Here is a 53,338-nt window from a genome sequence, read left to right on the forward strand (position 1 = left end):
ATGCAAATCGAACAGACCTTTCGCGACTTGAAGAATCCCCAGTGGGGGATGGGAATGCGCGACAGCCAGACGCGCAAGCGCCACCGCCTTGCCATCTTATTGCTCATCGCTGCGCTTGCAACCTACGCGCTTTGGCTCATTGGGCTAACCGCCTTGGGCCAAGGCTACCGGCTCGCTTATGGCAGTGCCAAAAAATCCGCCTCCACTCTATCAATCCTGTCACTCGCCCGTCACTGGCTGGCGGATCGGAACGCATTACAGTTTCGATACTGTCTATACAACCAAGCCGAAAACGAACTAATGGATAGAGTGAAAACTTATGAGATTTGAGGGGAAGGGTCAGACTCTGACCCCATTTGACGTTCTACGGCGCGCGGATTTGATCTACCAGCTTCGTTGCGCGCGGGTCTGGCGGCGGCGTCAGCAGGCTGACCACGACCAGCGCCAGCAAGCCGGCCGGCACGCCGAAGATGCCGGCCGCCATCGGCGCGATGTGGAACCACTGGCCGGCGGCCGAACCGCCCAGCGCCGGATAGGTGTGCAGCATGTAGTAGATGCACGTGCCGAAGCCAACCACGATGGCGGCGATCGCGCCTTGCTGGTTGCCGCGTTTCCAGAACACCCCCAATGCCAGCACCGGGAACAGGGTCGAAGCCGCCAGTGAAAATGCGGCGCCGACCATCGACAGGATATCGCCCGGCTTCAGCGAAGCGGTATAGGCCGCCAGCAGCGCCACCACCAGCAACAGCAGCTTGGACACCGTGACGCGCTTGGCGGTGGAAGCGTGCGGGTCGATCATCTTGTAATAGACATCGTGCGACAAGGCGTTGGAAATCGTCAGCAGCAAGCCGTCCGCGGTCGACAATGCCGCCGCCAGCCCGCCGGCCGCCACCAGCCCGGACACAAAATAGGGCAGGCCGGCGATCTCCGGCGTCGCCAGCATGATCATGTCGCCGTCCAGGGTGATCTCCGACAATTGCACCAGGCCGTCATGGTTGAAATCGGTAATGCTGACCAGCGGATTGCTCTTGTCGATATTGGCCCAGTACGAGACCCATTCCGGCAGGTGCGCATAATCGGAGCCGACCAGCGAGGTGTAGATATAGTATTTCACCAGCACCGCCAGCGCCGGCACGGTGAGATAGATCAGCAAGATGAAAAACAGCGTCCAGAACACCGACTTGCGCGATTCCTGCACCGACGGCGTGGTGTAGTAGCGCATCAGGATATGGGGCAGGGATGCGGTGCCCATCATCAGGCAAAACACCAGGGCCAGGAAATTGTTGCGCCTGATATCGGATGCTTCGCGGGTGGCGCCGGGAAACGGCGTTGCCTGCGGCACCGGCGGTTCGGCGCGCGCCAGGTTGCTGGCCTTGTCCTGCTGCCATTTGCGTTCGGCTTCCTCGGGCGTTTTAGGATAGCTGTTCAAGGCGCGGTTGGCGGCGCGGATCTCGATCAGGGAACTGTTGTTGCGTTTCAGCAGTTCCAGGTGCTGCTGCGCTTCGATCCGTCCCCGTTCCCAGGATTTCGGCAGGTCGCGCAGGCGCGCGTCGTAGTCGTCCGCATTGGCCTTGAAGATCGCCCGCACTTCGATTTCTTTCGGATCGACGTCGAGCTTTTTCTCGATGCTGCTGATCTGCGCCAGCACCGAGCCGTAGGAAACCTGCGCCACCGGGCTGTGCGTATGTTCCATCGACAGCCAGACCACCGGGATCAGGTAGGCAAACAGGATGATGATGTATTGCGCTACCTGGGTCCAGGTGATCGCCCGCATGCCGCCCAGGAACGAGCAGACCAGGATGCTGGCCAGGCCGAGGAAAATGCCGACCGAAAAATCGACGCCGGTAAAACGCGAGGTGATCAAGCCGACGCCGTAGATTTGCGCCACCACGTAAATGAAGGAAATCACCACCGTGGCGGCCACCGCCAGTATCCGCACCGGATTGCTGCTGGTGCGGCCGCGGTAGCGCGCCGCCAGGAAATCGGGGATCGTGTACTGGCCGAACTTGCGCAGATACGGTGCGATCAGCAAGGCTACCAGGCAATAGCCGCCGGTCCAGCCGATGATATAAGCCAGGCCGTCGAAACCTTGCAGGTAGAGGCCGCCGGCCAGGCTGATGAACGTGGCGGCGGAAATCCAGTCGGCGGCGGTCGCCATGCCGTTGAACAGTCCAGGCACCCGCCGCCCCGCCACGTAATATTCGGAGACGTCCGAAGTGCGGCTCATGATGCCGATGCCGGCGTACAGGACGATGGTGGCGAACATGAACAGGTAGCCGATCCAGGTGCGCGGCAACCCTTCTTTTTCGAGTATCGCCAGCACCACCAGCAACAGGACGAAGCCGCCGGTGTACCAGGCGTAATAGCGGACCAGGCGCCGGAAAAAAGAGCTGTCCTTCATTGCTGCTCGCGGTCCGGCTGGCGGCGGTCTATTTTTCGCATTTGCCAGGTGTACACCGCGACAATCAGCAGGTAGGCCAGGGCCAGTCCTTGCGCCGCCATGTAAAACGACAGCGGCCAGCCGAACCAGCGCATGCCGGACAATTCGCGTGCAAAGAAGATGACGCCGAAGGTCAGCACAAACCAGACCAGCAGCAGGCCCAGCGTCAGCCGCCTGGTGCTTTGCCAATGGCTGGGGGGAGAATGTGGACGGGTTTTCGGCATGCGCATGTCTGGTCCGGTAACTGGTTATGGTCGGTAATGGAAGTCGGAATTGATATCGAGCGCGGGTTTTTCCAGCAAGCGGAATGCGACGCGGAACAGGCTGCCCGGCAGTTCCGGTTCGCTGCTGCGCGGATTATAGGAAATCGTCACCTGGGCGTCATGCTGCTGCGCGATCTCGCGCACGATCGCCAGCCCCAGGCCGCTGCCGCCGCGGCCGCTGTCGAGGATGCGGTAAAAGCGCTGGAACACGTGGTCGCGTTCGGCCGGCGGGATGCCCGGGCCGGTATCTTCGACTTCCAGGATTGCCAATCCTGCCGCGGCGTCATCGCGCACGCGGACGGTAACCCGGCCTTCGACCGGCGTGTAATGCAATGCATTGTCGATCAGGTTGCCCAGCAGTTCGCGCAGCATGAGCGGATTGCACAATACCGGCAGCGGCCGATCGGCCTGTTCGAAGCCGAAATCGATGCGCTGGCTGAACGAGGCTTCGACCCAGTCCTGCACCACGGCGCGCGCGAATTCGGACAGGTCGGCTTCGACAAACGGCGCGCTTTCCTGCGACTGGTTTTCCGCCCGCGCCAGCGACAGCAGCTGGTTGACCAGCCGGGTCGCCGATTCCGAACTCTTCGCCAGCTGTTCCAGCGAGCGATGGATGTCATGCTGGCTGGTCTGCCGCAACGCCAGTTCGGATTGCATGCGCATGCCGGCCAGCGGCGTTTTCATCTGGTGCGCGGCGTCGGCGATGAAACGCTTCTGGGTCTGGATCGACAACGACAAGCGCGACAGCATGTCGTTGAGCGAGCGCACCAGCGGCGAGATTTCTTCCGGCACCTGGCCGGAATCGATGGGGCTCAGGTCGTCCGGGCGCCGGGCCCGGATCCGCTGCTGCAGTTCAGACAGGGGCGAGAGGCCGCGCGACAGGGCAAACCAGATCAGCGCCAGTGCAATCGGCAGGATCAGGAATTGCGGCAAGATCACGCCCTTGATGATTTCATTGGCCAGCCGGGCGCGTTTTTCCAGCGTTTCCCCGACTTGCACCAGCGCTACCCGCGGCCGCTCCTGCTTGTCGGCGGCGCGGCCGGCGTCGATCGCGCTGCGCAGGTCGACGTAGGTATAGGCAATCCGCACATCGCTGCCATGCAGGGAGCTGTCCCAGAACTTCACCTTGCCTGGATGCGCGGGTTCGTCTTCCGCGGCCGGCACGTGCATGTCGCGGTCGCCGTCGATATATTCGCCGTGCGGGCCGGTGATCAGGTAATACACATTGTCGACATCGTCGGCGCGCAGGAAATCGCGGGAGGGGGTGGTCAGGCGCGTGATGACCTTGCCGTTGACTTCGCTCACCTGCTGCGACAGGACCGTGACGCTGTCGTCCAGCGCCTGGTCAAAGGGCTGGTTGGCGATCGACTTCGCTACGACATAAGTGATCGCGATACTGATCGGCCACAGCAGCAGCAGCGGCACCAGCATCCAGTCCAGGATTTCGCCGAACAGTGAGCGCTGCACGCGTTCTTCGGTTTGGGTGGCTGGGGTGGCCGGGCTTGGCTGCGCAGCCAGGGATTGAGCGTCGCGCATGGGAGGCAAGCGTCAGCGGCGGCTGGACGTATCGACTGGAGAGAGCGGGGCTGGAGGGGGCGCGGAAATCGCGGAGCCGGCTTGCGGTTCGCTGATTTTTTCCAGGCAATAACCGAGGCCGCGCACCGTCGCAATCCGTACGCCGCCGACTTCGATTTTCTTGCGCAGGCGATGTACATACACTTCGATGGCGTTGTTGCTGACTTCTTCACCCCATTCGCACAGGTGGTCGACCAACTGTTCCTTGGAGACCAGGCGGCCGGTGCGTTGCAGCAACACTTCCAGCAGGCCCAGTTCGCGCGCCGACAAATCCAGCATCTGCTCATTGATATAGGCGATCCGTCCGACCTGGTCGTAGCTCAGCGGGCCGTGCTTGATGACAGTAGGGCCGCCGCCGGCGCCGCGCCGGGTCAGGGCGCGCACCCGCGCTTCCAGTTCGGACAGTTCAAACGGCTTGGCCATGTAGTCGTCGGCGCCCAGGTCCAGGCCCTTGACCCGCTGCTCCAGGGAATCGGCGGCGGTCAGGATCAGCACCGGCAGCCGCGAATTCCTGGCGCGCAGGCGGCGCAGCACTTCCAGGCCGGTCATCTTGGGCAGGCCCAGGTCCAGGATCAGCAGGTCGAAATCCTGGGTCGACAAGGCCGAATCGGCTTCCACGCCGTTCATCACGCAGTCGGTGGCATAACCCGACTGGCGCAGCGAGCGCGTCAGTCCATCGGCTAGGACACTGTCGTCTTCGGCAAGCAGGATGCGCATGATGGGGATGTTTTCCGTACGGTGGATGGAAGGTGCTGCTTGTAGTCTATGGCGTTTCATTCTTCCCAGCAAGGTCGACGTGACATTGCTGCGGTTTGGTATAATCAACGCCACCCAACCTGGCCGAGACCTGCTTTCCTACTTCGATGCAACGCTTACTGATTCTATTGCTGATGTTTCTGCTGCCTATGCAAGTTTTTGCAGGCATGTACGAATCCCAGGCAAATGCAGCAGCGGTAGCGTCGTTGGCAGTCCAGCAGGATGCCTTGCAAGATGCGCCTGCCTGCACGGCTGGCGGCGATTGCGATCCAGAAGATGTCGCGGTCGACGACATCGAGATGCATGTCGATCTCGGCGATGAAACAGTCCCTGCTTTTCCCCTTGTATTTGCCGCCGCGGCTATGGTTTCGACGCCTGCGCTGAGCAACGACAAGGCGCTCCAGCCTCCGTTCCTGCCCCCGGCCGGACCTCCGCCCAGGGCTTAAGCGCCTTTAAGCCGCCCTTGCGATTGCATCTGGCGGCCGGCGCCTTCCTGTCTGCCGGGTTATCGCCCGGCGATTCCAGCCATCCATGACGTTGACCGGCAGGCCGTGCGCCTCTGGCGCCTTGCCTTAATTCCGGGCCGGTCCAACGCCATGGCATGGCTGCGAAGTCTTAAAACTTAGCGGTCCGTATGGCCGTGATGGCATCAAATCTCAGGAGAAAGTATGAAGAAATTATTCGTGGCGCTGATCGTCGTCGCAATGACGTTGTCAGCCGGCATGTCAACCGTTGAAGCCAAGCGCATGGGCGGCGGCGGATCTTTCGGCAAAAAATCGCAAAGCATGAATCGCCAGGCCGCGCCGGCGCAGAACCAGGCCGGCAACGCCGCCAAGCCGGCCGCAGCCGCGGCTGCGCCGGCCGCCGCTGCCGCCGCCAAACCTAGCATGTGGAAAGGCATGCTGGGCGGCGCGCTGCTAGGCCTGGGCCTGGGGGCCTTGCTGTCGAGCATGGGCCTGGGCGGCGCCATGGCGGGCATGATCAGCAATATCATCATGATCGCCTTGTTCGCATTCGCCGCCATGTTCATCTACAAGCTGGTGCGCCGCAAGATGGGCAATGGCGCAGCCGGCGGCAACGGCATGCGTCCAGCGTACGCTGCTGCCGCGCCTTCCAGCTTCACGCCGGAAATCGCTTCGCGCCTCGACCAGCCGATGCAGCGCACAGTGTTTGACGCTGCGCCTGCAGCGGCGGCGACGGGCGCCGGCGCCATGGGCGCTGCTGCCTGGGGCGTGCCGGCCGATTTCGATAGCGCCGGTTTCCTGCGTCATTCCAAGACGTATTTCCTGCGCCTGCAAGCCGCATGGGACAAGGCTGACAGCAACGATATCCGTGAATTCACCACGCCGGAGATGTTTGCCGAGCTGCGCATGCAATTGCAGGAACGCGGCGCATCGGACAACCATACCGACGTCGTGACGCTGGATGCCGAACTGCTGGGAATCGAGACGACCGACGCCGAATACCTGGCCAGCGTGAAATTCACCGGCATGATCAAGGAAGACGATGCAGCTTTCGCCGCGCCGTTTTCGGAGGTCTGGAACCTGTCCAAGCCGACCGCGGGACAGGGCGGCTGGATACTGGCGGGGATTGAGCAGGTCGAGCAAAAGGCCTGAAACTAGCTTTCGCTGCAACTTGAGGGCCGCCGGCGAGAAATTGCCGGCGGCTTTTTCTTTTTGCGCGCGCCAGTAGTGGCACAATATGGGGTTTTCAGGATACCGCTAAAGGAATTTCAATGAGTTTGCCAACGAGTTTGCCGACGACGGCCCCGGGTTCTGCCGTGATTCTGACCGGCGACCGTCCGACCGGCCCTTTGCACCTGGGCCATTTTGTCGGCAGCTTGCGTAACCGCATCGCCTATCAGCACACTTACCGCCAATTCATCATGCTGGCGGATGCCCAGGCGCTGACCGACAATATGGACGACACCGGCAAGGTGCACCGCAATGTGGTCGAAGTCGCGCTGGACTACCTGGCGGTCGGCATCGATCCGGCCTTGTCGACGATCCTGATCCAGTCGCAGATTCCGGAGCTGGCGGAGCTGACTTTCTATTACCTGAACCTGGTGACGGTGGCGCGGCTGGAGCGCAATCCCACGGTCAAGGAAGAAATCCGCCTGCGCGGGTTCGAGCGCGATATCCCGGCGGGATTCCTGACTTATCCGGCCAGCCAGGCGGCTGACATCACGGCGTTCAAGGCTGCGCTGGTGCCGGTGGGGGAAGACCAGATTCCGATGATCGAACAAACCAACGAGATCGTGCGGCGTTTCAATCGTACCGCGGGGCGCGAGGTGCTGGTGGAAGCGAAGGCCCTGGTGCCGGAGATCGGGCGTTTGCCTGGCATCGACGGCAAGGCCAAGATGAGCAAGTCGCTGGGCAATACCATCAACCTGGGCGCCACCGCCGACGAGATTCGCGCTGCGGTCAAGCAGGTGTATACCGATCCTCTGCACTTGCGGGTGCAGGATCCTGGCCACCTGGAAGGCAACGTCGCGTTCCTGTACCTGGATGCTTTCGATCCTGACCAGGCTGGTTTGGCCGAGATGAAGGCGCACTACGTGCGTGGCGGCTTGGGTGACAGCCTGGTCAAGGCGCGCCTGGAAGCTTGCCTGCAGGACTTGTTGGCGCCGATCCGCGCGCGTCGCGAAGAACTGGCCAAGGACAAAGGCCATGTCATGCAAATCCTGAAGGACGGCACCGCCAAGGCGCGCGAAGTAGCGGCGAAAACCGCCGACGAAGTCAAGGCAGCCCTAGGCCTAACCTACTTCTGAAGCAGTTAATTAGGGTCAGAGTTTTTTTTCGCGTTTTTTGCGAAAATTACTCTGACCCTAATTAACGGACCACGGAGTGCGTGCGGTGGCATTCTATGGACGGTTAGCGCGTAATTAAAGCGATTACTACTCCGTGGAGGCTAGCCGGGGGTAGCCCGGCAGCTAGTCACTTTTCTTGCTTCGCCAAGAAAAGTAACCAAAAGAAGGCGACCGCAAAGCCGTTGCCCTCCCTTCGGTCGGGTCCCCAAATGAGCCAGCAGTCAGCCGGGTGGGAAGACAAACTCGCTTCGCTCAAACATGTCTTCCCACAATTCCCGGCTGACCGCTGTCTCATTTGGCAACGTCCCAATGCGGAATTCAAAAACAACCCCAACGTCAAAAGCAACCGCAAATTCAAAAGCAACCGCAAATTCAAAAGCAACCGCAAATTCAAAAGCAACCGCAACCCCTCGCTGCTAGCAACAGGCCGGTCCCGCATCAATCACCAGTTCACTACCCGTGACAAAACGGCTTGCATCCGATGCCAGATACAAGATCGCTGCAGCCACATCGGCAGCCGAACCTTGGCCCGTCAGCATCTGCAGCTCCGCGCGGTCTGCCAGCATCTGGGTCAGGTCGTTTTGCTTGCGCCTGGCGGCGGCCAGCGCGGGCGGCCGTATTACGCCCGGATGGATGGAGTTGACGCGGATGTTCTGCATCGCGTAGCGCATTGCATTCATGTTGCCCATCCGCAGCGCCGTTTTCGCTGCGTGGTCGGCGGCTTCCTGCTGTGCGCCGTCCATGGCGCGCAGCGCCAGCACGTTGACGATGGAGCCGCCGCCTGCGCGTTCCATCGCGGGCGCCACGTGTTTGCTGCACAGGATGCTGCCGTTGACGTTAGCCTGCATGGACCGGTCATCGGCATCGACGCCGGCGCTGTTGACCAGGATATCGATGCGGCCGAAGTGCGCCTCGACCGCCGCCATCACCCGTTGCACCGCGTCGTTGTCGCTGACGTCGACTTGCCAGAACCGGACCTTGTCTTTTTTACCGTCGAGCAGCCTGGCAATGATGCGTCCTTCCTGCTCTCGGTCATCTAGAATCGCCAAATGTGCACCAGCGGCCGACAGCGCGCAGGCGATATGCAAAGCGATGCCGCGCGCCGCGCCGGTGACCAGGGCGACCTTGTTTTCGAGGGAAAAATAGGCGGTGAGTGGATTCATGTAGCCAGAATCGTTGTCGGTTTTGACAGGGCAATTAAAGCATTCTTTAGTGCACATTGCAACCATGCTTTAAATGATTGAAAGTATTCTTTACCGATGGTGAATAATTACGGGGCGCGACTCGCAGAAGCTTTGCACATAGCCCAAAAAGACAGGCAAGAACTGGCGGACGGCATCGGCGTCAGCGTGCAGGCGATCGGGCAGGTGATTGCCGGCAAGACCAAGGCGCTCACGGCGGAAAATTCGGCGCTCGCCGCAAAATTCCTGGGCGTCGACATATTCTGGCTCGCCACCGGGGTGGGCAGCCCGAAGATCGTGGCCCAGGCTTCCGGCCAGTGGCCGTTCAGCATCAGCGTGGATTCCTTCCTGGCCATACCGGAGGAGGAGCAGAACCGCATCGGTGAATACATCGAATTCTGCGTCAAGAAGTGGCAAACGACGCATCCGGCAAAAAGAAGCTGAATCAAGGTCCCCACCTCGCCCCGGGATCAATCTGCCCGGGGAAACAATAACTCCAGCACGCCACGCAGCCAGCGGTTGGCCGGATCGAGTTCGGCATTCTCGTGCCAGTACAGATACACATCCAGCGGCGGCGTAGGCAGCGGCAGCGGATGGATCTTGTTCGGCAGGTTGATGTTGGCAATGTGGGCGTAGTGTTGCGGCATGGTGGTCAGCAGGTCGGACGTGCTGACCACCTGGCAGGCGGCGTAATAGTGCTGGCAGCGCAACCCGACGTGGCGCTGGCGTCCGATGCGCGCCAGCTCGACATCCTCGACGCCGGGGCCGGTGCGGCGCGAGGACACCAGGATGTGGGTTTGCGCCAGGTAGGTTTCCAGGTCCAGCCCCTCGTTCAGCGCCGGATGATCCTGGCGCGCCACCACCACCAGCGTATCGCGCGACAGCGAAGCGCTGCGGATTTCTCCGGGGCGCTGCAACAGGACGTCGACCGCAATGTCCAGCGTGCCGGCCGCCAGTTCCGATTCCAGCTGCCGCCGTTCCACCCGCACCGAATTGATCTCCACCAGGGGCGCCTGGGTCTGCAGCAGCTGCATCAGCGGCGGCAGCAGCCGCGCCTCCAGCACGCCCGGCAGGCCCAGGTTGAAGCTGCGCCGGCTGGTGGCGGGATCGAACTGGTTGCCGTGCTTGACGCTGACTTCCAGCGTTTGCAGCGCCTGCCGCACCGGGCCGATCAGCGAACGCGTCATCGGCGTCGGCAGCATCTTGCTGCCTTGGCGGATAAACAAGGGATCGCCCAGCAGCTCGCGCAAACGCGCCAGGGCGTGGCTGACGGCCGGCTGGGTCAGGCTGAGCGCCTTTGCCGCACGGGTGATATTACCTTCCGCGTAGATGGTGTCGAGCACCACGAACAGGTTCAGGTCGATCCGGCTAATATGCATGAGATTAATTATTCTCTATATAAATCATTCATTTGATGAATTATAGCGGTTGCGGCAAACTCCTTGGAACGATTACACAGTTGAGGAATGCCATGGATTTCGCCTACTCCCCCCGAGCCCGCCAATATATGGAACGGCTCAATGCATTCATGAACGAGCACGTGCTGCCGGCCGAAGCCGAATATTTCAGCCAGCTCAAGCGCGGCCCGCTGCCGTGGAATGTGCCGCCGGTGATGCTGGCCTTGAAAGCCAAGGCCAGGGAGGCCGGTCTATGGAACCTGTTCCTGCCGGACGAAGAGTTTGGCGCGGGACTGAGCAATACCGATTACGCGCCGCTGGCGGAAATCATGGGCCGTTCGTTCATCGCGCCGGAAGTCTTCAACTGCAACGCGCCCGATACCGGCAACATGGAAGTGCTGGCCAAGTACGGTTCGCCGGCGCAGCAGGAGCAATGGCTCAAGCCGCTGCTGGCTGGCGACTGCCGCTCGGCGTTCTGCATGACCGAACCGGACGTTGCCTCCAGCGACGCCACCAACATGCGCGCCACCGCGATTGTCGAGGGCGGCGAAGTGCTGCTCAACGGCCGCAAATGGTGGAGCACCGGCATCGGCCATCCCAACTGCAGGTTCGTGATCTTCATGGGCCTGACCTACCCGGACGGCCCCAAGCATGCGCGCCATTCGATGGTGATCGTGCCGATGGCGACGGCCGGTGTGAAGATCGAACGCATGCTGCCTGTATTTGGCGCCCTGGATGAACCTTACGGCCATGGCGAGGTCAGTTTCACCAATGTGCGCGTGCCGCTGGCCAACATCATCGCCGGGCCGGGGCGCGGTTTTGAAATCGCCCAGGGCCGTCTGGGGCCGGGCCGGATCCATCACTGCATGCGGGCGCTGGGCGCGGCCGAAGTGGCGCTGGAAATGCTGTGCAAACGGGCTTTGACGCGCAACGCTTTCGGCAAGCCGCTGGCCGATCTCGGCGGCAATGCCGACATCATCGCCAATGCCCGCATGGCGATCGAACAATCGCGGTTGCTTACCCTGAAAGCGGCATGGATGATGGATACGGTCGGCGCCAAGGCAGCGATGAGCGAAATCTCGCAAATCAAGGTAGTGGCGCCCAGCGTGGCGCAGCTGGTGATCGACCAGGCGATCCAGATCCACGGCGGCGCCGGCGTCTGCGACGACTTGCCGCTGACGGCCCTGTTTGCCTACGCCCGGGTGCTGCGCCTGGCGGACGGGCCCGACGAAGTGCACCGCGCCCTGATCGCCAAGCTGGAACTGAAAGCCCAGGCCGCCAAGGCAGCTGCGCAAGGAGAGCCGGCATGACGCTGATCGACCAGGCCGGCGCAGTGCGCAGCGGCGAGGAACTGGATGCGGCAAAGATCGCCGCCTTCCTGAAAAGTGTCGACGGCAGCCTGCAAGGCACGCCAGCCGTGAGCCAGTTCCCGGGCGGCGCCTCGAACCTGACTTACCTGCTGACTTATCGGCTGAGTGGCGCCGACCGCGAACTGATCCTGCGCCGGCCGCCGTTCGGCGCCAAGGCCAAGTCGGCGCACGACATGCTGCGCGAAGCCAATATCATGGCCGAACTGAAACCCGTCTACCCATACGTGCCAAAGGTGTTTGCGACCTGCCAGGACCGGGCGGTGATGGACAGCGATTTTTATGTGATGGAACGGCTGCGCGGCATCATCCTGCGCGACAAGCTGCCTGCGGGCCTGGTGCTGAGCGAAGCCGGTACGCGCCAGCTGTGCCTGAATGTCATCGATAAGATAATCGCTTTGCACCAGGTCGACTACCAGGCCGCCGGCCTGGCGCACCTGGGCAAGGGCGAGGGCTACGTGCAGCGCCAGATCAGCGGCTGGAGCGAGCGTTACCGCAAGGCGCGCACCGACGACGCCGTCGATTTCGAAGCGGTGATGCGCTGGCTCAACGACAAGATGCCGGCCGCCGACGTTGCTACCTGCCTGATCCACAACGACTTCCGCTTCGACAACGTAGTGCTCGATCCTGATGATCCGCTGCATGTAATCGGCGTCCTGGATTGGGAAATGGCGACCCTCGGCGATCCGCTGATGGATCTCGGCAATACCCTGGCCTACTGGGTGCAGGCCGACGACGAGCCGCAGTTCAAGCAGATGCGGCGTCAGCCGACGCACCTGCCGGGCATGCTGACACGCAAGGAAGTGATCGCCTATTACGGTGAAAAAACCGGCTACCGTACCGACCATTTCGATTTCTACGAAATCTACGGTCTGTTCCGCCTGGCTGTGATCGTGCAGCAAATCTACTATCGATTCCATCACGGGCAAACCAAGAATCCGCAATTTGCCTTCTTTGTCCACGTTACCAATTACCTGGAGCAGCGATGCAAGAACCTGATTGCGCAATCGAGCATATGACCGAGAACACGTCATTGGAGTGCGCTTAAGATGGGCTCTATCTATCTGGTGCGCCATGGCCAGGCCAGTTTCGGCGCCGCCGACTACGACCAATTGTCGGAACTGGGTTTGCGGCAGTCCGCCTTGTTAGGAAAGTGGCTGGCCCAGACCGGCCAGGAAATTCCCTTGCTGGTGACCGGCAGCCACCGCCGGCAGCTGCAGAGCAGCGCGGCCTGCCTGGCGGCCATGTCGCCGGACGCTGCGCGGCCGGAGCTGCAAGTGCTGGAAGATCCGGGATTCGATGAGTTCGATCACAAACAAATATTGTTGCGCTTCATGCCGCGCTTTGCCGACAGCCTGTTTTCCGCCTACCTGGAGCAGCAAGAGCATCCCGAACGCGCCTTCCAGAGGGTGTTCGTGAACGCGGTGGCGCGCTGGATCAGCGGCGAACATGACGCCGAATACAGCGAACCGTGGCCGGTGTTCAAGGAGCGCTGCAACGCCGCCCTGGCCCGTCTCCTGGCGCAGCTCGGCAAGGGGCAGACGGCCTGGGTGTTTACATCCGGCGGCCCGATCAGCGTGATTTGCCAGCAGCTGCTGGCGATCCCGGACCGGCAGATTTTCGATTTGAACTGGTCGCTGGTCAATACCGGCGTGACCAAGCTGTTGTACCGCTCGGGGCGAGACGGCCCGGGGCGCGTCAGCCTGAGCTACCTGAATAATTTTTCGCATCTGGTAGCTGCGCGCGAGCCGGCCTTAGTGAGTTACAGATAAAGGAGACAATATGAGCAGCACAACCATTTTTGACTTGAAGGACAAGATTGCTCTGGTGACCGGCGCCAGCCGCGGCATCGGCGAGGCCATCGCCAAGCTCCTGGCGCAGCAGGGCGCGCATGTGATCGTGTCCAGCCGCAAGGCGGAGGCATGCGAGAAAGTCGTGGCGGAAATCAAGGCGGCGGGCGGCTCGGCCGAAACCATCGCTTGCCACATCGGTGAAATGGCGCAGATCGAAACGCTGTTCCAGGCCATCGCCGGCAAACATGGGCGGCTCGATATCCTGGTGAACAACGCCGCCGCCAATCCGCATTTCGGACCGATCACCGAGACCGACGTGGGCGCTTTCCAGAAAACCGTCGACGTCAATATCCGCGGCTATTTTTTCATGTCGTCCTACGGCGCCAAGCTGATGGCGCAGAACGGCGGCGGCGCGATCGTCAATGTCGCCTCGGTCAACGGCGTCACGCCAGGCGTGTTCCAGGGCATCTATTCGATTACCAAGTCGGCAGTGATTTCGATGACCAAGTCGTTCGCCAAGGAGTGCGCCGCCGGCGGCGTGCGCGTCAATGCCTTGTTGCCGGGTTTCACCGAAACCAAGTTTGCCGCCGCCCTGATCGACAACCCGGCGATCCTGAAACAGGCGCTGCAGCATATCCCGATGAACCGCGTCGCCCAGCCGGCGGAGATGGCGGGCGCCGTGCTGTACCTGGTGTCGCCCGCGGCCAGCTACACCACCGGGGTCTGCCTGAATGTCGACGGCGGCTATCTGCTCAACTGATACGGAAGCGACAGGAAACCATATGAAGAATCTGCAAGGCAAGGTCGCCGTCATTACCGGCGCTGCGGAAGGCATAGGCAAAGGGATCGCGGCGCGGGTCGCGGCCGAGGGAATGAAACTGGTGCTGGCCGATATCAACGCCGCCAAGCTGGAAACAACGGTGGCCGGCTTCAAAGCCATGGGTGTCGAAGTGATAGGCGTGCCTACCGACGTCGCCAGGGAAGAACAGATAAATGCCCTGGCGGACCAGGCATTCGCCAGGTTCGGCAACGTGCATTTGCTGGTGAATAACGCCGGCGTCGCGGTAGCCAAGCCGGCCTGGGAAACCACCCAGAAGGATTGGGACTGGGTCATGGGCGTCAATTTTTATGGCGTCAGCCATGCCTTGCGCGCCTTTATTCCACGCATGCTGAAGAACGGCGAGGACGGCCATATCGTCAACACGGCTTCCATGGCCGGTCTGACTTCACAGCCAAGCCTGGCCAGCTATAACGCCAGCAAACATGCCGTGGTGACGCTGTCGGAGGGTTTGCATCACGACTTGACGCTGCGCCAGTCAAGCATCAAGGTTTCGGTGCTGTGTCCGGGCTGGGTCAAGACCGGCATCGGGCATTCAGAACGCAACCGCGAAAACGGCGGCGACAGCGGTTCGACCGATGCGGTGGCGGCCAAGGTCGGCATGTCGGTATTGAACGCGGTGGAGAACGGGATTGCGGTGACGCAGGTGGCTGATGATGTGTTTGATGCGATCGCTGCGGGGCGCTTTTATATCCTGACGCATCCAGAGATGAAGCAGGCGATCCAGGTGCGCATGGAAGATATCTTGCAGCAGCGGGCGCCGACTTTGCTGAAGATCTGACGGCAAGGCAGGGCGGGCTGGGCCGCCCTGCAATACTGCTTAGTCGCTTAGTTGATGTCGAACTTGACGCCTTGCGCCAGCGGCAAGGTACGGCTGTAGTTGATCGTGTTGGTGGCGCGGCGCATGTAGGTTTTCCACGAATCAGAACCGGATTCGCGGCCGCCGCCGGTTTCCTTTTCGCCGCCGAAAGCGCCGCCGATTTCCGCTCCGCTGGTGCCGATGTTGACATTGGCCAGGCCGCAGTCGCTGCCGCTGGCAGACATGAAGGCTTCCGCTTCACGCACGTCGTTGGTGAAGATGGCCGACGACAGGCCCTGCGGCACGGCGTTGTTGAGACGCACCGCATCCTCGAAATCATCGTAAGGCAGCACATACAAGATAGGCGCGAAGGTTTCGTGATGCACGATGTCGCTTTGCCGCGGCATGCGCACCAGCGCCGGACGGACATAGAATGCGTTGCCGTTGTCGCCGACCTGGACCCGCTCGCCGCCGGTCACCACGCCGCCTTCGGCCTTGGCTTGCACCAGCGCGCTTTGCATGGCTTCGAAAGAGTGCTGGTCAACCAGGGGACCGACCAGCGTATCGGCTGCCAGCGGATCGCCGACCTTGACGCTGGCGTAGATGCGTTCGATGCGGTCGACCACATCCTGGTAAATGCTGCTATGGACAAACAGCCGGCGCAAGCTGGTGCAGCGCTGGCCGGCGGTGCCGACGGCGGAAAAGGTAATGGCGCGCAGCGCCAGGCTGAGATCGGCGGTAGGGGTGACGATCATGCCGTTGTTGCCGCCCAGTTCCAGCAGGCTGCGGCCCAGGCGCTCGGCGACCGTGGTGGCGACCTTGCGGCCCATGCGCACGCTGCCGGTGGCGCTGACCAGCGGCACCAGCGGCGAAGCGGACAGTGCGGCGCCGATTTCAGCGCGGCCCAGCAGCACCTGGCACAGGTCGGCTGGCAGCAGGTCCGGACGCTGTTGCGAAAAGCGTGCTGCGGCTTTCTCGAACAAGGCATGCACGGCGAGCGCAACCACTGGCGTTTTTTCCGACGGCTTCCAGATCACGGCATTGCCGCAGACCAGCGCCAGCGCCGCATTCCAGGCCCATACCGCAACCGGGAAATTGAACGCGGTGATGACGCCGCAGACGCCCAGCGGATGCCAGGTTTCCATCATGCGGTGGCCTGGACGCTCGGAAGCGATGGTCAGGCCGTACAGCTGGCGCGACAGGCCGACCGCGAAATCGCAGATGTCGATCATTTCCTGCACTTCGCCTATGCCTTCGGACAGGATCTTGCCGGACTCCAGCGTCACCAGCTTGCCCAGCGGTTCGCGGTGTTCGCGCAATACTTCGCCCAGGATGCGCACCAGCTCGCCGCGCACCGGCGCCGGCACCACGCGCCATTTTTCGTAGGCTTGGTGGGCGTTCTTGATGGCGCTTTCCGCTTCCGCCGCGGTGTGCGCGCGCAGCGAGGCAATCGCTGCGCCGTCGCGCGGTGAGCGCGAATGGAGGTCGTCGCCGGCATGCGCGGAAAAATCGAAGCCGAGTTCAGCGAAGATGGTGGAGATTTGCGTCATTGGAAGGCCTTTGTTCCGAAGTCAATCTGGTCGCCCTGGAATGGGCGAGGGGTAGCATCGAGTATAAGGAATAAACTGAGATTTCTTAAAATCAAAAAAGATCAGAACATCATTACCTTTGATCATGCTGGTGCAGTGCTTCGCAAGTAATGAAACTTCATAAACGGCGTCTTTTCGCGCCATGCGTCGTTGCAAATCCTCGCGATAGTCTCGCTATCGCCCCGGTTTGCGCCTAGCCTGGCACGAAACCCCACCATTTCTGAAGCTCCATTACTTGCGAACCACTGCACCGGGCGCTGTTCAGGCTTCCGTCAATTCGCCCAGTATCCATTCCTGGAATTTGATCACGGCCGCCTTGCTGGCGTTTTTTTCGGGATAGGTCAGGTAATAGGATTGCGGGCTTTTGACGGCGAACGGGAAAGGCACGTGCAGCTGGCCGAGGGCGATTTCGGTTTCCACCAGGAATTTCGGCATCAACGCCACGCCGAGGCCGGCGGCGGCGGCCTGGATCACCATCGACAGTTGTTCGAAGCGCGGACCTGAGAGGGCGTCCGGGCAAGCCACGCCGACATGGTTGAACCAGTCGTGCCAGGCTTGCGGCCGGGTGGTGTGTTGCAACAACGTCATTTCCGGCAGGTCTTCGATGCGCTTGATTTTCCGGCTCAGTTCCAGGCTGCACACCGGCAGCACTTCCTCGCCCATCAGCCGCACCATGACCGCGCCCGGCCAGTTCGGCTCGCCGAAGTGGATCGCCGCATCGACCGCGCGGCTGTTGAAATCGAAAGGCAGCACTTCGGTGCTCAGGTTGAGGATCACATCGGGGTGGGCGGCGGTGAACTTGGCCAGGCGCGGAATCAGCCACTTGACGCCGAAAGTCGGCAATGTTGCCAGATTGAGCACGCCGCCGGAATTCTTGTGCGCCATCACCTGGAAGGTCGCCATCTCGATTTCCTTGAGGATGGCGGCGACCTGGACCGCATATTCGGCGCCGGCCGCGGTCAGTATCAGGCGGCGATTGATGCGCTCGAACAGTTTTACGCCCAGGTAATCCTCCAGGATGGCGGCCTGGCGGCTGACCGCGCCCTGGGTCATGTGCAGTTCGTTGGCGGCTTTGGTGAAAGACAGGTGGCGTGCGGCCGTATCGAACGCGATCAGGCAGGACGTGGAAGGGATGAATCTGCGCATTTTTCTTGGTGCCGAGTAGGTATGTGCTGCCGTGCTTGCTGCCGAGCAGGCACTATACCAAACGCGGCGGCGCTTTTCAGCATTACCTGCAACGCCGATGCCGGCCTGGCTGCGCGGGGAGTCAGGCATGAGTGTTATGGCGCCGGACCAAAGCGCGTTACTCCCAGCAACCGGGCCGGGTCGAATACGGTTTGCATCCTGGCTGCCAGCGCCTGCGATTCGGCAGCCGTGTAGCGTTCGTAAAACTGCTGGTTGAACGGTCCTACGCCATGCTCGGCGCTGAAGCTGCCGCGGTACTTGTGCATCGCCAGGTCGTAGATTTCCTGGCGCAGGGCGTCGATGCGCTGCGGCGGAAAGTCGTCCGCCAGCTGCTGCGGCAGCACCAGGTTGAAATGCAGGCCGCCGTCGCCCCAATGGCCGAAGTCGAATACCCGGATCCCTGGATAGCGGTGTTCCAGCAGCGCGATGGCTTCATCCCGGAAGGCGCCCAATTTTGAACGCGGCACGGCGATGTCGAAGGCGATTACCTTGCCTTCCTGGCGCACGCTGTCGGTGATGGCGTGGCGCATGCGCCACAGCACTTCGGGTTTGTCGATCACGGCATCCAGGATCAGGTCGCCGAAGCAGGCTTCCAGCCAGGCGCAGAATATTTTCTCCAGGTCAAAGTCGGCGCTGCGCGGCCGCGCGCTGCTCAGTTCGATCAGGAAAGCGTAGGGCGGCAGCGGCTCGAACGGCGCCTGGATGGCGGGGATATGCTGCAGCACGGACTGCATGGCGTTGTGCGAGATGCCCTCGAATGCGCTCAGGAAATCCGAGAAATTGCGTTCGGCGTCGCGCAGCAGCAAGGCAGCGGCCTGCAGCGAGGCGGGCACTACCAGGGCGGTGGCGCATTGCTGCGGCAGCGGATGCACTTGCAGCACCGCTTGCGTGATGATGCCGTAGGCGCCGCCGCTGCCGATGAAGTTCTGTTTCCAGTCAGGGCCGGTATTGTTTTTCCTGAGGCGGTTGGTCAGGTCAAGGCGCTGGCCGGGCGGATCGATCAGCAGCGCTTCCAGCCCTAGCACGTTGTGCCGCACGTCGCCGTAGCGGATCAGGCGCGCGCCGCCGGTGTTGGCGGCCAGCATGCCGCCCAGGGAAGGGTCGGCGGCAAGGTCGATCGGGAAGCAGAGCTCGTGCTGCCTGAGCACCTGGTTCAGGTCCGACAGGCGGGTGCCGGCATAAGCCTGCACCACGCGGTCGACCGGATCGATGTCGATCACGCCCTTGATGCGCTCCATGCTGAGCACCACGTCCAGGCCGGAGCGATCAGGCGATGACGCTCCCACCAGGCCGGTATTCGCGCCTTGGGCGACGATGCGGATTTTTTCGCTGGCGCACAGGCGCATCAGCTCGGCCGCTTCTTCGACGTTGGCCGGACGTGCGATGCACAGGCTGCGGCCGTCGCCGTAACGCGCGCCCTTTTCGTAGGGCTGGCGCTGGTCGGCGGCGACCAGGCAGCCTTGCGGCCCCAACAGGTCGCTGATCCGTTGCTGGAGCAGGTTTGAATCGCTCATGTCGGTTTTCAGCAGGATGCGGCATCGGCCGAGGCGGTCATTTTGAAGATGCCCTGGGCGTTGCCGCTGTCAAAAGTCAGGTCCAGCTTTTCGCTCTGGGTTTCTGCATCGAGGTAGCGGTCGCGTGAAATGAATTCGTAAAACGATCCCGGCACTTTCATCTCGACCATGGCGCCATTCTCGTCGCGCATCAGGCGCGTGACGGTGCTGGCGCGGAAAGCGGTCTGCCGCACCCGGCCGTTTCTGGACACTTCGATCTTTTCCTTGATGGCGCGGCCTAGCGCGCGCTGCGCATCGGCGACTTGCTCCACATTGGCGACGCGGTCGGTGGCGTGGTTGAAGGCGTTGCCTTCAGTCGAAATCCAGGCCATTTCGGCCGATTCCGCCAGCAAGACCTGGTATTCGGCGACGCTGGGCAGCGCATGCTGGCGGTCGAAGCAGGCGACCAGCACCGGCAGCAAGGCCAGGGCATCGGCGAGCGGCAAGGCCTTGTCGTTGCCGAGCTGCTGCAACAACTGTGCCGAGTGCGCGTCGACAGGATCTTGCGAGGTCGACAAGACTTTATTGACGGTAGCCTGGAATTCGCTGGAAAAATGGTGCGGATGCAGTTCGCTCAGGAAGAACTGGGCGATTTCTTCGGCATCGTCTTCGTGCGCGTAAGCGCGGCCGGTCATGCTGATCCGTTGCAGGGGGTAGATGCCGTTCACCTGGTAGCCCAGCGGCCGCAGGATACGGGTGAACGCCGCTTCGCCGGCCGGCAGGGTGCCGGTGCTGATACCCAGCACGGTACGCAAAGCGCCGTGGTCGAAGCGGATCTTGTTACCCGCGCGCACCGAGTCCTGCACATAATCGTTCCCTTGCGGGACGGCTTTCAACAGTTTCTCGAACAGCAGCATGTTCAGCGCCTGCGCTATTTCGATGCGGGAAACCGTATCGGCGGGCGGCCGCAGCGTGCTGGCCGGGATTTGCAGCAAGTCGGATAACTGGTTGGCATGCTCGGCGCCCAGCAGCGACGTCAGCATATATTGCAGATTAGTGGGCAGGTTGGTGGAGGACATGCGCGCTCTTTATCGGGGGAGGATAGGCGCAGTGTAAATTTGATTTGAGGCGGGATAAAACGATTAATACTGATGCATCAATGCTTTTTTCTCATGACCAGGCGAAAAAAAAACGGGTGCGAAGCACCCGTTTTCGGATCAAACCGGTAATTTTAGTAACCGATAGCAGCACCGGCAGGGCGGCGGGTATCGTTGGCGCCGTAATACAGGCCCGGACGGACAACGCCCGATACGCCTGCATCGTTGCCCGAACTGGCGCCGGCGACGCCGGCTGCGCCCGGCAGGCCGATCATGATCAGCTCAGCCGCGCCCCAAGGGGTTTGCTCCTTCATCTTGTAGCCCATGCCGTCCAGGATTTTCAGGGTGTCCGGCGACAGGCCGCGGGTTTCGTAGTAGACCTCGTCCGGCAGCCATTGATGATGGATGCGCGGCGCATCGACCGCTTCTTGCGGCGCCATGCCGTAGTCGATCACGTTCAAGGCCGTTTCCAGGGTGATGGTGATGATCCGCGAACCGCCGGGCGAGCCAAGCACCATGTAGGTCTTGCCATCCTTGGTGACCAGGGTCGGCGCCATCGACGACAGCGGACGCTTGCCTGGCGCGATCGAGTTGGTGGCGCCTTGCACCAGGCCGAACAGGTTTTGCACGCCGGCCTTGACGGTGAAATCGTCCATTTCATCGTTGAGGAAGAAGCCGGTGCCCGGCGCGATCACCACGGCGCCGAAGCGGCCGTTGATGGTGTAGGTGGTGGACACCGCATTGCCGTCCTTGTCGACGATCGAATAGTGCGTGGTTTCAGGCTTTTCATGCGGCGCCATGCCCGGCTGTACTTCCACCGATGGCGTGGCTTTGTCGGCCGCGATTTTCGCGCGGATGGATGCTGCATATTCCTTGCTCAGCAAACGGTCGAGCGGATTCTTGACGAAGGCCGGGTCGCCGAGGAAGGTATTGCGGTCCATGTAGGAATGGCGCATCGCTTCGGTCATGTAATGCACCGCCGAGGCCGAATGGAAACCCAGCGCCTTCATGTCGTAACCCTCGAGAATGTTGAGGATCTGGCACATGGTGGCGCCGCCCGAGCTGGGCGGCGGCGCGGAGACGAACACGTAGCCGCGGTAAGTGCACGACAGCGGGGCGCTTTCGCTGATCTTGTAGCCGGCAAAGTCGGCCGCGGTGATGATGCCGCCGCCAGTCTTGGATGCGCGTTCCACGGCTGCCGGGATCGCGCCTTTATAGAAAGCGTCGGGACCGTTGCGCGAGATCGCTTCCAGCGTCTTGGCCAGGTCCTTTTGCACCAGGCGGTCGCCCGGCTGCAACGGCGTGCCGTCGCGGCGCAGGAACAGGCGCGCGGCTTCCGGGTCTTTCTTGAACTGGGCGATGGTGGTGTCGAGGATGTCGGTATCGCCGCGGTTCAGGATATAACCGTCGCGCGCCAGCTTGATCGCCGGCTGCATTACCTGGGCGCGGGTCAGCTTGCCGTATTGGCGTTGCGCGGTGTCGAGGCCGAGCACGGTGCCCGGCACGCCTGCCGCCAGGTAGCCGAACAGGCTGGCGTTGGTGATCGCCTTGCCGTTGGCGTCCAGGTACATATTGGCGCTGGCCGCGGCCGGCGCGGTTTCACGGAAGTTGATGAAGGTATCGCGGCCGTCGGCCAGGTGGATGGTCATGAAGCCGCCGCCGCCGATATTGCCGCAGCAAGGGTTGACCACCGCTTGCGCATAACCGACCGCTACCGCCGCATCGATCGCATTGCCGCCCATCTTCAGGATATCGACGCCGACCTGCGAAGCCAGGTGCTGGGACGTCACCACCATGCCGTTCTTCGCTTCGACCGCAGGCGCGGAGGCTGCCTGCACCGAGCCAAGCAGGCCCAGCAGCAGCGCCGAGGCCGCCAACGGTTTCATCCAATATGTAATACGCATACCTTCTCCCTGTTATTAGTGGGCAAGCCGCTTGCCCTTACCTCGAAATATGACGCATTGTCCGGCGGCGGAGCGGCTGCCGGCACGGAAATGCGCGTCACGATTATTGCATCCTCTTGCGTATCCGGCATGCTTTTTACTTTTCCGGATGACGATATGCGCAATAAGCATAAAATGCGCCCGATGCATCCGGGCCGTCACAGCAAAATTTGCGATAAGTTCGCACCTAAAGCGTGATTCCAGCCGATGAATTTTGGGCGGTGTGCATCCCTGGCAGCGATATCTGCACATACAATATGCACCAGGTTTTCAAAAAACATGCGACAGTGCTTGCATAAATCACTGTTTTTTTATACAGTACTACCTGAAGTTTCAGATCAGGTCCCGAATTACTCACCATTTTTGCCGAAAGAACAACCATGGACGATAAAAAATCCGCACCCAATCCGGATAAAAGCAAGGCCCTTGCCGCGGCCTTGGCGCAGATCGAGAAACAGTTCGGCAAAGGTTCGGTCATGCGCATGGAAGACGGCGCCGTGGTCGAAGAAGTGCAGGTTGTCTCGACCGGTTCGCTCGGCCTGGATATCGCGCTGGGCGTCGGAGGTTTGCCGCGCGGCCGGGTGGTCGAGATCTACGGTCCGGAATCGTCCGGTAAAACCACGCTGACGCTGCAGACCATCGCCGAAATGCAAAAGCTGGGCGGCACCTGCGCGTTCATCGATGCGGAACATGCGCTGGACGTCGGTTATGCGCAGAAGCTGGGCATCAACCTGTCCGAACTGCTGATCTCGCAGCCGGACACCGGCGAGCAGGCGCTGGAAATCACCGACGCGCTGGTGCGCTCGGGCGGCGTCGACCTGATCGTGGTCGACTCGGTGGCTGCACTGACGCCGCGCGCTGAAATCGAAGGCGACATGGGCGATTCCCTGCCCGGCCTGCAAGCGCGCCTGATGTCGCAAGCGCTGCGCAAGCTGACCGGCAGCATCAACCGCACCAACACGCTGGTGATCTTCATCAACCAGATACGCATGAAGATCGGCGTCATGTTCGGCAATCCTGAAACGACCACCGGCGGCAACGCCCTGAAGTTCTACGCTTCGGTGCGCCTGGACATCCGCCGCACCGGCTCGATCAAGTCGGGCGATGAAGTGATCGGCAACGAAACCAAGGTCAAGGTCGTCAAGAACAAGATCGCACCACCGTTCAAGGAAGCGCATTTCGATATCCTGTATGGCGAAGGCACATCGCGCGAAGGTGAAATCCTCGATCTCGGCTCCGACGCCAAGATCGTCGAGAAATCGGGCGCCTGGTACAGCTACAACGGCGAACGCATCGGCCAAGGCAAGGATAATGCCCGCACCTACCTGAAAGAACGGCCAGAGCTGGCGCGTGAGATCGAGAACAAGGTGCGCGCTTCGCTGGGCGTGCCGCTGCTGGGCGAGATCAAGTCGGACAGCAGCGACAAGGCGGCCGAAAAAGCCGCGGCCAAGGCAAGCAAGGCTGCTGCCAAGGCAGAAGAGCCGGTCTGATAGCTCTCGCTGCATAGCGATATAAGCCGGCCCGGTTCGGCAAACGCCTTTCATGCATATCCGCCAAACGGATTGTTGAAAGGCGTTTTTGTTTCAGACATGTATTTGGTTTGGATTACAGGAAGCTGCCATGGCAAAACTGCAGATCAGCCTCAAGGCCAGGGCGCTGCGCTATCTGTCGGCGCGCGAGCACAGCCGACTGGAACTGGCGCGCAAGCTGGCGCGTTATGCGCAGGAAGGCGACGATATCGAGGCTTTGCTGGATACGCTGGAAGCCGCCAAGCTGCTGTCCCAGGCGCGTTTTTCCGAATCGCTGATCCACCGCCGCGCCCATCGTTTCGGCAACAGCCGCATTCTTTCGGAGCTGCAAAGCCACGGCATTGATGCCGAAGCGCTGGTGGATATCAAGGCCGGCCTGGCCAGCGGCGAAGTCGCCCGCGCGCGCGAAGTCTGGCGCAAGAAATTCAACCAGCCGGCGGCCGATGCCGCCGAGCGCGCCAAGCAAATGCGGTTCCTGCTGCAACGCGGGTTTTCTCATCGCGCAATCCGGGCCGCGGTGAAGGGCGGCGATGACGATGAGGATTATTGAGGCAGGAAAGCAGGCAACCTTGATTGCCCGGAACCTGGGAAAACTGCGGTCTCCAAACCATCGTTTTCACTCCCATTTTTAGCGATGACCCCCGTCCCGGGGGCTTTCGATGGCTGTTTTGCAATTGTCGATCTAAATCGCTAAGGTGCGTAAGCTGTGCTACACTTTTGGGGTTTTTTGCAAACCGCAGGAGCGGCAGTTACCATAGAAACTGTGGTAACGACACGCAAATCAGTCCACCATTATGTCTCTGACACCTTCCATTTCCCGCCGAGCGTTAAAGCACACCCGCGCGATTCACATCGACGCGTTCGTACGTGACGACGGCCTGTGGGAAATCGATGCGCATGTTACCGATACCAAACCCTTCGATCTTTCTTTGCCATCCGGCAATTTGCCGGCAGGCCAACCGCTGCACAGCCTGTGGCTGCGGCTGACGCTTGACCGCCAGTTCGTGATCGTTGGCGTCGAGGCAAATTCCGAAGCAGTGCCGTATCGCGGCCATTGCAATACCATCGAACCTGAGTACAAGAAATTGATCGGCTTGAGCCTGGTCAAGGGCTTCCGCCACACTCTGAGAGAGAATATCGGCGGCGCGCTAGGCTGTACGCATCTGACCGAGCTGGCGCAGATACTGCCGACCGCGGCGTTGCAGGCTTTCGGCGGCGAGATCAATCGGGCTGCCGACCAGAAGCCGCCCCAGCTCGATCGTTGCCATGCATTACGCAGTGAAGGCGCAGTTGTCGCCAAATATTATCCGAAGTGGGCAATCAGCCCTCCAGCAGGAATCGACACCGAATCTGTTTTAGAAACGTCGCATGTAGAATCGCCGCAATCGCATTTATCCAACCAAGCAATTTCATTTAATTAAGTGTCAGAAGGGAAGCTCGCATGAAAATCCATGAGTATCAGGGTAAAGAAATTCTCCGCCAGTTCGGAGTGACAACACCGCGTGGCATCCCGTGCCTGAACGTCGATGACGCGGTCAAGGCAGCTGAAACCCTCGGCGGTTCGGTTTGGGTCGTCAAAGCCCAGATCCACGCCGGCGGTCGCGGCAAGGGTGGCGGCGTCAAGGTTGCCAAGTCGCTGGAACAGGTGCGCGAATACGCCAGCCAGATCCTCGGCATGCAGCTGGTGACACACCAGACCGGCCCGGAAGGCCAGAAAGTCCGTCGCCTGCTGATCGAAGAAGGCGCTGACATCAAGCAAGAACTGTACGTCAGCATGGTTACCGACCGCGTCAGCCAGCGCGTGGTGCTGATGGCGTCCAGCGAAGGCGGCATGGACATCGAAGAAGTCGCTGCCAGCCATCCAGAAAAAATTCATCAAGTCATCATCGATCCGGCCACCGGCCTGACCGACGCTGAAGCTGACAGCATCTCGACCAAGATCGGCGTACCTGCCGGCTCGGTCGCCGATGCCCGCACCCAATTGCAAGGCCTGTACAAGGCATACTGGGACACCGACTCGTCGCTGGCTGAAATCAACCCGCTGATCGTCACCGGTTCCGGCAAGGTCATCGCCCTGGACGCCAAGTTCAACTTCGACAGCAACGCCCTGTTCCGCCATCCGGAAATCGTCGCTTACCGCGACCTGGACGAAGAAGACCCAGCTGAAATCGAAGCATCCAAGTTCGACCTGGCTTACATCTCGCTCGACGGCAACATCGGCTGCCTGGTGAACGGCGCCGGCCTGGCCATGGCCACCATGGACACCATCAAGCTGTTCGGCGGCGAGCCTGCCAACTTCCTCGACGTCGGCGGCGGCGCCACCACGGAGAAAGTGACAGAAGCCTTCAAGATCATGTTGAAGAACCCAGGCCTGAAAGCCATCCTGGTCAACATTTTCGGCGGCATCATGCGTTGCGACGTCATCGCCGAAGGCGTGATCGCAGCATCCAAGGCCGTTTCGCTGACAGTGCCGCTGGTGGTCCGCATGAAGGGCACCAACGAAGAAATCGGCAAGAAATTGCTGGCCGAATCCGGCCTGCCGATCATCTCGGCGGACAGCATGGAAGAAGCGGCGCAGAAGGTTGTTGCTGCGGCCAACGGTAAGTAACAAATAACAAGGAACAGATATGTCGATCCTGATCAACAAAGACACTAAAGTCGTCACCCAAGGTATTACCGGCAAGACCGGCCAATTCCACACCCGCGGCTGCCGCGACTACGCAAACGGCAAGAACGCTTTTGTCGCTGGCGTGAACCCGAAAAAAGCCGGCGAAGACTTCGAAGGCATCCCGATTTTCGCTAACGTTTCCGAAGCCAAGGCCGCCACCGGCGCCAACGTCTCGGTGATCTACGTACCGCCGGCAGGCGCTGCGGCAGCCATCTGGGAAGCGGTTGAAGCCGAACTCGACCTGGCCATCTGCATCACCGAAGGCATCCCGGTACGCGACATGCTGGCGCTGAAAGACCGCATGGCAAAAGCCGGCAGCAAGACCTTGCTGCTCGGGCCAAACTGCCCAGGCCTAATCACGCCGGACGAAATCAAGATCGGCATCATGCCGGGCCATATCCACAAGAAGGGCCGTATCGGCGTGGTTTCGCGTTCCGGTACCCTGACTTATGAAGCAGTCGGCCAGCTGACCGCACTGGGCCTGGGCCAATCGTCGGCAGTCGGCATCGGCGGCGATCCGATCAACGGCTTGAAGCACATCGACATCATGAAGATGTTCAACGACGATCCTGAAACCGATGCCGTCATCATGATCGGTGAAATCGGCGGTCCGGACGAAGCCAATGCGGCTTACTGGATCAAGGACAACATGAAGAAGCCGGTGGTCAGCTTCATCGCCGGCGTTACCGCTCCTCCGGGCAAGCGCATGGGCCATGCCGGCGCGCTGATCTCGGGCGGCGCCGATACTGCGCAAGCCAAGCTGGACATCATGGAAGCGTGTGGCATCACCGTGACCAAGAATCCATCGGAAATGGCGCGTCTGCTGAAGGCGATGCTGTAATCGCAGCCTGACAGGCAAAATAGGGCAGGTGCTTATCGTATAGACGATTACCTGCCTGACCATGAAAAGGGAGCTTCGGCTCCCTTTTTTATTCCCGTGCACAATCAAGGTCTGGCTGCGGGTGTAGCATCCAGGAGCAGGGACGGCGCCGACTTTGCAATTTGTCTTGCCGTCCCCGGCAGAACCAAGGAAAATACTTGTGACTAGGCAATCACCTGATCTGCCATAACTTTTTATCGTGTCTCGACATATGCCGCTTGAGTTTGCCGCCAAAACGGATATTGGTATGGTGCGAGTACAGAACGAAGACACCGTCGTGGTCGACGATGTCTTGCAGCTGGCGATCCTGGCCGACGGCATGGGCGGTTATAACGCCGGAGAAGTCGCCAGCAGCATCGCCACCGTCGCCATCCAGGAAGAAATCGAAAGCCAGCTGCAGGAGTACCGCCGCCTGCAGAAGCCGGAAGACGAGCTGCCGGTGCGCCTGTGGCTGATGCAGGCCGTGCGCCAGGCCAACAGCACCATCATCAATGCCGCCCGCCGCGAGCCGGAATACCGCGGCATGGGCACCACCCTGGTGGTGGCCTGGTTCGAGCCGCAAGGCAGCCTTGCCATCGCCCATGTCGGCGACTCGCGCGCGTATCGCATCCGTGACGGTTTGCTGGAACAGCTCACGCGCGACCACTCCCTGCTGCAGGAGCAGATCGACGCCGGCCTGATCCGCGCCGAAGACGCGCAATTCGCCAACAACCGCAACATTGTCACGCGCGCTGTCGGCATCGATTACCAGCTGGTGGTGGAAGTCCACCAGCACCAGGTGCAGCCCGGCGATCTTTACCTGCTGTGTTCGGATGGATTGTCGGACCGGATCGGCGACAATGATATCTTCAACATTGTCAGCGACGCCCAGGGCGACCTGAAGATGGCATGCACCATGCTTATCAATGCCGCGAACCAGTCAGGTGGACAGGATAATGTATCGGTGATCCTGATCAGGGTGCCGGAGAACGAATAAGCGTGTTGCGATTGCCGGTGAAAATTGAAGGCAAGCGCGATATGCGGGCCCGCAATATAAATCCCGAAATTTGAGTATCATTGCCCCGAAACAACATTAAACTGGGGTTTGCTGAAGTATGCAAGACCGATGTATGAGCAACGCCAATACCAGTAGCTGCGGACGTGGCCGGATCTGCAGCATGGTTTTAAATTAACTTACAAATAGCGTTTCCCGAGAGAGATAGGAATGGCGAAGATCATCCTGACCAAAGGCGGCACCGTGATACAAGAGATGACGCTCACCAAAGAGCGCACCACCATCGGCCGCCGCGCCCACAATGACATGGTCATTGATAACCTTGCCATCAGCGGCGAACACGCGGTCATCATCACTATCTATAACGATTCGTTCCTGGAAGACCTCAACAGCACCAACGGCACCCAGGTCAACGGCCATCCGGTCACCAAGCATTTCCTGCAGCATAACGATGTGATCCAGATGGCCAGGTATAAATTGCTGTACCAGGTGGATACGGATGAAGAAATCAAGGACAACCGGCCGAAGATGTTTCCGGTGCCGCGGCCGGATGCAACTATTACCGTGCTGGACGGGCCAAGCGCTGGCAAGGAAATGCTGCTGACCAAGGTGCTGACTACTATTGGGCGTCCCGGCATCCAGGTTGCGATTGTGACGCGGCGGCCGCATGGTTACGAACTGACCCATGTCGAAGGGCAGATTTATACCCGGGTCAACGACACGCCGCTGAACTCAGGTGCGCGGGCTCTCAAGGACGAAGATGTAATTGATATTGCCGGGACTTTGATGAAATTTTCCTGGAAGGCTGCTTAGGCTGCTTTAAGCGTCAGTAGGCTGTACGTTTTTTCATCACTTCTTCGCGCCAATCATGGCTACGCGGTTTGTGTCCATGTTCTATTAACTCCGCTTCTGCTATATGGACAGCACTCCAGAACTTAAAGGGCACACCATTCCCGCTTGTTTTAGTAAGGCAGCGAAATCGACGGATATATTGATAAATATATATCGTTGTGACTGGATGCGCAGCTGGTAACGGATTAGGTGGTCAGCTACGAATTAGCGCAGTTTCTTTGTGACAAACTTTGTCAGCGCAACATCGAAAATCTGCCAAATTTCCTCACTTTTCCAGTCGCAGATCAATAAAATTCAGCGATTTCCGACTGGCACAGACATTGCTCTACATCACGTGTAGTGCAGACCCCTTTTATTAACAGGAGAAACAAATGAAATCGTTGAAAATGATGCAACGCGCGCAGCGCGGTTTTACTCTGATCGAATTGATGATCGTTGTGGCGATTATTGGTATTTTGGCTGCGGTTGCTCTGCCTGCGTATCAGGATTACACAGTACGCGCAAAAGTAAGTGAAGCCATAATTGCAGCCACTGCTCCTAAGACGCTGATCAGCGAAGCATTCCAAACGGATGGGATTAATGGCCTTAAGGCAGCGGCTGATAGCTACAATGCAAACGTTACTGCAAATCCAGGTCAAATTGCGACTAAGTATGTTGCTGGTATTGTTATTAATAATGCAACCGGCCAAATTACTGTGACAACAGCTGGTGCATCGGCTGGTCTGCCAGCAGACGCACAAGGTACAACTCTGAATTTTCTGCCAAATGTTCAGAAGGCCCCTATCGTTGCTGGTGTAGCTGGTGCAATTGATTGGGCATGTTCGTCGCTCACTTTTGCCACAGCAACATCACGTGGACTGACAGGGATGGCAGCTGGTACTCTCCCAGCAAAATACGCACCTGCTGAGTGCCGTTAATTGGTTAGTTAGCAAACTGAAAAAAGAGCGCATCGGCGCTCTTTTTTTTTGAACAGAATTAATCGACTTATGTTTGGTATGTTTAATCATTGCAATTATTAATTATGATTTCTCGTCTTAAGACGGCATTAATTCATTTGGGCGCTTCGATTTGCATGGCATTAGCCGCACTGGCAGCGGTGTATTTTGTCTGGTATCCCTCTCCCTTGCAGATTGCAACAGGAGTAAGCGGCATTTTCTTAATTTTGCTGGGAGTCGATATAGTTATCGGCCCTTTGCTGACCTTGCTTGTTTATAAGCCCGGCAAAAAAAACCTCCGCTTTGATCTGGCGGTTATCGTTACTTTGCAGCTAATGGCATTTGGCTATGGCATGTGGAGTATATCTGTTGCACGACCAGCTTGGCTGGTGTTCAATGCTGATCGTTTTGATTTGGCTCGGGCACATGAGCTAGACACGCGTTTCGCTACCGATGCACGTCCGGAATTCCGCCATCCACCCTGGAGTGGCCCGCAATGGGTTGCTTCTCGCGCTCCCGCCAATCGGGAAAAACGTAACCAACTCTTGCTGGAATCAGCGATGGGCGGCCCAGATTTGCCCCAGCGTATCGATCTGTATGTGCCAATCAGTGAAATGGCAGAAAAAATGCGCGCCAAAGCGCATCCCCTCGAAGAATTGAACCACTACAATGCGCCTGCGGTCGTCAGTTCAACGCTGGCAAAGTGGCCGCAAGCCGACGCATGGCTGCCGTTGATGACTAAGGGGCAGTCAATGTCGGTACTGCTGAGCAAGAAAGAAGACAAGGCGCTTGCCGTGGTCGATCTCCGGCCATGGAATTAATCTGTTGCCGGGCTGAGCGTTACACTTCGTAGCTTAATCCTCGCGCCGACTGTTCGGCGACGCGGTTGAAGGGTGACTGGTTAATGGATCATCCGGCTACCCAGTCCCCCGATTTGCCGCCATGCTTCTCCATCACCCGCACATCAGTAATCACCATCCCTCGGTCCACCGCCTTGCACATGTCATAGATAGTCAACAATCCAATCTGCACCGCTGTCAACGCTTCCATCTCCACCCCAGTTTTGCCCACAGTCTCCGCCTGCGCATTGCAAGTAATGCTGCTTGCCACATCATCAATACTGAAATCGACTGCAACCCGCGTCAGCGCCAGCGGATGGCACAGCGGAATCAGGTCGCTGGTGCGTTTGGTCGCCATGATGGCGGCGATGCGGGCGATGCCCAACACGTCGCCCTTTTTTGCGGTGCCGGACTGGATGAGCGCCAGAGTCTCTGCTTTCATGTGGATGCAGCCGCTGGCGACGGCGATGCGGTGGGTATCGTTTTTGCTGCCGACATCGACCATGTGCGCCTGGCCGGCCTGGTCAAAGTGGGTCAGCTTGGCGGATGCTGGGTTTTTGCTGGTCATGACGGTATTTTCTTTAGATGAAGTAGTCCGGTGCGGTCCAGATTTTTCTCTGGCCGAAGTCACATTGCTGAATGTGGAATAGTTATTCTTTGCTAGTATCATAGCATCGCGATTTCAACACCGATGGCGACATGGTCGGAAGTGTGCGGCGATGCGACGGCATTTGAATTTCCCCGATGACGCCGAGGATGCAGAAGAGTCGTGTAATTATTGGGATGCGCCATTCGCATCTGTTGATGCATTAGCGGATCACCGGGCGTCTCACAATTATGGAAGCAGCGACTCTTATCCTGATCGTAAAGCTTAGGCGAGTAGCGTGTTATGACGAAATCCTTGCGTCCGTAGGTCAATGTTGAAATTTCTCGCTTCGAAATATTTCAGGCGGGCCATGTAACCAGTCAGGAAAAAAGGATGCACTGATGCGTCGTTGGTATCCCTCCACATTTCCTGTTGCCTATCTGGTTGTCGTCGCGGCGTTACTCAGTCCATTACTGCTATTTCCATTAATTCCCGGCTCTGGTTTTCACGATAACCAACGCATTGTTGAGGTTTTCTGTTCGATAACGGTGATTATTGTCTTTGCCGTCTATCTAGTGCGAAATAGGTTGGTCAACCGGCCTGGCGATTTTTTCTTGATCGGCTTGTTGGCCATTTTTTTTGTACTCGGCCTGGTTTCCAGCTTGTTTGCCTATTCAACGCGACACGCTCTTTTTGAATGGGCAAATTCTCTGTCCTTATTTGGCATGTCCTGCTTTATCGCGCGCGAGATGTTGCGCAAGGGCGATGTTTTTCTCGATCAGATATTGCGACTGTGCGGCATAGGATGCGTCTTTTATATTTTCGTTGAAGCCGTCGTCTATGCTGTGCTGATCGCGTCAGGCAAACAGCCGCCGAATGGGGCGCTAATTTTCGGATTTGATAATTACCGTTTTTTTAATCACGTTCAGACGGTTACTTTGCCTCTGCTGTGCCTGTGGGTAAGTCGCACGGATAGTGGCGGGAAAAAAATGTTTGCCTGGAGCGTCGCCTCGATATGGTGGACACTTCTTTTCTTGTCTACCGGGCGTGGAACCTTTATTGGTGTGCTTGCTGGTGTTTGTGTGACTTTGTTTTATTTCAGAAAAACGGCTTTCCCATGGTGCCGATTGATGTTGTGGACGGCACTTGCAGGCTTGGGTCTGTATTTCTTGTTTTACGTACTTGTGCCAATTTCCCTAGGTTTGCAGCCGTTCGGCTTTTTATTTTCCGTTGTCGACCGCACCATTGAAAATCCCGCTTCCAGTCGCTGGCCCTTATGGCGGCGCGCATGGGAGATGACACTTGCCCATCCTTGGCTGGGGGCTGGGCCTTTGCACTTCGCGCATTACGGGCGCGACGTGCAGATTGGCGCGCATCCCCATAACTGGGTGTTGCAGATTGCCTCTGAATGGGGGATTCCAGCATTGATTTGCCTGATGACTGCCATTGCGCTTGGGTTAAAGAAATTGCTGGCCGTACGCGAACACTTGGAACCTACGGACAGTAAAAACTATTTAACGCTTGCGGCACTGCTGACTATCGCAGTGGCTATTCTGGTCGATGGCTTGGTGTCTGGACTGATCGTCATGCCGACCAGTCAATTGTGGATCGTTTTGTATGTTGGCTGCGCTTGGGGGTGGGTCGCTTCGATGACACAGGTAAAAGCGGCGACTACAATGCGTTTGTTCCCGGCTATGCGAATTGGGGGGCTGATTGGCGCCGTAATGCTGATTTATTTTCTCGGCGTTGGCTTGTGGCCGGAAATCGGTAATTTGCCTTTTTACGAAGAAAAAAATCTGCAAAAGGACATTTATACGAATCCGGTGTACCGCCCCAGGATCTGGCTGGGCGGTTATTTTTAACTCGGCGCGAGTTGCTGGATGTGGAACAATTGTCCTCTGTTAGTATCAGAACATCGTGATTTTGACACTACCCAGTACTCGATGAATCGATCATTGCAATTGCCCGGGCGAATATTGGTTGCGGCGCTCATCAGCGCATGCTGCGTACTGCCGCCGCGGCCGGCATTTGCGGTACAAAACCTGCCTACCCTGGGCGACACTTCACGCGAATCGCTGTCGCCGCTGATGGAACGCAAGCTGGGCGAGGAAGTGATGCACGACATCCGGCGCGATCCCGATTACCTGAACGATGCGCCGCTGCTGGAGTACCTGAACAATTTCGGCTGGACCCTGGTTAACGCCCGGCCCGAGGTGCGCGGCGAGGCCGGGTTCGATTTTTTCTTCTTTGCGGTGCGCGACCCGGTCTTGAATGCGTTTGCCTTGCCGGGCGGTTTTGTCGGCGTGCATTCCGGCCTGCTGCTGGCGGCGCAGAGCGAATCCGAGCTGGCTTCGGTGCTGGCGCATGAAATCGGCCACGTGGCGCAACGCCATATCGCGCGCATGGTGGGCAGCCAGAAGCAGGATTCGATGATCGCCCTGGCGTCCATGCTGCTGGGTGCGCTGGCGATGCGCGGCAGCGGCGATGCGGGCGCGGCGGTGATGATGGGCGGCACCGGCCTGGCGATGCAGCGGCAGCTGAATTTCAGCCGCGACGCCGAGCGCGAGGCGGACCGGATCGGGTTGTCGATCCTGGATGCGGGCGGCTTCGAGACCAGCGGCATGGTGGCTTTTTTCGGGCGCATGCAGACGGCTTCCCGCAACTATTCGGATGTGGTGCCGCCGTATCTGCTGACGCACCCGCTGACTACCGAGCGGATTGCCGACATCGAGGCGCGGATCCGCGAACAGCGTTACCGGCAGCGCGCCGATAGCCTGGATTTCCAGTTGATGCGGGCTCGCGTGCGGGTGTTGCAAGACGATACCGAGCAAGGCCGGCGCGACGCTCAGATCGTGTTTGACGCGCAACTGCAGCAGAATACCAAGCAGCAGATCGTCGCCGCCAAATACGGCATGGCTTTCCTGGCGTTCAAGCAGGAGGCATATGGCAAGGCGGAGGATTTGCTGCAGCAGGCTGTGGCGGCAGCATTGCCGGCGAAGCAGAGCCTGATGCTTACCGACCTGGGCATTGAAATCATGCTGGCTACCAATCGCGAGGCGGAAGCCTTGAAGCTGGTGCAGCAGGGGCAGCTTCAGTATCCTTTGTCGCGCGGGCTGGCGCACCAGTATGCGCGGGTGCTGATTGCTTCCAAGCGCTTGGAAGACGCTACCAAATATCTGCGCGAGCAAGCCCGGCTGTACCGCCAGGATGCGGATGTACAGGATTTGCTGGCCAAGGCTTATTCGGCGCAGGGCAAGCGGGCGCTGCAGCATATGGCTTTGGCGGAGTCTTATGTGTTGACGGGAAGTGTGCCGGCGGCGCTGGACCAGTTGCGGATTGCGCGGAATTCGGGGGATGCGGGGTTTTATGACCAGTCCATGATTGATGCGCGGGAGAGGGAGTTGCAGGAACGTTGGAAAGAGGAATTGAAGGCATCTAAGGAACGTTAGTGCCGAGGTGGTTGCCCCGTGGTCCGTTAAATAGGGTCAGAGTTGAATTGTTGACCGGTCAATAATTCGACTCTGACCCTATTTAATTATGTCTGGCGGGGGTGTTGGGTAAAACCGAAGTGTGCTGCGATATCTTCTGTAGCGATATGCGTGACGGGTAATTCTTTACCTGAGTTTTGCCAGGTCAGAGCTTGATGCGGTGTCGCGATCCAGTCGAGCAGGGCTTCGTCGCTGACGATGTTTCCGTCCATGCGCAAAGCGGCCAGGCATTGCGCCAGGTCGCGATCGTCGACTGCGGCAACCTGGCCTGGGGCGACCAGCAGCAGCCGGCCTTGTTCGGTCAGCATGGCGGATTCGATGGCCGTCATTGCTGCGCCGGTCTGCAGGACAAAACCCAATGCGGGATCGGTATGGACGATATAGGGCGTCAACGCCAGGTCGACGTAGACCCGTTGCGGGCCGTTCTGGAAATACCAGCAGCCTTGTTCGTCCGCGGCGTAATTGCGGTTGATGAAGCCCACCAGCGCGGTGTGCATGATCTTGTCGCCGGGCAGGCCTTGGCGCTGCGCCTGCTCGTCGCGCATGCGCCAGGCGCCGCGCGCGTCCAGTCCCAGCCAGCCGTAGCAGTGCGGGACGTTGGGCCATTTCAGCATGGCTTGGGCGACGACTTGATCCATTAGTTATCCTGCAAAAAACGCAGCATGCGCTGCGGCAGCCAGTCGAGCCGGCCGGGCGGGCCGCCGGTGGCGAAGCCGACGTGGCCGCCTTGCTCAGGATACTCCAGCGTGACGCTGGCGGCGGCCTTGGGCGGCAAGTGCTGCGGCGGCAGGAAAGGGTCGTTGCGCGCGTTGAGCACCAGCGTCGGCACCGTGATGTCGTTGATCACCAGCTTGGCGCTGGCGCGGTGCCAGTAGTCGTCGGTGTCGCGGAAGCCGTGCAGCGGCGCGGTGACGATATTGTCGAATTCGTACAGGTCGCGCGCGCGCAGCATTTTTTCGCGGTCGAACAGGCGCGGGAATTGCTGCAGCTTGTCGAGCGACTTGCTTTTCATGGTGCGCAGGAAAGAGCGCGTGTAGACCATGTTGAAACCGTGCGACAAGGCTGCGCCGCCGCCGGCCAGGTCCAGCGGCGCGGAAATCGCGCAGGCGGCATCGATGATTTCCGCCTGGTGCTGGGACTCGCCGAGCCAGCGCAGCAGCGCGTTGCCGCCCAGCGAAACGCCGGTCGCATAGATTTTTCCGAACTGCCTGGCAGTGCGGCCGGCGACCAGGCGCCGCAATATCCAGTCGACTTCTTCGGCGTCGCCGGAATGGTAAAAGCGCGGCGCCTGGTTGATTTCGCCGGAACAGCCGCGGAAGTGCGGCACCGCGCCCGACCAGCCCAGCGTCGCCAGTTGCGCCATCAGGGCGCGGCTGTAGTGGCTGTCGGAAGAACCTTCCAGGCCATGGAACAGGACTACCAGCGGCTGCCCGGGCCGGCCGTCGACAAAATCGATATCGATGAAATCGCCGTCGGGCGTATCCCAGCGTTCGCGCCTGAATGCGACTGCCGGTTTGCTGATGCAGGTGGCTGGGTAAATGGTTTGCAGGTGGCCGCCCGGCAGCCATAGCGGCGCGGGATAGGAGTCAGGTGAGGCAGCAGCGGGCATACGATTTTCTGTGTTGTTCGATTCAATGCAAGGTGGCGCTGGATGTGCTTTCTTCCGGCGCCGCGCCCGGCGCTACCGAGGCATGGTGCAGCACGATGCGCCAGCCGCGCGGTGTTTTCATATAGATATTGGTCGCCAGGATGTGCATCTCGCGGTCGGATTCGCTGGCTTGGCGCAGTTCCTCCACCAGGTTATGGATGCTGGTCGACATATTATGCGTCACGTGCAGCTGGCGCGCATGGATGTGCACGCCGCCGCGCTCGAACAGGCTCTCGAAAGCCGCCCTGATCGCTGCATGGCCATGCAGCCGCGGCGCGTTCGGATGGATGCAGACGATTTCGTCGTCGTCCGCCCATAGCGCCATCATGGCCTCGATATCGGCGCGGCTCATGGCGTCGTAAAAAGCGGTTTCGGTTTCTTCGGCTGAGCCATGCATGAATTTGACGTGCGGCATATTGCCTCCGTGCTCAAACTATTGAACGAATTGTCACCATGTTTTACTGCCATCAAAAAAGGGAGCCAGGCTCCCTTTTCGCTATCAGTGCCCCTTCAGTGGCCCTTGACCACCGCACCCGGTTTCAACCGGTACTGCGTGCCGCAGTAGGGGCATTTGGCGTTGCCGCTGCTGTCGAGATTGAGGAACACCCGCGGATGCGAGGACCAGGTCGGCATCAGCGGGTTAGGGCAATGCGCCGGCAGGTCCTTGCCGTCGAGTTCAACCGGGGTTTGCGTGTTTGCTGCCGAATTTGCTGCTGTAGTCATCTGTTTCTCCAAATTTGCTTCTGCTTTACCTGCAACTGACTGCTGTCGACGCTGGCTTATTTCCCGACCACGGTCAGCCAGTGCCGGTATTTGTCAGACTTGCCTGCCACCACATCGAAAAACATGGTTTGCATCTTTTCGGTGATCGGGCCGCGCTTGCCTTCGCCGATGCTGCGGTTGTCGAGTTCGCGGATGGGCGTGATTTCCGCCGCGGTGCCGGTGAAAAAAGCTTCATCGCTGCAATACACTTCATCGCGGGTGATGCGCTTCTCGACCACTTCGATGCCGCTGTCGCGCGCCATGGTCAGCACCGCGTCGCGCGTGATGCCGTCCAGGCAGGACGCCAGGTCAGGGGTGTAGATCTTGCCGTTCTTGACGATGAAGACGTTTTCGCCGGAACCTTCCGATACATAGCCGTCGGTGTCCAGCAGCAAAGCCTCGTCGTAGCCGTCGGTCAGCGCTTCCTGGTTGGCCAGGATGGAGTTGATGTAATAGCCGCTGGCCTTGGCGCGCACCAGCGATACATTGACGTGGTGGCGGCTGAACGAGGAAGTCTTGACGCGTATGCCTTTGGCCAGGCCGTCTTCGCCCAGGTAGGCGCCCCACGGCCAGGCCGCGATGGCGACATGCACGGTGTTGCCCTTGGCGGCGATGCCGAGCTTTTCCGAACCGATCCAGATCAGCGGCCGCATGTAGCAGGATTCCAGCTGGTTTTCGCGCACCACCTGGATTTGCGCGTCGATCAGGGTTTGCAGGTCGTAAGGCACTTGCATCTGGAAGATCTTGGCCGAGTTCAGCAAGCGCTGGGTATGTTCCTTCAGGCGGAAAATCGCCGGACCCTGCTCAGTCTTGTAGGCGCGCACGCCCTCGAAGACCGCCATGCCGTAGTGCAGCGAATGCGTCAGGACGTGGATATTGGCATCGCGCCAGTCGATCAGCTTGCCGTCTTTCCAGATCTTGCCGTCGCGGTCATCCATGGACATGTTCAAACCTCCAGTAAATAAAATTGCCTGATATGCAATGCGATTGCGGCGTTTGCCGGCCTGTTATCGCTCATTGCCGATCTTTGGCGGATTCTTGGGTATAAAGTGACATTTTAACGGATTCGCCGGAGCCTACTCTGCAGAATATTGGGCTCGTTATATGTCTTTTGAGAACCGGTATGTGCGTAAAACGGTGTTTTGCCAGAGGCTGCTGGAGTAAAATAGCGACTTTTCCTCACTGATATTGCCTGATCGACATGAAATTCAATCGACTAAGCGACTTGATCGCGCAACACCAGCTGCAAGGCAAGCGCGTGTTCATCCGTGCCGACCTCAACGTGCCGCAAGACGCGGCAGGCAATATTACTGAGGATACGCGCGTGCGCGCTTCGGTGCCGGCGATCCGCCAGGCGCTGGACGCCGGCGCGGCGGTGATGGTGACTTCGCACCTGGGACGTCCTACCGAAGGCGAATTCAAGCCGGAAGATTCGCTGGCGCCTATCGCCAAGCGCCTGGCGGAATTGCTGGGCCAGCCGGTGGAGCTGCGCCAAAACTGGGTGGACGGCGTGGACGTGGCGCCGGGCCAGGTGGTGCTGCTGGAAAACTGCCGCGTCAACAAGGGCGAGAAAAAGAACAGCGACGAGCTGGCGCAAAAGATCGCCAAGCTCTGCGATATTTATGTCAACGACGCTTTCGGCACTGCCCACCGGGCCGAAGCGACTACCCATGGCGTCGCCAAATTTGCGCCGGTTGCCTGCGCCGGCCCGCTGCTGGCAGCCGAGCTGGACGCCCTGGGCAAGGCCCTGAACCAGCCGGCGCGGCCGCTGGTGGCGATCGTCGCCGGTTCCAAGGTGTCGAGCAAGCTGACCATATTGAAAGCGCTGGCCGACAAGGTCGACAACCTGATCGTCGGCGGCGGCATCGCCAACACCTTCCTGCTGGCAAGCGGGCTGAAGATCGGCAAGTCGCTGGCGGAACCGGACCTGGTTGAAGAAGCCAAGGCGATTATCGAGATGATGGCCAAGCGCGGCGCTTCGGTGCCGATCCCGGTCGACGTCGTGTGCGCCAAGGAATTTTCGCCGACGGCGGCAGCGCAGGTGAAGGATGTCGGCGATGTGGCTGACGATGACCTGATCCTGGATATCGGTCCGAAAACCGCGGCAACCCTGGCCGCCCAAATCGCCCAGGCCGGCACGGTGGTCTGGAACGGCCCGGTCGGCGTGTTCGAGTTCGACCAGTTCGGCGAAGGCACCAAGACCCTGGCGCTGGCGATTGCCGGCTCCAAGGCTTTCTCGATTGCCGGCGGCGGCGATACGCTGGCAGCGATCGCCAAATACAAGATTACCGACAAGATCGGCTACATCTCCACCGGCGGCGGCGCTTTCCTGGAGTTTTTGGAAGGCAAGACCCTGCCCGCGGTCGAGATCCTGTTGCAGCGCGCCAGTTAAGTTTTGCCCGGAAATGGGACAACTGGTTGGAGGCAACCAACTGTCCCGGGGTTTGTCCATGTCGTACTGAAAGGTTGTCCATGCAAAGAGCTACCAAGATCGTCGCCACTATCGGACCTGCATCGAGCGATGCTGACACACTGGCGCGGATGTTCGTCGCCGGGGTCGACGTGGTGCGCCTGAATTTTTCGCATGGCAAGGCGCAGGATCATATCGACCGCGCCAAGCTGGTGCGGGAAATTGCTGCAGCCTGCGGCAAGCAGGTCGCCATCATGGCCGACTTGCAGGGGCCGAAGATCCGGGTCGGCAAGTTCGAGCAGGGCAAGATCGAATTGAAGAACGGCGCAAAATTCATTCTCGACGCCGATTGCGCCATGGGCAGCCAGGACCGCGCCGGCCTTGACTACAAGGCCTTGCCGCGCGACCTGAGGCCAGCGGACGTATTGCTGCTCAACGACGGCCTGATCGTGCTGACGGTGGAAAAAATCATCGGCAACGAGATCCATACCATCGTCAAGATCGGCGGCGAACTGTCCAACAACAAGGGTATCAATCGCCAGGGCGGCGGCTTGTCGGCGCCGGCGCTGACGGCCAAGGACATGGAAGACATCAAGACCGCCATGAGTTTCCAGGCCGATTACGTGGCGGTGTCCTTCCCGAAAAACGCGACCGACATGGAAATGGCGCGCCAGCTGGCCAATGTGGCCGGCGAGCCCTACGACCATAAGCCGATGATGATCGCCAAGATCGAACGCGCCGAAGCGATCCCGGTGCTGCAAGAGATCCTCGATGCGTCCGACGGCATCATGGTGGCCCGCGGCGACCTGGCGGTGGAAGTCGGCAATGCCGCCGTGCCGGCGCTGCAGAAGCGCATGATCAAGATGGCGCGCATTTCCAACAAGCTGACCATCACCGCGACCCAGATGATGGAATCGATGATCGTCAATGCGGTGCCGACCCGGGCCGAAGTGTCTGACGTCGCCAACGCCGTGCTGGACGGCACCGACGCCGTGATGACTTCCGCCGAAACCGCGTCCGGCAAATATCCGGTAGAGACGGTGGAAGCCATGTCGGCGATCTGCCTGGAAGCCGAAAAATCGGAAGATTGCAAGCTCGACGCCGATTTCCTGAATGTCCAGTTCACCCGCATCGACCAGTCGATCGCCTATGGCGCCTTGTTTACCGCCCACCATTTACGGGTCAAGGCGATCGCCGCGCTGACAGAATCGGGCTCGACGCCGCTGTGGATGAGCCGGCACAACATCGATATCCCCATTTTTGCTATCACCCCGAGCATCGCTACCCAGCGCAAGGCCGCCTTGTACCGCAATGTCCAGACTTTCGAATTGACCAAGTCAGGCGACCGCGAAGAAGTGCTGAAGGCCGCGCAGAATTTGCTGCTGGCAAGCGGCGTCGTGCAACTTGGCGACCTGGTGGTTGTCACATGGGGTGAGCCGATGGGACAGATCGGCGGCACCAATGCGCTGAAGATCATGAAGATCGGCGAGTATTGAATTCGTTGGAGCAGAATCGGCACGCGGCGCCGCAATGCGCAATGCGTAGCGCGCGGCCTGAACGCTGTTCCATTACAGGTTTTTATTATCGGAGTACATCATGCCTCTAGTATCCATGCGTCAATTGCTGGACCACGCAGCTGAAAACAGCTATGGCCTGCCTGCTTTCAACGTCAACAACCTGGAACAAGTCACTGCCATCATGCAGGCCGCCGATGAAGTCGGCGCGCCGGTCATCATGCAGGCGTCCGCCGGCGCCCGCAAATATGCCGGCGAGGCATTCCTGCGCCACCTGATCGAAGCGGCGGTCGAAGCTTTCCCGCACATCCCGGTTGTGATGCACCAGGACCACGGCCAGTCGCCGGCGGTGTGCATGGCAGCGATCAAGTCCGGTTTCACATCGGTGATGATGGACGGTTCGCTGATGGAAGACGGCAAATCGGTCGCCAGCTACGAATACAACGTCGAAGTGTCGCGCAAGGTGGTGGAGTTCTCGCACGCGATCGGCGTCACCGTGGAAGCGGAGCTGGGCGTGCTCGGTTCGCTGGAAACCATGATGGGCGACAAGGAAGACGGCCACGGCGCGGACGGCAAGATGACCCGCGAACAGCTGCTGACCGACGTTTCGCAAGCAGCCGATTTCGTCAAGCAGACCCAGTGCGATGCGCTGGCGATTGCGATCGGCACTTCGCACGGCGCTTACAAGTTCTCGCGCAAGCCGACCGGCGACATCCTGGCGATCGAACGCATCAAGGAAATCCATACCCGCATTCCTAACACCCACCTGGTGATGCACGGTTCTTCGTCGGTGCCGCAGGAACTGCTGGCGGAAATCCGCGAATTCGGCGGCGACATGAAGGAAACCTACGGTGTGCCGGTGGAAGAAATCCAGGAAGGGATCCGCCACGGCGTGCGCAAGATCAATATCGATACCGACATCCGCCTGGCGATGACTGGCGCGATCCGCCGTTACCTGATCGAGAATCCAAGCAAGTTCGATCCGCGCGATTACCTCAAGCCGGCGCGCGAAGCTGCCAAGGCCGTGGTGAAAGCCCGTTTCCTGGCGTTCGGCTGCGAAGGCCAGGCCGCCAAGATCAAGCCGGTTTCGCTGGAAAAGATCGCGGAGAAATACAAGAAGGGCGAACTGGCGCAGATCGTTCAGTAATAAATAGTGTGGTACCGGCGCCAGGCAAGGCTTGGCGCAATAACTTACCAGGCGCAGGACGATGCTTGCATCGTTCTCTGCCTGGTTTTCTGACTTTTGGAATAACCATGACAAGCCTCTACCAATCCACCATTACCTCATTGCCATTGCTGGGCCGCGGCAAGGTGCGCGAAAACTATGCCGTCGGTGAAGACAAGATCCTGATTGTCACTTCCGACCGCTTGTCGGCTTTCGACGTCATCATGAACCAGCCGATCCCGGGCAAAGGCAAGGTCTTGAACCGCATGTCCGATTTCTGGTTCGACAAGCTGGCGGCGATCGTGCCTAACCACCTGACCGGGATTGCGCCGGAATCGGTGGTAGCGGGCGATGAAGTGGAGCAGGTGCGAGGCCGCGCGGTGGTGGCGAAGCGCCTGCAGCCGATCATGGTCGAGGCGGTGGTGCGTGGTTATATCATCGGTTCCGGCTGGAAGGATTACCAGGCTACCGGCGCCATCTGCGGCATCAGCCTGCCGGCGGGCTTGCAGCAGGCCGCCAAGCTGGCCGAGCCGATCTTCACTCCGGCGGCCAAGGCCGAGATGGGCGAGCATGACGAGAACATCAGCTTTGCCGACATGGAAGCGCGCATCGGCAAGGAACTGGCCGAGAAGATCCGCAGCGTCAGCATAGAACTGTACAAGACCGCGGCCGACTACGCGGCGACGCGCGGCATCATCATCGCCGACACCAAGTTTGAATTCGGTCTCGACAAGGACGGCGTCCTGCACCTGATGGATGAAGTGCTGACCGCCGATTCTTCGCGTTTCTGGCCGGCTGCCAGCTACCAGGTCGGCATTTCGCCGCCATCGTTCGACAAGCAGTTCGTGCGCGATTACCTGGAAACCGTGACCAGCTGGAACAAGACCGCGCCGGCGCCGACGCTGCCGGATGACGTCATCGAAAAAACCGGCGCCAAATACCGCGAAGCCCTGTTCAGCCTGACCGGCGAAACGCTGAAGGATTGATGATGAGCAAGGATACTGTGGACCAGCCGCTGATTGGCATCGTCATGGGATCATCCTCGGACTGGGACGTGATGCAGCACGCCGTCGCCATCCTGACCGAGTTTGGGGTTGCGCACGAGGCGCAAGTGATTTCGGCGCACCGCATGCCGGACCAGATGTTTGCCTACGCAGAAAGCGCGCGCGCGCGCGGCCTGCGCGCCATCATCGCCGGCGCCGGCGGCGCTGCCCACCTGCCGGGCATGATCGCCGCCAAGACCATCGTGCCGGTGCTGGGCGTGCCGGTGCCGTCCAAGTACCTGCGCGGCGAGGATTCCTTGCTGTCCATCGTGCAGATGCCGAAAGGCATTCCGGTCGCCACCTATGCCATCGGCGAGGCCGGCGCGGCCAACGCTGCCCTGTCGGCGATCGCCATGCTGGCCACTACCGACGATGCGCTCGCCGCCAAGCTGCTGGCGTTCCGCGCCAGGCAGACGCAAATTGCCCTTGATATGAAATTGCCCCCGGTATGAGCAGTATGGAAGACAAAGCGCACGATTCGACAGATCCTATTATCCCCGCCACGACGCCAGCGACCTGGCTGGGCGTGATGGGCGGCGGCCAGCTGGGCCGCATGTTCACCCACGAAGCGCAAGCCATGGGTTACAAGGTGGCGGTGCTGGAACCGGAGCAGGATTGCCCGACCGGCCACGTCGCCGACCGCCATTTCCTGGCCGACTACAACGATGAAGTCGCCTTGACCGAGATGGCCAGCCTGTGCGCGGCGGTGACCACTGAATTTGAAAACGTCGCTGCCGACAGCCTGGCGATCCTGGCGCGCAACAGTTTTGTCGCGCCTGCCGCCGCCTGCGTTTCGGTAGCCCAGGACCGCATGGTGGAAAAGCGATTCTTTACCGAGTGCGCCAAGACATCGACGGTGCTGCCTGCGCCGCATCACCTGATTGCATCCGCGGCAGATATCGAGACTATTCCTGCCGATTTGTTGCCCGGCATCCTGAAAACCGTGCGGCTCGGTTACGACGGCAAGGGCCAGGCGCGGGTGCGTAACCTGGACGAGGTGCGCCAGGCGTTTGCCGGCATGAACGGCGTTGCCTGCGTGCTGGAAAAGATGCTGCCGCTGGCCTACGAGGTTTCGGTGCTGGTGGTGCGCGGGCTGGACGGCAAGGCTGCCGTGTACCCGATCGCTGAAAACGTGCATCGCGACGGCATCCTGTTTACCACCACGGTTCCGGGCCCGAATGTCTGCGACGAAACCGCCAGGCGCGCCCAGCATGCGGCACTGGCCATCATCGGGCAGCTCGCCTATGTCGGTGTCCTGTGCATTGAATTTTTTGTCTTGCAAGACGGTTCGCTGGTAGTCAACGAAATGGCGCCGCGTCCGCACAACAGCGGCCACTACACCATGGATGCCTGCGTCACCAGCCAGTTCGCGCAGCAAGTCCGGGCCATGGCGCGCATGCCTCTGGGCGATACCCGCCAGCATTCGCCGGCAGTGATGCTGAATATCCTGGGCGACGTCTGGTTCGAGGGCGACAGCCAGCAGGCGCGCGAACCGGCGTGGGACCGGATCCTGGCTCTGCCGGCGGCGCATCTGCATTTGTACGGCAAGGCCCAGGCGCGCCGTGCGCGCAAGATGGGGCATATCACTTTCATCGCAGCGACCATGGCCGAAGCCCAGCAGCAACTGGCGCAAGCCTGCGATATCCTCGGCATCACGGCGTAAATGAAAGACTCGATCATCGATCAGCAAGCAATCCGGCTGGCCGCGCGCAAGCTGGAGGCGGGCGCATTGGTCGCGTTTCCTACCGAAACGGTGTACGGGCTGGGCGCCGATGCCGAAAATGCGGCGGCGGTGGCCAGCATCTATGCCGCCAAAGGACGTCCGTCCAATCATCCGGTGATCGTCCATGTCGCGCCGGAAGCTGATATCGCTTATTGGGTGGAGTCGGTGCCGCCGCAGGCGCAAGCGCTGATCGCCGCTTTTTGGCCGGGGCCGCTGACGCTGATCTTGCCGCGCGCCGCGCACATACCGGACCAGGTTTCAGGCGGCCAGAGCTCGATCGGCTTGCGCTGCCCGTCGCATCCGGTGGCGCAGGCTTTGCTGCGTGAGTTCAAAGGCGGCAAGGGCGGCATTGCCGGCCCGTCGGCAAACAAGTTCGGCCATGTCAGCCCGACCACGGCGCAGCACGTGCGCGATGAATTCGACGCCGACGGCGATAGTCCGATTGCTTGTATCCTGGATGGCGGCCAGAGCGAGGTCGGCATCGAGTCGACCATCATCGATTTGTCGCGCCTGGCTTCGCATGGACCGGTGCTGCTGCGGCCGGGCCATATCAGCGCCGCGCAAATCGGCGCGGTGCTGGGAGTCGCGGTGCAAGCCGCCGACGCCGCCGCGCCACGCGCTTCAGGCACGCTGGAATCACACTATGCGCCGCGCACCCCGGTGCTGCTGGTGCCCTCGGCGCAGCTGGCGGCCACGCTACAGCAGATGCGCCAGGCCGGACAGAGCCTGGCACTGATCAGCTATTCCACGCTGGCCAAGGAGATTCCGCCTTTGGCCGCGCAATTTCCCATGGCCGCTTCAGCCCCGGCATATGCCCACGATCTTTATGCCGCGCTGCGCAACATGGATCACGCAGCGGCCGACCTGATCGTGGTTGAAGCACCGCCATCCGACCCGGACTGGCAGGGCATCAATGACCGTTTACGCCGTGCCGCGCACGACTCATCTGCCGTCCTGGCAGGTTTCAAAAAATAATTTGAGGTAAAAAAGCTACAACTATAGTCAAATGATTCTAAAGCTGGCATAGTGTAAAAAAAAGAATAGCACGCGCGTTCTTTTTGATGAAAAAAAAGCATAGGAAAAGATAACTGGAAGTCACGGATGCGCCAGTTCTGGTAAATGCAGTCGAATAAGAGAGCGTTGTCTGGCCGCGCCAGAACTGAAAAACGCCAAAAAAAAATGGGTTTGTACTGTATTCGCTGCAGGCAAAAAACCCGCTACTAAAAATGAAGTGTAACTTGGAGAAGACATATGAAAAAACAATTCAACGTATTGCCAAAACTGGCGGCCCTGTCCGTACTGGCAGCATTCGCGGCTCCCGCCATGGCGCAGCAGGCCGGCGACAATGTCGTCAACGTCGGCTGGGCGCACCTCGGGCTGAACCAGTCCAGTGAGCCGTTGAAGCTCGGGACCTTCACGGTGCCAAATAGCGGTGCGCATGTTTCCAACGCTGACACTGCCATCCTGCAGTTGACCCATTTCTTTACCGACAATATTGCCGTAACGGCGGACTTGGGCATTCCGCCGAAATTCAAGCTGAGCGGCGCGGGTTCCCTGAATAGCCTCGGCCAGCTTGGCACAGCCACGCAATGGAGCCCGGCGATCGTGGCGAAATACTTCTTCGGCGACGCTAACAGCCAATTCCGTCCTTTTGTCGGCGCCGGCGCTACATACGTCTGGTATTCGAACATCAAGCTGACCAGCAGCCTGACCGGACTTCTGGGCGGCGGCGATGCCGGCGCTTCCACCAGCGCCGATTTGAGCAGTTCTTTCGCGCCGGTCGGGACGGTTGGTATGACCTATAATTTCGACAAGAACTGGTCCGCCAGCTTCTCCCTGTCGTATGTCCCGCTGGACACCAAGGCTGACCTGAGTACTCGCCACAGCGATGGAACAACGACCCACGCCACTACCAAAATCACTCTGAATCCTTTGGTGTCGATACTGACAGTCGGCTACAAGTTCTAAATCGCCGGATAAGGTTTGTACCAAATGCCCTGCATAGCCAGGGCATTTTTTTGCCTGCACGGATTACATATGAGATTCTGTATATCTACGTCGACAAGCGGCGGCAGATTGCGTTAAAGTGAAAGTGTTAATGGAAAGTAACCAGGGAGTAGCGGCCATGACCAAGGAAGTTGCAGTTTTAGGGGGCGGATGCTTCTGGTGCCTGGAGGCGGTTTACCAGGAAATAAAGGGCGTGCAGCAAGTCGAATCGGGATATACCGGCGGCGAGGTAGCCAACCCAAGCTATGAGCAGGTCTGCGAAGGCACTACCGGCCATGCCGAAGTAGTCGCAGTGACATTCGACACCGACCAGATCAGCTTCCGCGAGCTGCTGGAAATCTTCTTTACGATCCACGACCCGACTACCCTGAACCGGCAGGGCAACGACGTCGGCACGCAATACCGTTCCGCGATTTATTACCAGTCGCCGCAGCAGCAGGCCGAGGCCAAGAAAGTGATGGCGGAAATGGCGAATGTCTGGGACGCGCCCATCGTCACTGAGTTAAGCCCTGCCGAGACCTATTACAAGGCTGAGGATTACCACCAGAATTACTTCCGCCAGCATCCGCTGCAAGGCTATTGCGCATTCGTGGTGGCGCCCAAAGTGGCAAAGCTGCGCAAGATCTTCATCGACAAGGTTGTCTCCGGCTGAAGATTGACCCACTGTTCCAGGCGGAACAGTGGGTAGCCGCAGATTATTGCGTGGCTTGGTAAATGTAGTCGCGCGACCAGGGCAGTGTGTTCGCGCTACGGCCGGCCTTGCGGCATACCACTTGGTACAGCGACATCCAGTCGCGTTCGAAACCGTAGGAACTGCCGGCCAGGTAAATGCGCCAGATGCGGAAACGGCGGTCGTCCACGGCTTTCCTGACTTCATCGGCGCGCGCTTCCAGGTTGTCCGCCCAGATGCCGCAGGTCTTGGCGTAGTGGCGCCGCAGGTTTTCCACATCGAATACTTCCAGCCCGCCTTCCTGCATGGTCTTCAGCACCAGGCCGATATGCGGCAGCTCGCCGTGCGGGAATACGTATTTCTCGATGAATTCGCCGCCGCCGTATGGCGATTCGCCGTTGTCGATGTCGGTGGTGGTGATGCCATGGTTCATGGCGATGCCGTCGTCCGCCAGCAAGCTGCGGATACGCGAAAAGTACATCGGCAGGTTATTCAGGCCGACGTGCTCGAACATGCCGACGCTGGTGATCCTGTCGAAACTGCCGGTGATGTCGCGATAGTCCTGCAGGCGGATTTCTATCCGGTCTTCCAGGCCGGCCTGCTTTACCCTTTCCTTGGCCAGTGCATACTGGTTTTCCGAGAGCGTGATGCCGACGCATTTGGCGCCGAATTTCTGCGCCGCGCGCAATACCAGGGCGCCCCAGCCGCAGCCGATATCGAGCAAGGTGTGGCCCGGCTGGAGCTGGATCTTGGTCAGGATGTGATCGATTTTTTTGAGCTGCGCAGTGGCCAGGTCTTCATCGCCGTTTTCAAAATAGGCGCAGGAATAGACCATGTTCTGGTCCAGCCACAGCTTGTAAAAATCGTTGGAGACGTCGTAGTGGTAGCGGATTGCTTCCGCGTCTTTTTCCTTGTTGTGGCGGAAGGTGCGGGTGATGCGGGAGAATTTTCCATCCGCTTTCAGCGTATTGGCCGCCAGCGCGTTGCCGACAGCGATGATTTCCCTGATTTTTCCTTCGACTTCGATCTTGCCTTCAACGTATGCCTCGCCGAGATTGGCGAGGGATGGCGTCAGCAGGTAAGTGAGGGCGGAGACATGCGGTACGCGTACCGTAACCTCCGGCGCCGCATAGATGCCAAAGTCAAACTTCTGGCCGTTCCACAATTCCAGCCGCAACGGTATTGCGGCGCGGTGGCGGACTTCATTTACCCAGTTCTCAAGCTTCTTTTCCCAGAACACGATTTCTCCTCCGGTGATTAAATACTTGTACCAAGCGGGCCGGCGTTGACCGATGACGCAGAACTAAGGTTGAAGGCGTTGCCGCTGCCAGTTGCCATCCGCGTCCAGGGTATACAGAATCCGGTCGTGCAAGCGAGACCGCCGTCCTTGCCAAAATTCTACCGTATCCGGCAAAAGTCTGTAGCCGCCCCAATGATTTGGCCGCGGCGGATGATCGCCGAATTCTTGTTCGGCTTTCGCATATTCGGCTTCGAGCAGGTCGCGGCTGCTGATCGGCTGGCTTTGCGCCGATGCGATCGCACCGAGGCGGCTGCGCAGCGGCCGGCTATGGAAGTAAGCGTCGCTCTCGTTTTCAGAGACGCGTTCGACCCTGCCTTCGATGCGTACCTGGCGTTCCAGCGCTACCCAGTGAAACAACAGTGCGCCGTAGGGATGCGCCAGAAGTTCATGGCCCTTGCGGCTTTCGAAATTGGTAAACCAGGTGAAGCCGCGTTCATCAAACTGCTTGATCAGCACGATGCGCGACGATGGCCTGCCGTCCGGCCCCACCGTCGCCAGGCTCATCGCATTCGCCTCCGGCACTTCCGCCTGGATCGCCTCGTCAAACCATTTTCCGAATTGCGTGATGGGATCGGCGGCGCTGTCTGCTTCCGACAGGCTGGCTTGGCTGTAGTCGATCCTGAGATCTGCGATGGATTGGTCTTTGCTTTGGCTCATGCGCTAATACCTCGACGTTGCTGCATTGCTGCTCCTAGTTGCTGCATCTGCTGTTCATTGAAAATGCGTTTTGCCATTGGGGCGATCCAGGTTTCTTCCTTTTCCATGTGGCTGGCGTAGATGGTGGAAAACTGCTGCACATCTTGCGCCGACAGCAAGGGGATTGCGGCTTCGCCGTCGGCTATATGCGTCAGTTGCAGGTTCAGGGAATGCCAGAGGCTGTCCATCTGCTGATGTTCGGCCAGGATTTCCGGCGTCAGTTTTTGCAGCACGGCGGCGTCTTCGCCGGTTGCGGTGGCGGTCAGCATCGGCAGCAGGTCATGCTCTTCATCTGCATGATGATGCGGAGCTGCCTGGTTGAAATAGCGCATGACGCTGTGCGCCGCCTGCTGTGCCTGGGCGTCGCTGCCGTGTTGCGGCACGTGGTCGAGCAGGTTCTGCAGCGTGGCCAGCTGCTGGCGTATCTTGTCGTGGCAGTGCTTGAGGACGGCTATCGGCTGGCTGAAATCCGGCGCCGTGCTGATCAGTGCGTTTGGCATAATGATGTGTATCTCGTGGGTTAAGCTGGGACGCCATGGGCGGAGGGATGCTTATCTGTCAACTTGTCGATAAATGGCAATGTACTCATATTAAAGCACTTCAAAATAAATCCGTCTTGCAGAGCCGGTAAAATAGCGCCAATAGCGATATCCGGCCATCCTTGGATATTTTGGCGATTGCCCGTGCACTTTTTTTGTCTCCAGCCATGTCTTCATCCGTTGCATCAAGCGCTCCAGGCGCATCCGCCCCCATTGCCATCGACCTCGACGAGATCGACTTCGACCGGCGTTTCGGCGGCATCGCGCGCCTGTACGGCGCCGCTGCGCTGGCGCGCTTCCTGCAGGCGCATGTCTGCGTGATAGGCGTCGGCGGCGTCGGTTCCTGGGCGATCGAGGCGCTGGCGCGCAGTGCGATCGGTAACCTGACCATGATCGACCTGGATAACCTGGCTGAGTCCAACATCAACCGCCAGATCCATGCGCTGACCGATACGCTCGGCCAGGCCAAGGTGAGTGCGCTGGCGGCGCGCATCGCCCAGATCAACCCCTATTGCCACGTGACCGAAGTGGAGGATTTCATTACGGCAGACAATTTACCGGAAATGATAGGGGAGCAGCGCTACGATTACGTGATCGACGCCATCGACAATGTACGCGCCAAGGCGGCCTTGATCGCCTATTGCCGCGACCGGGGAGTTCGCCTGATCACGATCGGCAGCGCCGGCGGGCAGGTTGACCCGACCTGCATCGAAGTGCGCGATCTTGCCAAGACCGAGCAGGAACCGCTGCTGGCCAAGGTACGCAAACGCCTGCGTTCCGAATACCGTTTCCCGCGCGGTGATAAAGTACGTTTCGGCATCGACGCAGTGTTTTCCACCGAGCCCTTAAGCGCGCCGCTCAGCGAAGAGGCGTGCGCCGTCGATGCCGCGCCCGGTGTTACAGGGCTGAATTGCGCAGGCTACGGCTCGGCAGTTGTGGTCACCGCTACCTTTGGCCTGGTCGCGGCCGCCCACGTCTTGCGCAAGCTGGCGGCGGACGCCGAGCCTGTTGCTTGACTTGCCCATGGCGCCTGCATAGAATCCCGTGGACTATCCTTGTAGGAGATCCGGTTTTGGACAGTTGTCCCAGTATTCGTGGATGGGCGCGCAGCCCGATGCAATTCACCTGTTTTTAGTCGTCCATTGCTGCAGCCGTTGAATTGACGCGTTGTCGCATCCCGGGCGATCTCGCATCGCCGCCGATCCCGTCCATTATTTGTTTGAGTTGCCCGCCGGCCTTCAGTGCGTGATCCAATGCACGGAGCGGCGTTGCGCATCCATGGAATGTCGCCGCCCGGCGTGGCGACGCACACAGAAAGGCAGTGAAGATGGATTGGAAAATATTTACCCTGCGCGTATTGCTGGCCCTGACCTTAGGTTCGCTGATAGGCGCGGAGCGTCAAATGCGCCAGCGCATGGCCGGTTTGCGGACCAATGCGCTGGTATCGATCGGCGCATCGCTGTTCGTCATGGTGTCGGCATTCGAATCGGATCCGCAAGGTGCGACCCGGATTGCATCATATGTGGTGTCCGGCATCGGTTTCCTTGGCGCCGGCGTCATCATGCGTGAAGGGATCAATGTGCGCGGGCTGAATACCGCGGCGACGTTATGGTGTTCGGCAGCGGTCGGCGTGCTGTGCGGGCTTGGCCACGCGCTGGAAGCCGCCATTGGCGCGGCAGCGATCCTGGGGGCCAATGTCCTGTTACGGGGTGTCTCTAATATGATCAACCAGCGTGACCTGCACAGCGCGACGGAAATCGAGCAGGTGTATCGCCTCTCTGTAGTATGCCGGCCGGAAGATGAGGTGCAGGTGCGCACCTTGATGCTGCATATGCTCAATGGCATGCCGCACCTGGTGGTGCAGTCGCTGCATAGCGAGGACATGGCTTCCGGCACCCAGCTGGAAGTGCGGGCGGACCTGATTACTTCACCCAGCAATCATCTGCAGCTGGAGCAGATAGTGAGCCGGATCAGCCTGGAAAAGGGCGTGAGCGCCGCCCGCTGGGCGGTGCTGAACTCGGTCGATGCTTGATGGACTGGCCGTTGCCAGTGTTTGTCGGAGCAGGTCTGGATTAGGGTAAAAAAGGATAAATAGAAATATTTTAAAGAAAGAGCGAAAAAGTACTTGCTGGGGTGAGGAAGGGTTGCTATAGTTCGCCTCCCGTTGAGAACGACGCGAAATTAACGAGATGGCCGAAGAGAAGTTGGGGCTGTTTTGAAAGCGGAGTTTGAGAGGGGAAAACGGGATTTGCGGGTGTTGTAGGTGTTAAGAAGTTTTTCGGTGAGTAGTAAAAAAGTAGTTGACGAAAAGCTGGAAACGCCACATAATCTCATCTCTCTGCTGCTGACAAACAAAACGATTTGACGGCGACGCGAACCAGGGTTCTGGTGGCGCGAAGTAGAAGGTTCTTTAACAATTAACAGTCGATAAGTGTGGGCGTTTGATGGAAGTGCAGCGCTGCTGATGTAAATCAGGAGCGTATAACTTAAAACATTAAATGTTCACAAAAGAAGAAAATAGGCGCTTCTGAGAAGAAGTGGCCTGTCAGTATTTTGAGTGAGCGA

At 59.6% G+C, this 53,338-nt stretch carries 50 protein-coding genes and 2 pseudogenes; 32 read left to right on the plus strand and 20 right to left on the minus strand.

The window, feature by feature from the left end:
• Nucleotides 1-330 (plus strand): annotated as a pseudogene (locus BM062_RS26280) (hypothetical protein); the annotation flags it as partial.
• A 34-nt stretch (nt 331-364) separates the two neighbouring features.
• On the opposite strand, the gene BM062_RS21475 reads toward BM062_RS26280, so the two are convergent.
• Genes BM062_RS21475 through BM062_RS21490 form a run of 4 tightly spaced genes read right to left on the minus strand, consistent with a single transcriptional unit; the run spans nt 365 to nt 4,995 of the window.
• Nucleotides 365-2,401: a sodium:solute symporter family protein gene (locus tag BM062_RS21475; RefSeq protein ID WP_092400663.1), complete on the minus strand. Its 2,037-nt coding sequence runs from the start codon at nt 2,399-2,401 to the stop codon at nt 365-367.
• Entirely contained in the window at nt 2,398-2,670 is a 273-nt protein-coding gene (locus BM062_RS21480) for a DUF4212 domain-containing protein (protein WP_371326619.1), read from the minus strand. The genes BM062_RS21475 and BM062_RS21480 overlap by 4 nt, the downstream gene beginning before the upstream one ends.
• An 18-nt stretch (nt 2,671-2,688) precedes the next feature.
• The gene (locus tag BM062_RS21485; RefSeq protein WP_092400665.1) at nt 2,689-4,239 is read right to left on the minus strand and encodes a sensor histidine kinase; all 1,551 of its coding nucleotides are present in this window, start codon (nt 4,237-4,239) and stop codon (nt 2,689-2,691) included.
• 12 nt (nt 4,240-4,251) lie between these two features.
• Complete coding sequence (locus BM062_RS21490; protein WP_092400667.1) at nt 4,252-4,995, minus strand: response regulator transcription factor; 744 nt, start codon at nt 4,993-4,995, stop codon at nt 4,252-4,254.
• Between the two features lie 188 nt (nt 4,996-5,183).
• Between BM062_RS21490 and BM062_RS21495 the strand changes: the two genes are divergently transcribed.
• The 3 genes from BM062_RS21495 to trpS all read left to right on the plus strand — a co-directional run bounded on the left by BM062_RS21495 (nt 5,184) and on the right by trpS (nt 7,804).
• The gene (locus tag BM062_RS21495; RefSeq protein WP_139220157.1) at nt 5,184-5,480 is read left to right on the plus strand and encodes a hypothetical protein; all 297 of its coding nucleotides are present in this window, start codon (nt 5,184-5,186) and stop codon (nt 5,478-5,480) included.
• A gap of 222 nt (nt 5,481-5,702) precedes the next feature.
• Complete coding sequence (locus BM062_RS21500; protein ID WP_092400671.1) at nt 5,703-6,650, plus strand: Tim44 domain-containing protein; 948 nt, start codon at nt 5,703-5,705, stop codon at nt 6,648-6,650.
• Nucleotides 6,651-6,769: 119 nt separating this feature from the next.
• Nucleotides 6,770-7,804, plus strand: coding sequence for a tryptophan--tRNA ligase (trpS, locus tag BM062_RS21505; protein WP_092400673.1), 1,035 nt, complete (start codon nt 6,770-6,772; stop codon nt 7,802-7,804).
• A gap of 455 nt (nt 7,805-8,259) precedes the next feature.
• Here the strand turns inward: trpS and BM062_RS21515 are convergent, their stop codons facing one another.
• Complete coding sequence (locus BM062_RS21515; protein WP_175501121.1) at nt 8,260-9,006, minus strand: SDR family NAD(P)-dependent oxidoreductase; 747 nt, start codon at nt 9,004-9,006, stop codon at nt 8,260-8,262.
• A 132-nt stretch (nt 9,007-9,138) separates the two neighbouring features.
• Here BM062_RS21515 and BM062_RS21520 point away from each other — a divergent pair, with 132 nt between their 5' ends.
• Nucleotides 9,139-9,468 (plus strand): helix-turn-helix domain-containing protein, encoded by a 330-nt coding sequence (locus BM062_RS21520; RefSeq protein ID WP_175501122.1) that lies wholly within the window; start codon nt 9,139-9,141, stop codon nt 9,466-9,468.
• A gap of 26 nt (nt 9,469-9,494) precedes the next feature.
• Here the strand turns inward: BM062_RS21520 and BM062_RS21525 are convergent, their stop codons facing one another.
• Entirely contained in the window at nt 9,495-10,403 is a 909-nt protein-coding gene (locus BM062_RS21525; RefSeq protein WP_092400680.1) for a LysR family transcriptional regulator, read from the minus strand.
• Between the two features lie 92 nt (nt 10,404-10,495).
• Here BM062_RS21525 and BM062_RS21530 point away from each other — a divergent pair, with 92 nt between their 5' ends.
• Genes BM062_RS21530 through BM062_RS21550 form a run of 5 tightly spaced genes read left to right on the plus strand, consistent with a single transcriptional unit; the run spans nt 10,496 to nt 15,200 of the window.
• The gene (locus BM062_RS21530; protein ID WP_092400682.1) at nt 10,496-11,731 is read left to right on the plus strand and encodes an acyl-CoA dehydrogenase family protein; all 1,236 of its coding nucleotides are present in this window, start codon (nt 10,496-10,498) and stop codon (nt 11,729-11,731) included.
• Nucleotides 11,728-12,807 (plus strand): phosphotransferase family protein, encoded by a 1,080-nt coding sequence (locus BM062_RS21535; protein ID WP_092400684.1) that lies wholly within the window; start codon nt 11,728-11,730, stop codon nt 12,805-12,807. Before BM062_RS21530 ends, BM062_RS21535 begins: the two co-directional genes overlap by 4 nt.
• A 30-nt stretch (nt 12,808-12,837) precedes the next feature.
• Nucleotides 12,838-13,560 (plus strand): histidine phosphatase family protein, encoded by a 723-nt coding sequence (locus BM062_RS21540; RefSeq protein ID WP_092400686.1) that lies wholly within the window; start codon nt 12,838-12,840, stop codon nt 13,558-13,560.
• A 10-nt stretch (nt 13,561-13,570) separates the two neighbouring features.
• The gene (locus BM062_RS21545) at nt 13,571-14,341 is read left to right on the plus strand and encodes an SDR family oxidoreductase (protein ID WP_092400688.1); all 771 of its coding nucleotides are present in this window, start codon (nt 13,571-13,573) and stop codon (nt 14,339-14,341) included.
• Nucleotides 14,342-14,363: 22 nt separating this feature from the next.
• Nucleotides 14,364-15,200, plus strand: coding sequence for an SDR family NAD(P)-dependent oxidoreductase (locus BM062_RS21550; RefSeq protein WP_092400690.1), 837 nt, complete (start codon nt 14,364-14,366; stop codon nt 15,198-15,200).
• A gap of 47 nt (nt 15,201-15,247) precedes the next feature.
• Here the strand turns inward: BM062_RS21550 and BM062_RS21555 are convergent, their stop codons facing one another.
• The 5 genes from BM062_RS21555 to ggt form a co-directional block, all read right to left on the minus strand.
• Nucleotides 15,248-16,768, minus strand: a complete 1,521-nt coding sequence (locus BM062_RS21555; protein WP_092400693.1) for an L-piperidine-6-carboxylate dehydrogenase — start codon at nt 16,766-16,768, stop codon at nt 15,248-15,250.
• A gap of 300 nt (nt 16,769-17,068) precedes the next feature.
• On the minus strand, nt 17,069-17,953 hold the full coding sequence (gene gcvA / locus BM062_RS21560) for a transcriptional regulator GcvA (RefSeq protein WP_092400696.1): 885 nt from the start codon (nt 17,951-17,953) through the stop codon (nt 17,069-17,071).
• A 134-nt stretch (nt 17,954-18,087) separates the two neighbouring features.
• Nucleotides 18,088-19,506: an FAD-binding oxidoreductase gene (locus BM062_RS21565; protein WP_092400698.1), complete on the minus strand. Its 1,419-nt coding sequence runs from the start codon at nt 19,504-19,506 to the stop codon at nt 18,088-18,090.
• Between the two features lie 8 nt (nt 19,507-19,514).
• The gene (locus BM062_RS21570) at nt 19,515-20,549 is read right to left on the minus strand and encodes a DUF1338 domain-containing protein (protein ID WP_371326620.1); all 1,035 of its coding nucleotides are present in this window, start codon (nt 20,547-20,549) and stop codon (nt 19,515-19,517) included.
• A 167-nt stretch (nt 20,550-20,716) separates the two neighbouring features.
• Nucleotides 20,717-22,468 (minus strand): gamma-glutamyltransferase, encoded by a 1,752-nt coding sequence (ggt, locus tag BM062_RS21575; protein ID WP_217647632.1) that lies wholly within the window; start codon nt 22,466-22,468, stop codon nt 20,717-20,719.
• A gap of 437 nt (nt 22,469-22,905) precedes the next feature.
• Here ggt and recA point away from each other — a divergent pair, with 437 nt between their 5' ends.
• The 9 genes and pseudogenes from recA to tfpZ all read left to right on the plus strand — a co-directional run bounded on the left by recA (nt 22,906) and on the right by tfpZ (nt 31,204).
• Entirely contained in the window at nt 22,906-24,015 is a 1,110-nt protein-coding gene (recA, locus tag BM062_RS21585) for a recombinase RecA (RefSeq protein WP_092400709.1), read from the plus strand.
• A 130-nt stretch (nt 24,016-24,145) separates the two neighbouring features.
• The gene (gene recX, locus BM062_RS21590) at nt 24,146-24,604 is read left to right on the plus strand and encodes a recombination regulator RecX (protein WP_092400711.1); all 459 of its coding nucleotides are present in this window, start codon (nt 24,146-24,148) and stop codon (nt 24,602-24,604) included.
• Between the two features lie 244 nt (nt 24,605-24,848).
• The gene (locus BM062_RS21595) at nt 24,849-25,475 is read left to right on the plus strand and encodes a DUF2889 domain-containing protein (RefSeq protein ID WP_092400714.1); all 627 of its coding nucleotides are present in this window, start codon (nt 24,849-24,851) and stop codon (nt 25,473-25,475) included.
• 14 nt (nt 25,476-25,489) lie between these two features.
• Nucleotides 25,490-26,662, plus strand: a pseudogene (gene sucC / locus BM062_RS21600) (ADP-forming succinate--CoA ligase subunit beta); the annotation flags it as partial.
• A 19-nt stretch (nt 26,663-26,681) separates the two neighbouring features.
• Complete coding sequence (sucD, locus tag BM062_RS21605) at nt 26,682-27,563, plus strand: succinate--CoA ligase subunit alpha (RefSeq protein ID WP_092355167.1); 882 nt, start codon at nt 26,682-26,684, stop codon at nt 27,561-27,563.
• A gap of 250 nt (nt 27,564-27,813) precedes the next feature.
• The gene (locus BM062_RS21610; RefSeq protein WP_217647633.1) at nt 27,814-28,578 is read left to right on the plus strand and encodes a Stp1/IreP family PP2C-type Ser/Thr phosphatase; all 765 of its coding nucleotides are present in this window, start codon (nt 27,814-27,816) and stop codon (nt 28,576-28,578) included.
• Nucleotides 28,579-28,806: 228 nt separating this feature from the next.
• Complete coding sequence (locus BM062_RS21615; protein WP_092400723.1) at nt 28,807-29,409, plus strand: FHA domain-containing protein; 603 nt, start codon at nt 28,807-28,809, stop codon at nt 29,407-29,409.
• A 410-nt stretch (nt 29,410-29,819) separates the two neighbouring features.
• Nucleotides 29,820-30,365 (plus strand): pilin, encoded by a 546-nt coding sequence (locus BM062_RS21620; RefSeq protein ID WP_305763971.1) that lies wholly within the window; start codon nt 29,820-29,822, stop codon nt 30,363-30,365.
• Nucleotides 30,366-30,454: 89 nt separating this feature from the next.
• A complete protein-coding gene (gene tfpZ, locus BM062_RS21625) occupies nt 30,455-31,204 on the plus strand; it encodes a TfpX/TfpZ family type IV pilin accessory protein (protein WP_217647631.1) in 750 nt (249 codons plus the stop codon).
• 88 nt (nt 31,205-31,292) lie between these two features.
• On the opposite strand, the gene moaC is transcribed toward tfpZ, so the two are convergent.
• On the minus strand, nt 31,293-31,790 hold the full coding sequence (gene moaC / locus BM062_RS21630) for a cyclic pyranopterin monophosphate synthase MoaC (protein WP_092400729.1): 498 nt from the start codon (nt 31,788-31,790) through the stop codon (nt 31,293-31,295).
• A gap of 419 nt (nt 31,791-32,209) precedes the next feature.
• On the opposite strand from moaC, the gene BM062_RS21635 reads away from it, so the two are divergent.
• A complete protein-coding gene (locus BM062_RS21635; RefSeq protein WP_092400732.1) occupies nt 32,210-33,670 on the plus strand; it encodes an O-antigen ligase family protein in 1,461 nt (486 codons plus the stop codon).
• 81 nt (nt 33,671-33,751) lie between these two features.
• Nucleotides 33,752-35,257, plus strand: coding sequence for a M48 family metalloprotease (locus tag BM062_RS21640; RefSeq protein ID WP_092400735.1), 1,506 nt, complete (start codon nt 33,752-33,754; stop codon nt 35,255-35,257).
• Between the two features lie 86 nt (nt 35,258-35,343).
• Here BM062_RS21640 and BM062_RS21645 read toward each other — a convergent pair whose 3' ends face one another.
• From BM062_RS21645 to BM062_RS21665, 5 genes are all read right to left on the minus strand, one after another.
• Nucleotides 35,344-35,934 (minus strand): DUF2946 family protein, encoded by a 591-nt coding sequence (locus BM062_RS21645; RefSeq protein WP_092400738.1) that lies wholly within the window; start codon nt 35,932-35,934, stop codon nt 35,344-35,346.
• On the minus strand, nt 35,934-36,905 hold the full coding sequence (locus BM062_RS21650) for a YheT family hydrolase (RefSeq protein WP_092400740.1): 972 nt from the start codon (nt 36,903-36,905) through the stop codon (nt 35,934-35,936). The genes BM062_RS21645 and BM062_RS21650 overlap by 1 nt, the downstream gene beginning before the upstream one ends.
• 22 nt (nt 36,906-36,927) lie before the next feature.
• Entirely contained in the window at nt 36,928-37,359 is a 432-nt protein-coding gene (locus BM062_RS21655; RefSeq protein ID WP_092400743.1) for a YybH family protein, read from the minus strand.
• A 95-nt stretch (nt 37,360-37,454) separates the two neighbouring features.
• The gene (locus tag BM062_RS21660) at nt 37,455-37,667 is read right to left on the minus strand and encodes a zinc-finger domain-containing protein (protein WP_092400746.1); all 213 of its coding nucleotides are present in this window, start codon (nt 37,665-37,667) and stop codon (nt 37,455-37,457) included.
• A gap of 56 nt (nt 37,668-37,723) precedes the next feature.
• Nucleotides 37,724-38,650, minus strand: a complete 927-nt coding sequence (locus BM062_RS21665) for a branched-chain amino acid transaminase (protein WP_092400749.1) — start codon at nt 38,648-38,650, stop codon at nt 37,724-37,726.
• 257 nt (nt 38,651-38,907) lie between these two features.
• On the opposite strand from BM062_RS21665, the gene BM062_RS21670 reads away from it, so the two are divergent.
• The 9 genes from BM062_RS21670 to msrA all read left to right on the plus strand — a co-directional run bounded on the left by BM062_RS21670 (nt 38,908) and on the right by msrA (nt 48,220).
• Nucleotides 38,908-40,098, plus strand: coding sequence for a phosphoglycerate kinase (locus tag BM062_RS21670; RefSeq protein ID WP_092400752.1), 1,191 nt, complete (start codon nt 38,908-38,910; stop codon nt 40,096-40,098).
• An 80-nt stretch (nt 40,099-40,178) separates the two neighbouring features.
• Nucleotides 40,179-41,612, plus strand: a complete 1,434-nt coding sequence (gene pyk / locus BM062_RS21675; RefSeq protein ID WP_092400753.1) for a pyruvate kinase — start codon at nt 40,179-40,181, stop codon at nt 41,610-41,612.
• Between the two features lie 100 nt (nt 41,613-41,712).
• Nucleotides 41,713-42,777: a class II fructose-bisphosphate aldolase gene (gene fba / locus BM062_RS21680; RefSeq protein WP_092400756.1), complete on the plus strand. Its 1,065-nt coding sequence runs from the start codon at nt 41,713-41,715 to the stop codon at nt 42,775-42,777.
• Nucleotides 42,778-42,884: 107 nt separating this feature from the next.
• The gene (locus tag BM062_RS21685; RefSeq protein WP_092400759.1) at nt 42,885-43,781 is read left to right on the plus strand and encodes a phosphoribosylaminoimidazolesuccinocarboxamide synthase; all 897 of its coding nucleotides are present in this window, start codon (nt 42,885-42,887) and stop codon (nt 43,779-43,781) included.
• 2 nt (nt 43,782-43,783) lie between these two features.
• Nucleotides 43,784-44,290: a 5-(carboxyamino)imidazole ribonucleotide mutase gene (purE, locus tag BM062_RS21690; RefSeq protein ID WP_092400793.1), complete on the plus strand. Its 507-nt coding sequence runs from the start codon at nt 43,784-43,786 to the stop codon at nt 44,288-44,290.
• A 5-nt stretch (nt 44,291-44,295) separates the two neighbouring features.
• Complete coding sequence (locus tag BM062_RS21695; protein ID WP_092400796.1) at nt 44,296-45,501, plus strand: 5-(carboxyamino)imidazole ribonucleotide synthase; 1,206 nt, start codon at nt 44,296-44,298, stop codon at nt 45,499-45,501.
• Entirely contained in the window at nt 45,502-46,536 is a 1,035-nt protein-coding gene (locus BM062_RS21700) for an L-threonylcarbamoyladenylate synthase (protein WP_092400762.1), read from the plus strand.
• A gap of 276 nt (nt 46,537-46,812) precedes the next feature.
• On the plus strand, nt 46,813-47,529 hold the full coding sequence (locus tag BM062_RS21705) for an OmpW/AlkL family protein (RefSeq protein WP_092400765.1): 717 nt from the start codon (nt 46,813-46,815) through the stop codon (nt 47,527-47,529).
• Nucleotides 47,530-47,686: 157 nt separating this feature from the next.
• A complete protein-coding gene (gene msrA, locus BM062_RS21710) occupies nt 47,687-48,220 on the plus strand; it encodes a peptide-methionine (S)-S-oxide reductase MsrA (RefSeq protein ID WP_092400768.1) in 534 nt (177 codons plus the stop codon).
• Between the two features lie 43 nt (nt 48,221-48,263).
• Here the strand turns inward: msrA and BM062_RS21715 are convergent, their stop codons facing one another.
• From BM062_RS21715 to BM062_RS21725, 3 genes are all read right to left on the minus strand, one after another.
• Complete coding sequence (locus BM062_RS21715; RefSeq protein ID WP_092400771.1) at nt 48,264-49,478, minus strand: SAM-dependent methyltransferase; 1,215 nt, start codon at nt 49,476-49,478, stop codon at nt 48,264-48,266.
• Nucleotides 49,479-49,541: 63 nt separating this feature from the next.
• Nucleotides 49,542-50,195, minus strand: coding sequence for a pyridoxamine 5'-phosphate oxidase (pdxH, locus tag BM062_RS21720; protein WP_092400774.1), 654 nt, complete (start codon nt 50,193-50,195; stop codon nt 49,542-49,544).
• Nucleotides 50,192-50,734 carry a hemerythrin domain-containing protein gene (locus BM062_RS21725; RefSeq protein WP_092400777.1) on the minus strand — a complete coding sequence of 181 codons (543 nt, stop codon included), beginning with the start codon at nt 50,732-50,734 and terminating at the stop codon, nt 50,192-50,194. The genes pdxH and BM062_RS21725 overlap by 4 nt, the downstream gene beginning before the upstream one ends.
• Before the next feature lie 206 nt (nt 50,735-50,940).
• On the opposite strand from BM062_RS21725, the gene tcdA reads away from it, so the two are divergent.
• The gene (gene tcdA, locus BM062_RS21730; RefSeq protein WP_092400780.1) at nt 50,941-51,789 is read left to right on the plus strand and encodes a tRNA cyclic N6-threonylcarbamoyladenosine(37) synthase TcdA; all 849 of its coding nucleotides are present in this window, start codon (nt 50,941-50,943) and stop codon (nt 51,787-51,789) included.
• A 311-nt stretch (nt 51,790-52,100) separates the two neighbouring features.
• A complete protein-coding gene (locus tag BM062_RS21735; RefSeq protein ID WP_092400783.1) occupies nt 52,101-52,805 on the plus strand; it encodes an MgtC/SapB family protein in 705 nt (234 codons plus the stop codon).
• Nucleotides 52,806-53,338: the final 533 nt, after the last annotated feature.

It is taken from the genome of Collimonas sp. OK412, assembly GCF_900112135.1.
Lineage (GTDB): Bacteria > Pseudomonadota > Gammaproteobacteria > Burkholderiales > Burkholderiaceae_D > Collimonas > Collimonas rhizosphaerae.

Excerpts from the sequence above, each read along its gene's own strand:
- BM062_RS21475 (WP_092400663.1), bottom strand. The coding sequence starts at position 2,401 with ATGAAGGACAGCTCTTTTTTCCGGCGCCTGGTCCGCTATTACGCCTGG.
- BM062_RS21480 (WP_371326619.1), bottom strand. The coding sequence starts at position 2,670 with ATGCGCATGCCGAAAACCCGTCCACATTCTCCCCCCAGCCATTGGCAA.
- BM062_RS21485 (WP_092400665.1), bottom strand. The coding sequence starts at position 4,239 with ATGCGCGACGCTCAATCCCTGGCTGCGCAGCCAAGCCCGGCCACCCCA.
- BM062_RS21490 (WP_092400667.1), bottom strand. The coding sequence starts at position 4,995 with ATGCGCATCCTGCTTGCCGAAGACGACAGTGTCCTAGCCGATGGACTG.
- BM062_RS21495 (WP_139220157.1), top strand. The coding sequence starts at position 5,184 with ATGCAAGTTTTTGCAGGCATGTACGAATCCCAGGCAAATGCAGCAGCG.
- BM062_RS21500 (WP_092400671.1), top strand. The coding sequence starts at position 5,703 with ATGAAGAAATTATTCGTGGCGCTGATCGTCGTCGCAATGACGTTGTCA.
- trpS (WP_092400673.1), top strand. The coding sequence starts at position 6,770 with ATGAGTTTGCCAACGAGTTTGCCGACGACGGCCCCGGGTTCTGCCGTG.
- BM062_RS21515 (WP_175501121.1), bottom strand. The coding sequence starts at position 9,006 with ATGAATCCACTCACCGCCTATTTTTCCCTCGAAAACAAGGTCGCCCTG.
- BM062_RS21525 (WP_092400680.1), bottom strand. The coding sequence starts at position 10,403 with ATGCATATTAGCCGGATCGACCTGAACCTGTTCGTGGTGCTCGACACC.
- BM062_RS21530 (WP_092400682.1), top strand. The coding sequence starts at position 10,496 with ATGGATTTCGCCTACTCCCCCCGAGCCCGCCAATATATGGAACGGCTC.
- BM062_RS21535 (WP_092400684.1), top strand. The coding sequence starts at position 11,728 with ATGACGCTGATCGACCAGGCCGGCGCAGTGCGCAGCGGCGAGGAACTG.
- BM062_RS21540 (WP_092400686.1), top strand. The coding sequence starts at position 12,838 with ATGGGCTCTATCTATCTGGTGCGCCATGGCCAGGCCAGTTTCGGCGCC.
- BM062_RS21545 (WP_092400688.1), top strand. The coding sequence starts at position 13,571 with ATGAGCAGCACAACCATTTTTGACTTGAAGGACAAGATTGCTCTGGTG.
- BM062_RS21550 (WP_092400690.1), top strand. The coding sequence starts at position 14,364 with ATGAAGAATCTGCAAGGCAAGGTCGCCGTCATTACCGGCGCTGCGGAA.
- BM062_RS21555 (WP_092400693.1), bottom strand. The coding sequence starts at position 16,768 with ATGACGCAAATCTCCACCATCTTCGCTGAACTCGGCTTCGATTTTTCC.
- gcvA (WP_092400696.1), bottom strand. The coding sequence starts at position 17,953 with ATGCGCAGATTCATCCCTTCCACGTCCTGCCTGATCGCGTTCGATACG.
- BM062_RS21565 (WP_092400698.1), bottom strand. The coding sequence starts at position 19,506 with ATGAGCGATTCAAACCTGCTCCAGCAACGGATCAGCGACCTGTTGGGG.
- ggt (WP_217647632.1), bottom strand. The coding sequence starts at position 22,468 with ATGAAACCGTTGGCGGCCTCGGCGCTGCTGCTGGGCCTGCTTGGCTCG.
- recA (WP_092400709.1), top strand. The coding sequence starts at position 22,906 with ATGGACGATAAAAAATCCGCACCCAATCCGGATAAAAGCAAGGCCCTT.
- recX (WP_092400711.1), top strand. The coding sequence starts at position 24,146 with ATGGCAAAACTGCAGATCAGCCTCAAGGCCAGGGCGCTGCGCTATCTG.
- BM062_RS21595 (WP_092400714.1), top strand. The coding sequence starts at position 24,849 with ATGTCTCTGACACCTTCCATTTCCCGCCGAGCGTTAAAGCACACCCGC.
- sucD (WP_092355167.1), top strand. The coding sequence starts at position 26,682 with ATGTCGATCCTGATCAACAAAGACACTAAAGTCGTCACCCAAGGTATT.
- BM062_RS21610 (WP_217647633.1), top strand. The coding sequence starts at position 27,814 with ATGCCGCTTGAGTTTGCCGCCAAAACGGATATTGGTATGGTGCGAGTA.
- BM062_RS21615 (WP_092400723.1), top strand. The coding sequence starts at position 28,807 with ATGGCGAAGATCATCCTGACCAAAGGCGGCACCGTGATACAAGAGATG.
- BM062_RS21620 (WP_305763971.1), top strand. The coding sequence starts at position 29,820 with ATGAAATCGTTGAAAATGATGCAACGCGCGCAGCGCGGTTTTACTCTG.
- moaC (WP_092400729.1), bottom strand. The coding sequence starts at position 31,790 with ATGACCAGCAAAAACCCAGCATCCGCCAAGCTGACCCACTTTGACCAG.
- BM062_RS21635 (WP_092400732.1), top strand. The coding sequence starts at position 32,210 with ATGCGTCGTTGGTATCCCTCCACATTTCCTGTTGCCTATCTGGTTGTC.
- BM062_RS21640 (WP_092400735.1), top strand. The coding sequence starts at position 33,752 with ATGAATCGATCATTGCAATTGCCCGGGCGAATATTGGTTGCGGCGCTC.
- BM062_RS21645 (WP_092400738.1), bottom strand. The coding sequence starts at position 35,934 with ATGGATCAAGTCGTCGCCCAAGCCATGCTGAAATGGCCCAACGTCCCG.
- BM062_RS21650 (WP_092400740.1), bottom strand. The coding sequence starts at position 36,905 with ATGCCCGCTGCTGCCTCACCTGACTCCTATCCCGCGCCGCTATGGCTG.
- BM062_RS21655 (WP_092400743.1), bottom strand. The coding sequence starts at position 37,359 with ATGCCGCACGTCAAATTCATGCATGGCTCAGCCGAAGAAACCGAAACC.
- BM062_RS21660 (WP_092400746.1), bottom strand. The coding sequence starts at position 37,667 with ATGACTACAGCAGCAAATTCGGCAGCAAACACGCAAACCCCGGTTGAA.
- BM062_RS21665 (WP_092400749.1), bottom strand. The coding sequence starts at position 38,650 with ATGTCCATGGATGACCGCGACGGCAAGATCTGGAAAGACGGCAAGCTG.
- BM062_RS21670 (WP_092400752.1), top strand. The coding sequence starts at position 38,908 with ATGAAATTCAATCGACTAAGCGACTTGATCGCGCAACACCAGCTGCAA.
- pyk (WP_092400753.1), top strand. The coding sequence starts at position 40,179 with ATGCAAAGAGCTACCAAGATCGTCGCCACTATCGGACCTGCATCGAGC.
- fba (WP_092400756.1), top strand. The coding sequence starts at position 41,713 with ATGCCTCTAGTATCCATGCGTCAATTGCTGGACCACGCAGCTGAAAAC.
- BM062_RS21685 (WP_092400759.1), top strand. The coding sequence starts at position 42,885 with ATGACAAGCCTCTACCAATCCACCATTACCTCATTGCCATTGCTGGGC.
- purE (WP_092400793.1), top strand. The coding sequence starts at position 43,784 with ATGAGCAAGGATACTGTGGACCAGCCGCTGATTGGCATCGTCATGGGA.
- BM062_RS21695 (WP_092400796.1), top strand. The coding sequence starts at position 44,296 with ATGGAAGACAAAGCGCACGATTCGACAGATCCTATTATCCCCGCCACG.
- BM062_RS21700 (WP_092400762.1), top strand. The coding sequence starts at position 45,502 with ATGAAAGACTCGATCATCGATCAGCAAGCAATCCGGCTGGCCGCGCGC.
- BM062_RS21705 (WP_092400765.1), top strand. The coding sequence starts at position 46,813 with ATGAAAAAACAATTCAACGTATTGCCAAAACTGGCGGCCCTGTCCGTA.
- msrA (WP_092400768.1), top strand. The coding sequence starts at position 47,687 with ATGACCAAGGAAGTTGCAGTTTTAGGGGGCGGATGCTTCTGGTGCCTG.
- pdxH (WP_092400774.1), bottom strand. The coding sequence starts at position 50,195 with ATGAGCCAAAGCAAAGACCAATCCATCGCAGATCTCAGGATCGACTAC.
- BM062_RS21725 (WP_092400777.1), bottom strand. The coding sequence starts at position 50,734 with ATGCCAAACGCACTGATCAGCACGGCGCCGGATTTCAGCCAGCCGATA.
- tcdA (WP_092400780.1), top strand. The coding sequence starts at position 50,941 with ATGTCTTCATCCGTTGCATCAAGCGCTCCAGGCGCATCCGCCCCCATT.
- BM062_RS21735 (WP_092400783.1), top strand. The coding sequence starts at position 52,101 with ATGGATTGGAAAATATTTACCCTGCGCGTATTGCTGGCCCTGACCTTA.